Genomic DNA, 57,671 nt, shown 5'->3' with positions numbered 1-57,671 from the left:
ATTACCCAGGCTGCTTTGAATACCGCGCGCTACCGGAAACGCAGTGCCAAACAAAACCAGCATAGTGATTGCACCCATAATAATACCTACAGTGATAAGGGTGCCGGCCTGTTCGCTGGCGTCGTCAATTGCTGAGGTGAATTCCTGTAGCCGCACATCACGGAACTGGCTTAGTAACAGGGCGGTGGTGTCGTAATCGGCATTCATTTTTTCTGACCGCTGGGCCAGGGTGCTGAAATCGGCAGTGTTGTTAATCATTTCCTGTGACACTTTATAAGCTACCTGATAATAAGCGTCGTAGCTTTGCTGAATGCTGCTGACATCACGGGCATAGTCACGGTTTAGCTGGGAAATGTTACTTAAATCTTGTGTCAGCTGGCGGCTGAATGCGGCAGCACCAGCCAGAGCTTCTTCATCGCCTGTGGTTACTGCACTGGCCAGTGAGTCTTTTATCCGTTCCAGCAGCACCAGCGAGCTTTGGGCCGATTGCAATACCGGGAACTGTACATCACGGGTTTGCTCCAGCGTTTTAACGTTGTTTAGCGCCGTGTTGCTGGCAAGGATCAGGTAAATGATAAAACTCAGGGTGCCGATAAAAGGTATCAGGTAGATTTTCTTTGATATAGACAGGCGTCGTAACACATCCATACTGCTGGCCTCTGTAAATTTGTGAGTTATTATTAGAATAGATTTACGCGCAGTATAGTGCTTTATTTAAGCAAATGCTTGCGGTTATGTCTGCTGGATACTGGCCATGAAAAAGCCCGGACAATGCCGGGCTTTGCTAAGCAGGCTGATAGTTATTTTTTTGCCCGTTCAAACGAGGTAACAATTTCAGCTTTGGCCGCAGCTGCATCGCCCCAGCCGTTTACTTTAACCCATTTACCGGCTTCTAATTCTTTGTAACGCTCAAAGAAGTGTTGAATTTGCTTTTTCAGCAGTTCATCCACATCGTTAATGTCTTTAACATGGTCATACAGCTTGGTCAGTTTGCTTACCGGTACGGCAATCACTTTGGCATCTTCACCAGATTCATCCGACATAAACAGCACGCCGACCGGGCGGCATTTAATTACAGCGCCGGGTACCAGTGGGTATGGCGTTGGCACTAATACATCTACCGGATCACCATCCAGTGATAAGGTGTGGTTTACAAAGCCGTAGTTGCAAGGATAAAACATTGGCGTGGCCATAAAACGGTCTACCCAAACAGTACCGGTGTCTTTGTCTACTTCGTACTTGATCGGGTCGGCATTGGCCGGAATTTCAATAATAACGTTAATTTCTTCTGGCAGGTTCTTACCTGCTGCAACATCGCTTAAGCTCATGGCCTGGTCCTTAAATGATAAAAGCTTGGTTAAAAGTGGCGCTTATTATAGCGCCGGCAATAAAAATGGCTATCGCTGATGATAGGCAACGCAGCTTTCCACTTCGTGTTTTGAGCCCAGTATCACCGCCACCCGCTGGTGAATATCGGTGGGTACTATGTCCATAATACGCTCATAGCCGGTAGAGCTTACCCCACCGGCCTGTTCTACCAGAAAACTCATCGGGTTGGCTTCATACATTAGTCGCAGTTTATCTGGTTTAGTGGCGTCTTTAGTGTCGCGCGGGTAAGCAAAAATACCGCCGCGGCATAATACGCGGTGTACATCGCCTACCATGGCAGCTATCCAGCGCATATTGTAGTTTTTACCGCGCGGGCCTTCTTTACCCTTAAGTAAATCAGCAATATAGGCTTGCATAGCCGGTTGCCAGTAGCGTTGGTTCGACATATTAACGGCAAATTCGGCGGTGTATTTCGGAATGGCAGCTTGCTCTTCAGTAAGTAAAAAGCCGCCATAAGTTTTATCCAGTGTATAAATCCGTGTACCTTTGCCAGTGGTTAATGCCAGCATGGTAGAAGGGCCATACAATACATAGCCTGCTGCCACTTGTGCTGTGCCCGGCTGTAAAAACTGACTGGCATCATCGGCAGCTTTATCGGCTTGAGCTGGCAAAATAGAGAAAATAGTGCCGATTAAGCTGTTGATATCAGTGTTAGATGAACCATCCAGTGGGTCAAAAGTCACCAGATAACGGCCACTTGGGTTACCGGCAACGGTTTCATCTTCCTCTTCAGAGCTGATGGCTTTAACCACGCCGGTTTCCAGAATCACTTCTTTTAGCAATTCATTGGCAATAATATCGAGTTTTTTCTGCGTTTCCCCTTGAATATTCTCACCCAGGGTAGAACCTAATACCCCAGCCAGTTCGCCCTGACTGACACGAAAAGAGATTTCCCGGCAGGCTGCCAGTATGGTTTTAATCAGTGAAATCAGGTCGCTGTCGACTCCGTCCTGTTGCAGTACTGGCGAGATGCGGCGCATGCTGGTGGTTCCTTCTCAGTAATTATTTTTGCTAATGCGGTAGAGGCAGGCGTATTTTAAAGAATTTCTGCACAAATTGCAGTTGTTACTGCACCAATGTTCGCATTTGCTACAATGGCTGCGGCTAATTTTCAGGATAACTTATGCATATTCATATTCTCGGTATTTGTGGCACCTTTATGGGCGGTATTGCCGCTATTGCCAAAGCGATGGGCCATAAGGTGACTGGCGCCGATGCCAATGTCTACCCGCCAATGAGTACCCAGCTGGAGCAACTGGGCATTGAATTAACCCAGGGCTGGGATCCGGCACAGCTGGAACCAGCGCCGGATATGGTGATTATCGGTAATGCCTTATCACGTGGCAACCCGGCGGTAGAGTATGTATTAAATACTAATTTACGCTACACCTCAGGTCCGCAATGGCTGGCAGAGCAAGTATTATTTGATCGCTGGGTGCTGGCTGTGTCTGGTACCCATGGCAAAACCACCACCAGCACTATGTTGGCCTGGATTTTAGAATGCGCCGGTTTAAAACCGGGCTTTTTAATTGGTGGTATCCCACAGAATTTTGATTGCTCGGCCCGGCTTGGCGAATCGCCGTTTTTTGTTATTGAAGCCGATGAATACGACACCGCCTTTTTTGATAAAAGATCTAAATTTGTGCATTACCGGCCGCGCACTGTGGTTATTAATAACCTGGAATACGATCACGCCGATATTTTCCCTGATTTAGCCGCCATTCAGCGCCAGTTTCACCATTTGCTGCGCATGGTGCCTGCCAATGGTTTGGTGTTGTCGCCGGAAGATACACCGGCAGTAAAACAAACGCTGGATATGGGCTGTTGGAGCGAGCGGCAAAGCTATGGCACTGACTGGCGCGCCGAACTAATCAGCAATGATGGCAGCCATTTTGCCTTGTACTATCAGGATAAGTTGCTTGGTGAACTGAGTTGGCAACTTAGCGGCCAGCATAATGTTGATAACGCCGTAATGGCTATAGCCGCAGCGCGTCATGCCGGTGTGCCGGTTGACGTAGCGCTGGAAGCATTAACGCGCTTTATTGCGCCTAAACGGCGGATGGAGCTAAAAGCCGATGTGGCTGGTATTAAGGTGTATGACGATTTTGCCCATCATCCTACCGCTATCAGTACCACCTTGCAGGGTATCCGCAATAAAGTAGGCCAAAACCGGGTACTGGCCGTACTGGAACCTCGCTCTAATACCATGCGCATGGGTGTGCATCAGGCGGCGCTGCCACTGTCACTGGCCCTGGCCGATCTGGTGTTTTTGTATGAACCGGCCAACGCCAACTGGTCGCTGGATGCCTTAACCCGCGCGCTGACGCCCAAAGCAACGCTAACACAAGATATTGACGCTTTAGTGAGCCTGTTATGTGAACAGGCAGAGCAGGGCGACAGTATTGTCATTATGAGCAACGGCGGTTTTGGCGGTATTCACGATAAGCTGATTAGTGCGCTAAGGCGCAAATGGGAACACTAATGTGGGAATACAGATGACAACTGCAAAAGAGATCACGCTGGCTTTTAGCGGTGCTTCGGGCGCACCTTATGGTTGGCGTTTGCTTGAGTTATTGCTGGCCCAGGGCATTAAAGTGCACTTGCTGGTATCAAGCGCGGCACGGGTAGTATTTGCCACCGAGCACGATGTAAAACTGCCGGCAGCGCCGGACAAATGCACGCAGATGCTGCTGGAACATTTTGCTTGTGATGCCGCCTTGCTTAAAGTGTATGGCAAAGATGACTGGTTCTCACCGGTAGCATCCGGCTCAGCCGCACCGCGGCAAATGGTGGTTTGTCCTTGCTCAACCGGCACTGTATCGGCCATTGCTACCGGTGCCAGTGACAACCTGATTGAGCGCGCCGCGGATGTCGTGATCAAAGAAGGCGGCCAGCTGATCTTAGTGCCGCGCGAAAGCCCGCTCAGTGCCATTCATCTGGAAAACTTACTTAAGCTGGCGCGTTTGGGTGTCACTATTATGCCGGCAGCGCCGGGTTTTTATCATCAGCCGAAACAGATCAGTGATTTAGTCGATTTTATGGTGGCGCGCATTTTAGACCACCTTAAGCTGCCGCATCAGTTACTCAACCGCTGGGGTTACAGTGGTGATGCCGCAAAAGCAGGAGAATAGCATTGAGTTTAGCGTTAGATATCAAAGGTCTGCATAAAGTATATAAAAGCGGCACTGTGGCATTAAGCGGTATCGATTTACAGGTAAACCAGGGTGATTTTTTTGCACTGTTAGGCCCGAACGGCGCCGGCAAAAGTACCACTATTGGTATTATCAGTTCCCTGGTAAATAAGTCGCACGGCAGCGTTAAAGTATTTGATTACGATATTGATACCCAGCTTGAAGCGGCAAAAAGCCAGCTTGGCTTAGTGCCGCAGGAATTTAACTTTAACCAGTTTGAAACCGTATTGCAGATAGTGGTGAACCAGGCCGGTTATTACGGTGTGCCAAAAAAGCTGGCGCTTGAACGTGCTGAAAAGTACCTCGGCCAGCTGGGCTTGTGGGAAAAACGTACTGCCCGCGCCCGCGAATTATCCGGCGGCATGAAACGGCGTTTAATGATAGCCCGCGCTTTAATGCATGAGCCAAAGTTGTTGATCCTGGATGAGCCGACAGCGGGTGTCGATATCGAACTACGCCGCTCAATGTGGGAGTTTTTGCGCAAAATTAACCAGCAGGGCGTTACTATTATTTTAACCACCCATTACCTGGAAGAAGCCGAAAGCCTGTGTCGCAATATCGCCATTATCGACAAAGGGCTGATTATTGAAAACACCAGCATGAAGACCCTGTTGGCCAAGCTGACCCGTGAGACCTTTGTACTGGATCTCGCGACAGAGCCTGCAGCAATTAAACTGGAAGGTGTTAACTGGCGCCTGCTCGACGGCAACAGTATTGAAGTCGACGTAGAGAAAGCGCAAGGCTTAAACACCATTTTTGCCCAGCTTAGCGCCCAGGATATTAAGGTGTTATCAATGCGCAATAAAGCCAACCGGCTGGAAGAACTGTTTGTGTCGCTGGTAGAGAACGGCCGCGGAGGTGCAAAATGAGCAAAGCCAATTATCTGGTAGCGTTAAAAAGTATCTGGGATAAAGAAACCAACCGCTTTTTGCGGATTTGGGTGCAAACCCTGGTACCGCCGGCCATTACCATGACGCTGTATTTTGTTATTTTCGGCAGTTTAATTGGTTCGCGCATTGGCGATATGGGCGGTTTTACTTACATGGAGTTTATTGTACCCGGCCTGATTATGATGTCGGTGATCACCAACTCTTATGCCAATGTGGCCTCGTCGTTTTTCAGCGCCAAGTTTCAGCGTAACGTGGAAGAGCTGCTGGTAGCGCCGGTGCCAAACTACATTATTGTGCTCGGTTTTGTTGGTGGCGGTATGGCGCGTGGTATGCTGGTGGGGCTGATAGTCACTATTCTGTCGCTGTTTTTCGTTACTATTCAAATTCATAACCTGGCGGTAATTATTGTTACCGTTACACTAACGTCAATGCTGTTTTCTTTGGGCGGCCTGATTAACGCCGTATACGCGAAAACCTTTGACGATATCAGTATTATCCCTACCTTTGTGCTTACGCCACTTACCTATTTAGGCGGCGTGTTTTACTCGTTAACCTTGCTGCCTGGCTTCTGGCAGCATGTGGCGGCGTTAAATCCGGTGGTGTATATGGTAAATGCGTTTCGTTATGGCTTTTTGGGCGTAACCGACGTTAGCCTGTGGCTGGCGTTAGCGGTGGTGGTAGGCTTTATTGTCGTGTTGTTTAGCTATGCCATGTACCTGATTAACCGTGGCATTGGTCTGCGAAGCTAACAACCTTAACGGATCGGTTTGCCCACACCAACGCGCCGTAAACCCAGTCCCTGGGGGCTCGACTATGAACTTCATCCCTGAAGTTCATCCTGCGGACCAGCACAGCTGTTCAAATTCGCTCCAGGCGAATTTGTCAGCATCCATGCCTTCAACGGTTGGCTTAGGGCAAACCGATCCTCCGCCAGTGTTTGCTACCATTTTTTTGCAGACATTTTTCGGCGCTTGCAGTAAAGTGAGCGCCATTTTCCGGCTGTTTTAGTAACCGCTGAAACCGTATGCAGAGTAGCAAGCGCATGACAGAATCCAGTAAACGCCAGGCAACCGCTTCTGAAGAAGCTTTATGGCGCATCTTTACGGTGCCGGAAGCGCCAGACTCAACGCTGAGTATTATTGAGCAAAACCTGTCACAGAACCTGGCTGGCTTTTTGCGCGAAAGTATCGTGGCGGTAGAAAAACCGCTGTGGCAAATTGAGCGCGATTTTCAAACCCATCAAATTCCGCAGATGCCGAACTTTGTCTCGGATTACGCCGAAAGCCTGATGCAAAAGCTGGTAGCGCACTCGGTACATACCGCTGCGCCGAGTTTTATCGGCCATATGACGTCAGCACTGCCGTATTTTGTCTTGTCACTGTCAAAAATGATGGTAGGGCTGAACCAGAACCTGGTAAAAATTGAAACCTCCAAAGCCTTTACGCCGATGGAGCGCCAGGTGCTGGGTATGATGCATCACCTGGTGTACGGCGAAGGCGATGGCTTTTATAAAAAGTGGATGCACAGTGCCAACCATTCGCTGGGGGCGTTTTGCTCCGGCGGCACTATCGCCAATATTACTGCACTTTGGATAGCACGTAACCGCCTGCTAAAAGCCGATGGCGACTTTAAAGGTATCGCCCGTGAAGGCCTGTTTAAGGCCATGAAGCACTATGGCTATGATGGCCTGGCGATCCTGGTGTCTGAGCGAGGCCATTACTCACTGGGTAAAGCAGCCGACGTACTGGGTATTGGCCGCGAATCACTGATCGCGGTTAAAACCGATGCCAATAATAAAATTGATACTGCCTTGCTGGCAGAAAAAATGGCCGAGCTTAGTGCTGCTAATATCCGCGTACTGGCTATTGTTGGCGTGGCCGGTACTACTGAAACCGGTAATGTTGATCCATTACACCAACTGGCCGATTTAGCCGAGCAGTATCAGTGTCACTTTCATATCGATGCCGCCTGGGGCGGTGCGACTTTGCTGTCAGAAAAATACCGCTATTTACTGGCCGGTATAGAACGGGCAGATTCCGTTACCATAGATGCGCACAAACAAATGTATGTGCCGATGGGGGCCGGTATGGTGGTGTTTAAGCACCCCTCTGCTGCGCATGCCATTGAGCACCACGCTGAATATATCCTGCGTAAAGGCTCAAAAGATTTAGGCAGCCAGACACTGGAAGGGTCACGCCCCGGCATGGCAATGCTGGTGCACGCCTGTTTGCAGGTGATTGGCCGCGACGGCTATGAAATTCTGATCAACAGAAGCCTGGAGAAGGCACGCTATTTTGCCACCCTGATTGCGCACAATATTGATTTTGAACTGATCACCGAGCCCGAGCTGTGTTTGTTAACCTACCGTTATGTACCGGCGCAGGTGCAAAAAGCGATGGCTAACGCCAGCCCGGAGCAACTGCAACGCTTTAACGAGTTGCTAAACGGCCTGACAAAGTTTATTCAAAAGCGTCAGCGCGAAGAGGGTAAGTCTTTTGTATCACGTACCCGCTTAACCCCGGCGCGCTATCAGCGCCAGGAAACCATCGTATTTCGCGTAGTACTGGCAAACCCGTTAACCACTGAGCAAATTTTGCACGACGTACTGGTAGAGCAGGATCAACTGGCGCAACTGGATAAAGAGTTTTACCCCAAACTACTGCAACTTGCCAAAGAGCTTGCCGCCTGACATCGGGGTTTGTTCTAAGCGGCATGACAGGCTATTATCAGACATTACTGTTATAGCAACGGACTGATTTTATGCGTTATGCCTGGCTTTTACTGCCTTTGTTACTCAGCGTTACCGGCTGTCAGAGCGCTTATTATTCCGCGATGGAAAAAGTCGGTGTACATAAGCGCGATATACTGGTTGATCGCGTAGAAGAAGCGCAGCAATCACAGCAGAATGCACAGAAGCAATTTAAATCAGCTCTGCAGCAGTTTAGTGAGCTGATTAAATATGACGGCGGTGATTTACAGCGTATGTATGCAACGACTGACAGCAAGTATCAGGCCTGCAGTGCCGCCGCTGCAGATGTCAGTAAACGGATTGACAGTATTGAAGCTGTTGCTGATGCGCTGTTTGATGAGTGGCAGGATGAACTAAAGCAGTACAGCAACGCCAGGTTAAAACAAGACAGCACGAAAAAGCTGGCCGACACCAAACGTCAGTACAGCAACCTGCTAAAAACCATGCGGCGCGCCGAGCAAAGTATGCAGCCCGTATTGGCATCGCTCAGAGACAATTCACTGTATTTAAAGCATAATCTGAATGCTAAGGCAATTGGTGCATTGCAGGGTGAATTCAATACAGTGCAAAAAGATATTAACCGCCTGATTGACGACATGAATAACGCTATTACACAGTCAGAGCAGTTTGTCGCAGCATTAAAGCAGTAATATATTAAGCAGCAATAGATAGGGGAATGTTATGGCAGGTCAGGGTTCAGGTGGCAATGTTATTGCTGCGCTATGCAACGTGTTTATTCCGGGCTTAGGCCAGTTAGTGCAGGGCCGTATATTTGCTGCAATTATCTTTTTTCTGGTGTGTGTAGCGGGCTATGCTTTATGGTTCTTAATCATACCCGGCATTATCGCCGCTATTGCCCATCTGTGGGCCATTATCGATGCGGCCAAATTCAGATCCGGCTTTTAGCTGAACGGGTGGCTTGCCACCCGTACTTTTAAAACAACTCTTGTTACGGCAACGCTTTAAGGCAATTCTGCATTGGCAGATAATGCTGCGACAAGTTCTTCCTGTGCAACTAATTCAGCCTGTGACAATGTCGCTGTGTGTGGGTGCTCTTGCTGATTTACTTTATTAAGAAATTCGTTTGCCAGTACCAGATTTGCACTTAGTAATAACAGGGCAGTAATAAGGACTTTTTTCATCTTCCGTCTCCGGCTTGTTTGCAATCTTACTAGAGTGATTGCAGATGCCGTGCCAGAAATAAAAAACAATAAAATACAGTTAGTTAAATTGATTTAGCCCGGTATTTGGCGAAGCGGTAAGGCCTGGTTGTCGCAAATCGGCGTCGCTTAACCTAGTGCTGATATTTTATCTTTATAAATCAAATGTATAGCCTGTTGCTGATTGGCGACAGGCTGAAATTAACAGGCAGCAGTTTTTAGTCAGCTAATATCAAATGCAAGGTTAAATACAGTGCCAGCATACTAAGCGCAGCTGCCAAACCGTAACACAACAGCTTAGTAGCGCTGGAGTAACCGCATTTTAGATCATGCAAACCATGGTGAATACGATGTGCCGCATGAAACAGCGGTAAGCAAATTACCGCGCCGGTAAAAGCCAGCCCGGTTAAACCGTAGCCGCTTTGCAATAATGACAGCAGCTGAGCATATTGCAGAACGGACGAATTAAGCAGCCCCAGCGGCCACAGGATCCCAAGTGCCAGTATTGACCCCGGCAGAAATACCGCAAAGCACACGCCCCCGGCGCTAAACAGGGCCCACCAAACCGGCTCATCTGAACGTTTTGGGCTGCTCATAGCCAGCCACCACACAGCAGTAGTACGCCAGCGGCGACCAGCAATGTTGCCAGCCATTGGCCACTGATCATCAACCAGGCTGGTGCCAGCGGCATTACCCGCGGGAACAGTGCAAAAAAGGTTTTGGCATGAAACAGGCTGGCCGCAAAAGCCAGCAGATTCAGTGCTATTACCCAGCCTTGTTGCATAAACGTCTGAAAACTCTGCCAGTGGGCAGCGCCTTGCGTTAAGCAATACAGGCCATACAGTAAACAGCCAATAAAAAACAGCAGCGGCAGCACTGTAGCCTCGCGCAGCATATACAGCCGGTAATAGTTATGTTTAAGCCACCAGCTGCGGCTAAGTTTGGATTGATAAGGTTTACGCGCAGAAACGGGTGTGTTCATCGCCGTGCTCCTTAGGGTTTAAACATGCTGATAATAAAATCTTTTGCCGACTCAACTTTGGCCTGATTCACCGCTGCTGCCGGGTCTAGTTGTTTAGGGCAAACATCTGAGCAAAACCCCACAAAGGTGCAACCCCAGGCGCCGTTTTTACCGTTTAACTGCGGCATACGTGCGGCTTTGCCGTTGTCACGGCTATCGAGGTTGTAGCGCTGGGCCAGCGTAATAGCTGCCGGGCCTAAAAACTCCGGGTTTAAGCCAAATTGCGGGCAGGCCGAATAGCACAGGCCGCAATTAATGCAGTTAGAAAATTGCTGATACTTTGCCAGTTGCGTCGGCGTTTGCTTATGCAACGCTGTGCCGCTGTAGTCGTTAATCAGATAGGGTTTGATGGCCGACAAATGCGCCAGAAACTGGGTCATATCAACAATCAGGTCTTTCTCTACCGCAAAGTGCGCCAGTGGTTCGATAGTGATGTCTGAGTGATAGTCACGTAAAAAGGTTTTGCAACCCAATTTGGGTATGCCGTTAACCATAACACCGCACGAGCCGCAAATGGCCATCCGGCATGACCAGCGCAAACCCAGCGTTACGTCCCGCTTTTGTTGCACGTACAACAGCGCATCCAACACCGATGTGGTGTGATCGCCCGGCACAGTAAAACGCTGCAGCCGCGGTTCGTTGTCGTGCTCCGGATCATAGCGCTGGATCAACAGTTGGTAATCAGTCATGGCTGTGTTCCTGGTGTGCTATCAACACTATTAGTTGCAGAGACATTATCTGCACTATAGCTGCGCTGTGCCGGTGGCAGGCTGCTGATCTGCACGGCTTGCCAGCTAAGATGGGGTAAGTTATGCGCCTTATAATACAGCTGCGAATGGCACAAAAAACCGGCGTCGTTACGCGCTGTCATGCCGCTGTCGAGCCGCTGATGCGCACCGCGTGACTCGGTACGGGCCATTGCAGCGCTGCAAATAGCCAGCGCCACATCCAGGCCAAAGCCCAGTTCCAGATACTGCAGCAGCTCAGAGTTAAACACCTTACTGCGGTCGGTAACTTTAAGCTGCTGATAACGCTGCTGTAGCCCCAGCAACTGTTGCTGACATTGCGCCAGGCCCTCACCGGTGCGGTAAATGCCACAGCCTTGCTCCATTGCCAGTGTCATATCGTGGCGCAGCTGTGCTACGGAATCAGTGGTATTAGTACCAAAACGGCGGTTAAGCCAGCGCTGTGACATTTCGCTTTGTACACTCAGTGCTTTGCTGTCTGCCGGCGGACATTGGCTGGCATAATGCGCTGCCTGCTCACCGGCAACACGGCCAAATACCAGCAATTCTGTTAACGAGTTTGACCCCAGCCGGTTAGCACCATGCAAGCCGACCGAGGCGCATTCGCCCACGGCATATAAACCCGGCAGTGAGGTTTGGCAGTTAATGTCGGTAGCAATACCGCCCATGGTGTAATGTACCGCCGGGCGGATTGGAATGGCTTCCTGCGCCGGGTCAATATCGACATAGGCTTTGGCCAGCTCACAGATAAACGGCAGCCGCTGCTGTAAATGCGCACGGCTTAAGTGGCGTAAGTCCAGATACACCACCGCATGGCCGTTATAGTCGCCGCAGCGGCCAGCTTGTTGTTCATGCCAGAATGCCTGCGATAGTTTATCGCGGGGGCCCAGCTCCATTTGTTTATTTTGCGGCTGGCCTAACGGTGTTTCCGGGCCTAAGCCATAGTCTTGTAAATACCGTTTGCCGTGTTTATTCAGTAATACCGCACCTTCGCCGCGGCAGGCCTCGGTAATTAAAATACCGGAACCCGGTAAACCGGTGGGGTGATATTGCATAAACTCCATATCACGCAGCGCCACACCATGGCGATAGGCCAGTGCCATACCATCACCGGTAACAATGCCGCCATTGGTATTGTAATGAAACACCCGGCCGGCACCGCCGGTGGCCAAAATGACACTTTTAGCCTGAATTTGTACCAGCTCGCCGCTGTTCAGCGCCAGGGCTAACACGCCCACTACCTGGTCGCCGGCACGCAGCAGATCCAACATAAAATATTCATCCAGCCGCTTAATGGCCGGGTATTTCAGGCTGGTTTGAAATAAGGTATGTAAAATATGAAAGCCGGTTTTATCGGCGGCAAACCAGGTGCGTTCGGTTTTCATGCCGCCAAAACGGCGTACGGCAACGTTGCCATCTTGCTGGCGGCTCCAGGGGCAGCCCCAGTGTTCCAGTTGTACCAGCTCGCGATAGGCCTGCTTAACAAAGAACTCCACCACCGGCTGATCGGCCAGCCAGTCACCGCCGCTAACGGTATCGTGAAAATGCGCGGCTGCACTGTCGCTACGTAAGGTTACCGCCGCTGCGCCCCCTTCGGCAGCTACTGTGTGCGAGCGCATTGGGTATACTTTTGACAGCAAAGTAATACCTAATTGCGGTGCAGCTTCAGCAGCGGCAATGGCGGCGCGTAAACCGGCGCCACCGCCACCAACCACAATAATGTCTGTTTGCAGTATTTGCATCAAAGTGCCTTATGGCCAATACCGGCCCAAATCAGCCCTGCCAGTAACAGCAGCGGATAAAGGTGGCACAGCAGTACATTCAGCCCCAGGTAGGGCGTGAGTTGTTTGGGTTTATCGGCGTAGCGGAACAGGCCCGGCAGCAGCTTTATCAGCAGTGGCAGGCTAAGTAATGCTAACAGGCACTGGCGGGGCAAAATGCCGCCTGCCACCGCGGCTAATAACACCAGGTAACTTAGCAATAGCAGCAGAGTGTAAACGCTGGCACTACGCCGCCGGCCGATAACGATAGGCAAGTGGCGCCGGCCCACGCGACGGTCTGCATCGACATCCGGAAACTGGTTTAACAGTAACAAATTACTGACCAGTAACAGCATAATAACCGCCAGCACCCAGGCTGCGGCACTGACGCTGCCGGCCAATACCCAGTAGCTGCCCAGTGTCATAAAAACGCCAAAACCGATGCCGGGTGCCAGCAGGCACAGCAGTGGCCAACGGTTAACATATTGGGTGTACGCATAAATAAGTACTACACCCGGCATGCCAAGCATTAAGGGTAGCCAGTTTAATTGATAGCTGAGGTACAGGCCGCCGCCAATGGTGAGCAGCAGGCTGACAATTGCCAATGTTAAAGCGGAGGTACTGGCTGTCGGGTGGCGGACCAGGGTGCCACTGCCGCCGCTGAACGGCGTACGTTCGGTGAGAAAATCCAGCCCTGATTTAAAGTCGAAGTATTCATTAAAAGCATTAACACTAAGATGAGCACATAGCCCTACGGCTGTTACCAGCGCAAGCGTAGCATAGTGTAAAACAAAGCCAGCTTGCCAGCTTGCTCCGGCAGCCAGAGCAATACAGACCAGGGTAAGACTGAGAAAGTTTATCCGCGCGACGCCGCAAAGTTGTTTCAGCAAAAAAGTATCCTTTAACCATCTTTGCTACAGAGTATAGCTATCAATGCGGTTATAGCTTGATCCAGAACATTTTTTCTGTCTTGATGTTGTAAACTGAGAAGAAATTAGCGTATCGGCTGTTCATCTAATTAACCGGGAGAGCTCACTGTAACCATGGCACGAGGTATTATTATCCTGAACGTATTGTTGAGCAGCATAGACATGGCGTTACATACTTTGCTGAGGTGGTTATTATGACGCCGGATATCGCCCAGGTCTTATTGATACTGCTGGCAGCCCTGGTATTGTTTGTTACCGGCTGGTTGCGGATGGATGTGGTCGCTTTATTGGTGTTATGTACTTTGGCTTTATTGGGCCTGGTATCGCCGGCAGAGGCCATAAGTGGGTTTAGTAACCCGGCGGTGATTACCGTCTGGGCGATGTTTATTATGAGTGAGGGCTTAACCCGTGTGGGTATTGCCGACGGTATCGGGCGGCAGGTGATTCGCTTATCCGGTAGCAGTGAAATCAGGATGATCATTGTCATTATGCTGATTTCCGGGTTGTTATCAGCTTTTATGAGCAATATAGGCGTGGTGGCCTTATTACTGCCGGTTACGGTAGAAGCGGCCAGACGCTGCGGTATTTCACCGGCCAAGGTGCTGATGCCAATGGCCTTTGGCGCCATGCTTGGTGGTTTAATCACCTTAATTGGCACACCGCCCAATTTACTGGTGCATATTGCGCTGGAAGACAGTGGCCTTAGCGGATTTAAGTTATTTGATTTCGCTTTAATCGGTTTACCGGTTTTATTGGCCGGAACCTTGTTTGTCGCCTTTATTGGCCGTCACTTGTTACCGGATACCGATCCCGGCCGCGCTGGCCTGGCGGGCAGTAAAAACCTCAGCGATCAATACGGCTTGCAGGAGCGGATTTTTGCGCTGCGCTTACCTGATGACTCTTTACTGGCCGGACGTACCCTTGATGAGTCTGGCTTAATTAATACCGCCGGCCTGATCGTTATCGCCCTGACCCGGGGCAGTGAAACCTTTACCCTGCCATCGCGCCATACTGTTCTTCAGGGCGGCGATATTATACTGGCACAGGGTAAATTCAGCCGGTTTGAACGGCTGCGTAGCTGGAACTCGTTAACCATTGAACGCGAAGCACCAATGCTGCATGAGAAATTGCTGGCAGCCAGTGGCCTGGCTGAGTTGGAGGTAGCGCCTGACAGCGTGCTGGTGGGCGAAGTATTGCAGCACCACCGTTTTCGCGAGCACTACCAGATTAATGTGCTGGCGATAAAACGTGGCGGCCAAACGTTACGTACGCGGCTGGCCGATTTATCGCTGGCCGCTGGTGATAAAATTCTGGTGCAGGGCAGCAAAAGTGCGCTGGACGCCATGGCCAGGCAAGCAGCGTTCAGTGTATTACAGTTGCTTAGCCCGGATGATGTAATACAGCACTATAAATTGGAAGAACGCCTATTCGTGCTGGGTTTACCGGCTGACAGCCCGCTGGTTGACAGCACCTTTGCGGATAACCGGCTGGGCGATGCCTTTGATTTTCGTTTACTGGGGCTGTTTCGCCAGGGCGAGATTATCCAGCAGTTTCACTCTGACGATACACTGCAAGCCGGCGACTTGCTGCTGATCCAGGGGCGGGAGGAAGACCTGGACATTCTGCGCGGCTTTAAACAGCTGGAGCGGCTGGACGATATGTCGCCTTATCTGGATTTACTGGCAAAAGGTAAGCTGGAGCTGATAGAAGCCACTTTACACCCGCGTAGTAAATACATCGGCAAAAGTGTTAATGCGCTGCAACTTGATAAACGTTATAAAGTTGAAGTGGCGGCCATTTGGCGCGAAGGCCGCGCGTATCGCTCGGCACTGGGCAGTATGTTGTTGCAGGCGGGAGATGCGCTGTTAATTGTAGGGCCGCGGCCGCGGCTGGCGATGCTTACCGAAAGTGAGCATCTGATTGTATTAAACCCGGTACAGGTAAAGCCGGTGAATGCCAGCAAGGCGCCTTTGGCTGCCGGATTAATCCTGTTGATGATAGCCCTGACAGTAGCCGGCATATTACCGGTTTATCTGGCGGCCATTCTGGCGGCGACGTTAATGGTTGCCAGCCGCTGTTTAAGCATGGAGCAGGCTTATGCGGCCATTGACTGGCGCTCTATTTTTCTGATCGCCGGCATGCTGCCGCTGGGAGCGGCGATGCAACATTCCGGCACCGCCACCTGGCTGGCAGATGCTGTGCTGGCAGGGCCCGGCCAATTTGGCCCTTTGGCAGTAATGGCCGGTTTGTATCTGGTTACGGCACTGGGTACTTTAGTGGTGCCCACTGTGGCACTGGTGCTGATTATGGCGCCGATTGGTTTAATGCTCAGCAATGCGCTGGGGGTGAACGGCCAAAGTGCGATGATGATAGTGGCGGTAGCAGCCACCAGCCTGGCCAGCCCGGTATCGCATGCCGCCAATACGCTGGTAATGGGGCCGGGGGGCTATCGCTTTGTCGATTATTTAAAAGTGGGTGGGCCGCTTAGCTTATTATTGTTTGTTATTACCATGGCATTATTGCCGCTGTTTTGGCCGTTAAACCCGGCCTGAGCAACTGCCGGGCAACAGCAAGTAACTCAGACTTCCAGGTTATCAATCAGCCGGGTGCTGCCCAGCCAGGCAGCAGCCAGAATCACTTTAGGCTGCTGTGCATCGGTTGCCAGCGTCAGATCGGTTTGATCAGAGATATCAATATAGTCCGGCGTAAAACCGGCAGCGGTCAGTTGTTGTTTAGTTTGCAACTCCAGGCTGCGGTAATCATGGTTACCGGCCAGGATTTGTGCGCGCAGTTGTTGTAACACTTGATACAGCTGTGGGGCTGTTGCTAATTGCTCCGGCGTTAAATAGCCATTGCGTGAGCTTAGCGCCAGGCCATTAGCTGCACGCTCTGTCGCTACACCTATAATGTCAATCGGTAAGGATAAATCGGTTACCATTTGGCGGATAATGGCCAGTTGCTGATAATCCTTCTGGCCAAAGCAGGCAATGTCCGGTTGCACCAGATTAAACAGCTTACAAACAATAGTCGACACACCACGGAAATGGCCGGCACGGCTGGCACCGCAGTGCAAATCGCCGAGCAGCGGCACTTCAACAAAGGTTTGCACGTCCAGGCCGCGCGGGTACATCATATCCGGCGTAGGGGTAAATACCGCATCGGCGCCATGGGCCGTCAGCCCGGCGCAATCAGCCTCCAGCGTACGCGGGTAGCTGTCGAGATCTTCATTTTTGCCAAACTGCATCGGGTTTACAAAGATGCTGACAATCACCCGGTCGGCGTGGCTTTTGGCAACATCAACCAGTTTTAAGTGGCCGTTATGCAGGTTGCCCATAGTGGGCACAAAAGCGATACGTTCGCCATTTTGCCGCCAGGCACTGATTTGTGCCCGCAGCGCAGCAATAGAGTTGAGTATTTTCATCGGGTTTAAAAACTGTGTTCGCTGGCAGGAAAAGTCTGGCTCTTTACTTCGCTGACATAAGCGGCAATAGCGCTTCTGATCTCGCCGGTTTGTGCCAGATAATTCTTGGAAAATTTCGGAATATAACCACTGCTGATGCCAAGTAAATCATGCATTACCAGCACCTGGCCATCGGTAACATTACCGGCGCCAATACCGATAACCGGAATGCTTAGCGCTTCGGTAATGCGTTTAGCTAAGGCGGTGGGAATGCATTCTAACACCAGCAACTGGGCGCCGGCGTCTTGCAGGGCTTTGGCTTGCGCCACCATGGCATCGGCGGCAGTATCGGTTTTACCCTGTACTTTATAACCACCAAAGATATGCACCGACTGCGGTGTTAAACCTAAATGGCCACATACCGGCACGCCGCGCTCGGTTAAAGCTTTTACGGTAGGCAGCAAAAAGTCGCCGCCTTCGAGTTTCACCATATTGGCACCAGCCTGCATCAGCGGTACTACGCTTTGCAACGCTTGCTCCAGGGTACCGTAGCTCATAAACGGCATATCGGCGATGACAAACGCATCCGGAGCACCGGCGCGCACAGCGCGGGTATGATAAGCAATGTCGTTAACGGTAACCGGCAATGTATCGCCGTGGCCTTGCAGTACCATACCTAAGGAGTCGCCAATCAGCAGTACCTCTACGCCTTGCTCGGCAAATAATTTCGCGAAGCTGGCATCATAGGCTGTCAGCATAGTGATCTTGTCGCTTTGCTGCTTCATTTTCTGTAATACGGCAGTGGTGATCTTAGCCATAATCTTCTCATCCGACCATTAACGCAGGACGCGCAAGATCGCACAAAGTGCGATCAGCTGCAACTGCTGTGAAGTTTTTGCAGGCCATTTTGCGATACCTGCGCCAGTAAAGAGGATAATACAGTACCGTCCGGCAGGTTAAGCTGGGGGGCAATTTCGTAAAGGGGATACAGTACAAACTCACGTACACGCAAACCATAGTGCGGCACGGTTAAGCGTTCAGTGGCGATAACCTGATTACCGTACAGCAGAATGTCTAAATCCAGTGTGCGTGGGCCCCAACGTTCGGCTTTACGTTTACGGCCCTGCTGCTGTTCTATCTGTTGCAGGGCATCCAGTAGCTGCTCTGGTGTTAATGTGGTGTCTATTGCGGCGACGGCATTAACGTAATCGGGTTGGTCTTGCGGCCCCATAGGTTTAGAGCCGTAAAGGCCGGATACCGCCACCAGCGTGCTTTGTGCCAGTTCCTTAAGTGCCTGCACAGCTTGTTGCAACTGCGCCACCGGCTGATCCAGATTAGCGCCTAAACCAATGTAACAGCGAAGCGGTGTCATTGTTCTGCCGTGGGTTTACGTTTATAGCTGCGACGGCGGCGCGGGCCTTTGTCGATGCCTTCTTTGCCCAGCTGGTTGATCAGTTGCAGCCGGTCAGCTTCGTCAGCAAACTGAAATCTTTCCCACCACAGCGCCAGCTCAACTAAACTGCCGCCTTCAGCTTCGGCGCGCAATTGCAGAAAGTCAAAGGCACCCCGAAACTTAGGCTGCTCCAGCAGTTTAAAAGCACGGCGCCCGGCGCGTTTGGTTAAACGGCTTTGCAGCGCCCAGATATCCCGCATCGACAGCGTAAAGCGCTTAGGGATAGCAATAGTGCGCTGAATATCGTCCAGCACTTCGGTCATGGCGATATTCATCGCATCAATTTCACTTAAACCGTCGGTTATCAGCATTTGGCTGCGCAGCTCTACCGGGTACCATAACAGGGCGGCAAAAATAAAGGCTGGTGTGACCGGTTTATCGGCGTCAACCCGCTCATCGGTGTTTTGCAGTGCTTTAGTAGCTAACTGAAACGCTTTGCCTTCCGGTTCCTGTTTTAATAGTTTATCCAGCTGCGGCAGCAGCTGTTTTAATACTTTGCTGTCGCGCATCAGCATAAAGTTATCAAAGGCTTTACCGGCCAGCAGCAGCTTTACCAACTCGTCAAATAAACGCGGTGGCGGAATATTTTTCAACAATACCGCCAGCTGTGCTATAGGTTCTGCACTGGCTGGAGCAATTTGCATATTCAGTTTGGTAGCAAAGCGGATCGCCCGCAAAATGCGCACCGGATCTTCACGATACCGTGTTTCCGGATCGCCGATCAGTTCAATTTTACGTGCGGCTATAGCCTGCATGCCGTTGGCGAAGTCATAAATGCAGAAATCATTTACCGAGTAATACAGCGCATTCACGGTAAAGTCGCGCCGCTCTGCATCTTCTTCAATGGTGCCGTACACGTTGTCACGCAGAATTTGGCCATGGTCGCTTAAACTGGCTGTTTTTAACTTAGGTGCGGTGTCGGCTTCGTCATCGGCGCCACTGTGGTGACCACGAAAGGTTGCAACTTCAATAACTTCACGGCCAAATACAACATGGGCTAAACGAAAACGGCGGCCAATCAGACGGCAGTTACGAAATACCTGTTTTACCTGCTCGGGTTTGGCATTGGTTACCACATCAAAATCTTTTGGTTTAAGGCCAAGCAATAAATCGCGGATACAACCGCCAACCAGATAAGCATCAAAACCAGCATCTTTAAGCCGGTACAGTACTTTAAGCGCATTGGGGCTGATGTCTTTACGTGAAATAGCATGCTGATCACGGCTTAAACGCTGCACGGCAGGTAACAGGCTGGCGCCTGGAGCCTGGCGTGGTGCTTGTTGCACTTTGCTTGCAGCTTTAGTTTTCTGGTTGTTTGCCTTAGTGGCCTTGCCGCCAAAAGTACGGCGGCAAAAATCTAACACTCGCGAAATAATGATAATTCTCCTGACTAAAGACAGCCCCGAGCTGCATTGTTTTAAAAACGGCTAATAATACCGCAGCCGAAGCGAAAAAAGAATTAAACCGGGCCGGCTTAACGAAATTCTGTGCTGCTTATTTCCATTTGCAGCGGCACTTTGGCAAGCTGCCAGTTATTAATGGCCCAGCTTAATTGTTCCGTAACCGGGGCTTGTTCTAACTCTGCCGGCGGCGGGTGGCCAAGAAAACGCAATACTTCACGCATTGCCTGTGCTTTGGGCCATTGGCTGATGGCGGCAGCGTGATTTTGTTTACTGAGTTTAAATCCCGGTTCCAGCACCGCCAGCGGCAAGTGGCCATATCCGGGCTGTACAGCACCTAGCAAGCTAAACAAGGCTTGTTGTCGTGGTGTCATCGGCAGTAAATCGGCGCCGCGGATCACTTCGGTGATACCCTGGTCGATATCATCCACTACTACCACCAGTTGATAAGCAAATAAGCCATCGCGGCGTTTAATAATATAATCTTCCTGTGCCAGTTGGCTTGTTATCTGCTGCGGGCCAAATAGCAGATCGGTAAAGTGGGTGCTGACATTGTGGCTGCGCAAACGCCAGGCCAGGTTGCTACTGTTTAAACTCTTTGTGGCACAGCGGTTGTCGTAAGTACCACCCATTGCACTGATTTGTTTGCGGCTGCACTGGCAGGCATAAATTAGCTGCCGCTGCTGTAACTGGTGGAAAATTTCATTGTAGCGCGCCAGGCGCTGGCTTTGATACAGGACCTCGCCATCCCACAGTAAACCAAATTGCTCCAGTGTGCGCAGAATATCACTGTCGATGCCTGGCACCATGCGAGGCGTATCGATATCTTCCATTCGTACCAGCCACTGGCCATGCTGGCTTTTTGCCTGCAGATAGCTGCCAACTGCAGCAATAAGAGAACCGAAATGAAGTGGGCCGGAAGGCGAGGGCGCAAACCGGCCGATATAAGCGGGGCTAACAATTGGCATCTTAGCGGGCATCTTAGCCGCCCAGTTGCTTTTCCTTAATTTCTGCTAAGGTTTTGCAATCGATACACATGTCAGCCGTTGGACGGGCTTCCAGGCGCTTAATACCAATTTCAATACCGCAGGTATCACAGTAACCAAAGTCTTCGTCTTCGATTTTCTGCAAAGTTTTTTCAATTTTCTTCAGCAGCTTACGCTCACGGTCACGGGCGCGCAGTTCTAAACTGAATTCTTCTTCCTGAGCGGCACGATCTACCGGATCCGGGAAGTTAGCAGCTTCATCTGCCATATGGTTCTTGGTGCGATCAACTTCTTCGCGCAGCTGCTGACGCCAGGCGTCGAGAATGCGGCGGAAATGTTCCAGTTGCTTCGGGTTCATGTACTCTTCCCCGACAGCTTCCTGATATGGCGCTACGCCTGCAAGGGCAAGTAAGCCCAGCGTTTTGGTAGTATTGCCTTCTGGCATAATCATCTCCTGTATAATGCCAAGCGAAAAAATATGGCGGCTATAGATAGCAGAATATTGCTGGCATCGCAATCAGATTTAAAAAGACGCGGAAGTATACAGACTGGCGGGCCTATCGTCATCTTATTTAATTTACGGCAATTTAACGCGCGCTTCAGCTTGGTACAGCAGCAAAATAACGAGCTTATGTTTCCACCGTAAAGCCTTGTGATACACTGATTAGCATCGCATTTAACGCAAAACAGCACTGAAAAAAGGGTGACAGATGACAGACGTTGTGCAAATTCAGCTACAGGCAGAAACGGTGGCAAGTAAATGGGGTAAAGCTTTACTTACCCCTACCGCAACTGGTTTTCAAATTCATTTTAATACCAAAGACGCACAGCGCAGTGTGCAAAAGGCGGCGCGCAGCTTAGATAATTTAGGCTTAACTCAGGTGCAGTTAACCGGTGACAACTGGACACTGGAACTGCAATGGGCATTTTATCAGGGCTTTTGCAGTGCAAAAAAACAAGGTGGCGTGCTGTTTAACAACGATGCCGCGCAGACTCAACTGGAGCAACTGGCACAGTGTTTTAGCTGGGCCAAACAACTGATAAACCAAACACCGGATGAACTATACCCCGAGCAACTGGCAAAACAGGCGGCAGCTTTTATTGCAGATATTGCCCCTAAAGGCACGGTTAACAGCCATATTTTGCTTGATGAGCAACTGTTAGAGCAAGGCTGGAATGGCTTGCATGCCGTAGGGCGTGGCAGTGCCCGCAAACCGGCAATGCTGGTGCTGGACTACAACCCGACAGGCCAGGCCGACGCGCCGGTCAGCGCTGCGCTGGTGGGTAAGGGTATTACCTTTGACAGCGGCGGTTACTCGATTAAAGCCACCGAAAGCATGCTGACAATGAAATGTGATATGGGTGGCGCCGCTACGGTAACGGCTGCGCTGGCACTGGCGATACTGCAGGGCCTGAATAAACGCGTACAGCTGATTTTATGCTGTGCGGAAAACCTGATCAGCAGTAACGCTTATAAACTGGGCGATATTATTACGTACAAAAACGGTACTACCGTTGAAATTGTAAACACCGACGCCGAAGGCCGCTTAGTATTGGCCGATGGCCTGATGTGCGCTGCACAAAGCGGTGCCGGGTTGATTATTGATGCTGCTACTTTAACCGGGGCAGCTATGACGGCGGTTGGCGCAGAATACAATGCATTGTTTGCATTGGATAAAGCTTTAGCGCAAAAAGCACTTAACTACGCAGAGCAAGTGCAGGAGCCTACCTGGCAGTTACCGCTGGAGCTGTGGCATCAGCAACAGTGTCCGTCAGCTTATGCCGATACGGCCAACAGTCGGCCGGTAAAAGGTGGGGGCGCTGGTGGTGCCAGCAACGCAGCCGGCTTTTTAAGCCGCTTTGTGCCTGATGAAGGCAAGGGCTGGTTGCACTTTGATTTAGCCGCTGCTTTTAATAACAACAACAATGCTTTTTGGGCCGCCGGTGCTACCGGGCAGGGCATTCGTACCATCAGTGCCACTTTACTTGGCGAAGCCTGAAGCCTAACTCAAAAGCTTAACCCGAAATCTTAACAAGTTTGGGGCGTCAGCCTAAAACAGGGTAAACTGACGCCAATAGGGTTTTTTCGGGTTAAGTTGTGTTACCTGTCGCTGATATTTTTCCGCAATTGCTGTCACTGTTACAGCAACATAATAAAGTGATTTTGTCGGCCCCGCCCGGGGCTGGCAAATCGACTTATCTGCCGTTTTATTTATTACAGCACCCCGATTTTGCCGGTAAAAAGCTATTAATGCTGGAGCCGCGTCGTTTAGCGGCCAAAAGTATCGCTGCGTATTTGGCGGCACAACTGGGTGAAGCTGTCGGCGAAACTGTAGGTTATCAAATTCGTCAGGAGCAAAAGCATGGCAGTAAAACGCGGTTGCTTATTGTTACTGAAGGCGTACTAACGCGCAAATTACAGCAAGACCCTGAACTGACAGCCGTGGATCTTTTACTGTTTGATGAATTTCATGAGCGTTCACTGCATGCGGATTTAGCACTGGCACTGTGCCTGGAAGTACAACAATTACGCCCTGAGCTGCAGTTATTAATTATGTCAGCTACATTGGATATGGCGCAACTGGCCGGCAAACTTAATGCACCGGTGTTGGCCAGTGAAGGCCGTAGTTATCCGGTAACGGTGGAGTATGCACTACCGGGTAGCCAACCGCTGGCGCAGCAAATTGCTGGTTTAGTGCAACAGGCGCTGAGTAAACACAATGGCAATATTCTGGTGTTTTTACCCGGTCAGGCTGAAATTAACCAAAGTGCCCAGCTGCTGGAGCAGCAAGGTTTAGCTGCCAATGTGCAACTGCACCGTTTATTAGGTAGCCTGACGTTGGCGCAACAGCAGGCAGCTATTGCAGCGCCGCCGGCAGGCTTACGCAAGGTGGTGCTATCAACTAATCTGGCCGAAACCAGTTTAACCATAGACGGCATTACCGTGGTAATAGATAGCGGCCTGTGCCGGCAAAGCCGGTTTAACCCGCGCCAGGGTTTAAGTGTGCTGGAAACCTGCGCTATTAGCCAGGCGGCAGCTACCCAGCGTGCCGGGCGTGCAGGACGCCTGTCCCCTGGCCATTGCTACCGGCTCGATACCGCAGAAAAATGGCAACGCCGGGCCCGGTTTGAAGCACCAGAGATCGAAGTAAGCGATTTAACCGCCCTGCGACTTGAAGTTGCGGCCTGGGGTTGTCAGGTAGACGATTTGCACTGGCTAACACCGCCACCGGCAGCAAATTTAGCGGTGGCAGAACAGTTATTACAACAGCTGGGTTTTATTGACAGCAAAGGTGTTATTACTGCCAGCGGCCGGCAAGCACATAAACTGGCTACGGATCCCAGATTAGCGGCCATGTTGCTGCATGCACAGCAACTGGAGTTACAGGGGCAGCGGCATGCATCGGCGCTGGCGTGCGTGCTGGCAGCAATACTTGAAGATACCCGAGTGCTACAGGGCGATATATACAGCCTGCTTGGCCGTGTTAAGCAGACGCTGGCGCAACAATGGCAGCAGGCGCAAAGTTTCGCCCGCTTGCTTGGTTGTCAGCTAAGCGAAGTGTTACCACTGGAATTAGTGCCGGTGCTGGCGTTGCGGGCTTTTCCCGATCGGCTGGCCAAACGCCGGGGCCAGGGGTACCAGTTAGCCAATGGCATTGGTGCCGTACTGCCGGACAATCACAGCCTTAGCGGCCAGCCCTGGCTGGTGGTATTGCATATGCAGCAGTTTGGCCGTGAAAACCGCATTTACCATGCCGTCAGTATCAGCCCGGATGGGGTGTTATCTGATTGGCAGGCTGAGCTTAACTGGCAAACGCAAACCTTCTGGGATGATAAAAGCGGAAGTTTTTTTACCGAACAACAACTGAAGTTTGGCCAGTGCTTACTGGCCGCCAAGCCCGCTGCCTTGCAGTTAACTGCAGAGCAAAAACAGCAGGCGTGGCAAAATTATATTGCCAGTAAAGGCCTGAATTGCCTGAACTGGACCGACACTGCATTACAACTGCGCGCAAGAGTCAGGTTACTGCAGCAACAGCAGAGCGATGCTGGCTGGCCGGACTTTTCTGACGACGCTTTACTGGCCACTTTACCCAATTGGCTGGGCAGTTATCTGGCACAAATCAGTAAAAGTACGGCTTTGGCGCAGATCCCACTGTATGACGCGCTGCTGCAATGTTTAAATTATCAGCAACAGCAGATATTGAACCAGTTATTACCCACGCACTGGCAGGCGCCCACTGGTTCAAGACTGAGTATTAATTACCTGGCCGAGGGTGGCCCCAGGCTTTCAGTGCGGGTTCAGGAAATGTATGGTCAGATGCAGTCGCCAACGTTATTGCAGGGCAAAATAAATATCACAGTAGAGCTGTTGTCACCCTCCAGACAACCCCTACAGGTAACGCAGAATTTAGCCAGTTTCTGGCAAAATGCCTGGCAGGAGGCCAGAAAAGAAATGCGCGGACGCTACCCGAAACATTATTGGCCGGAAGATCCGGCGCAGGCCATGCCGACAACGAAAACTAAAAAGGCGATGTTACGATGAGCAGTAAAAAAGACAGCCCCAGGCGCAGCAATAAAAAGCGTGCTGTGCCCGGCGTGCTGCATGCAGTCTGGTGGCATAAGCCATTGTGGCTGCTGGCTAAAGTGGCGTTGTTGCTGTTAGTGCTGCTGGCTTTTTATTTTCTGTATCTGGATAGCAAAATAAGTAAAAAGTTTAGTGGCCAGAAGTGGCAGGTGCCTGCACAAATTTATGCCAAGAGTGTAGATCTTTATCCCGGTAAAATTCTGACACAACAGCAATTTATTCAGCAGCTAAACTCGTTACAGTACCAGCGTAACCCCGCATTATCTGCAGCCGGGCAATACAGCGTATCACGCAATCATGTTTCAGTTTACCGGCGCCCCTTTATGTATGTTGAAGGCTATGAGGCGGCTCAGCTGTTTAGTGTCGAATTTAACCGTGGTGGTATTAACCGTATCACCCAGCGCCAGCAAAAAGAAGCGCTGAATTTTGCCCGGCTCGAACCTCAACTGATTGACCATCTGGTGTCGGCACAACAGGAAGACCGTGAACTGGTGCAACTGCAGCAAGTGCCTGAAATATTCAAAGATACCTTGCTATTGGTTGAAGACCGCGACTTTTATCACCACCATGGGGTGTCACCGCTGGCAGTACTCAGAGCGTTGTGGGTAAATATAACCGCCGGGCGCACTGTGCAGGGGGGATCAACGCTGACACAGCAATTGGCAAAGAATATGTACCTTAACAGCGATCGCACCTTGTGGCGTAAGGTCAACGAGGCAATGATCGCGCTGGTGCTGGATTATCGCTTTAACAAAGACCAAATCCTTGAAGCCTATCTGAATGAAGTTTTTGTCGGGCAAAATCATGCCAATGCCGTGCACGGCGTTGGCCTGGGGAGCCGGTTTTACTTTGGCAAGCCGCTGACCGAGTTAACGGCGGCAGAATACGCCTTGATGATCGGCATTTTAAAAGGGCCGTCGTACTTTGATCCCCGCCGTTTCCCGGCAAGGGCTAAAGAGCGGCGTGATCTGGTATTGCGGTTGATGTTTGAACAAAAATTTCTTGACCGTAAGCAATACGAGCAGGCGGTAGAGCAGCCGATAGCTGTGATTTCGCGTAACCAGTATATGAATACCGGTTTTGCTTCCTATCTGGATGCGGTTAAAAAAGAACTGCGCCAGTTAAGTATTGATGAGCAATATCAGGACAAAGGCATCAAAGTATTTACGTACCTTGATATTCAGGCTCAGGCAGCGATTGAGCAAGCCGTTAGCAGCCAGCTTGCTCCGTTGGACCCGGAATTACAGGCAGCCGCTGTAGTAGTGGACTACCGGCAGGCAGAAATTAACGCTATGGTGGGCAGTAAAGTGGCGGTGCAGGGCGGTTTTAACCGGGCTACTGATGCCAGGCGGCAGATTGGCAGTATTGTCAAGCCGGTTATTTTTCTTGAGGCCTTAGCTCAGCGTGGCCGCTACACATTAGCTACCCCACTGGATGACAGCCCGATCCGCTTACGTAGTAATGATCAGGATTGGCAGCCACAGAATTTTGATAAAAAGTTCAGAGGTCAGGTAAGTTTACTGGATGCGCTGGTTAATTCATTAAATATTCCCACAGTAAGGCTGGGGCTGCAGCTTGGCCTGCCTGCTGTCAGTGACGGTTTACGTAAGCTGGGATTAAACCGCAGAGTAAAACTGCATCCGGCTGCATTGTTGGGGGCGATAGAGCTAAGCCCACTGGAAGTGACGCAGTTGTACCAGACGCTGGCCAACAACGGCATGCATCAGCAGCTTAGCACTTTATATGCTGTAACTGATGCAAACGGCCACCCGTTGCATCTGCGTGAGCACCGACTAACCCGGCGCTACAATGAACAAGAAGTGTATTTATTACAATATGCGCTAATCCAGGCGGCAAAAACAGGTACGGCACGTGCGCTGAGCAGTGCTTTCCCCGGCGAGATTTTAGCTGGCAAAACAGGTACATCAAGCGATTACCGGGACAGCTGGTTTAGTGGCTTTGATCAACAAACACTGATGACAGTATGGTTAGGTCGTGATGATAATAAAGCTATAGGCTTAACCGGTGCCAGCGGAGCATTAAATGTTTTTAGCCGGTATTTTACGCTGCAAGGCGTGAATTCATTGCTCAGAGCCATGCCTGAACAGGTATCTTTACAGGCATTCTCAGCAAAAACTGGCTATCCGCAGCCACAAAATTGCCTTAACGTATTGTTATTACCTGCGATTTCAGTTGAAATGCCATTACCAACAGAATGTATAGAAGAATAACAACGATTGTCTGAACCTATGGCGATAAAACCAAACCAGCTGTTACAGGTTGGTGAATGGCAGTATATACCTGAGCAGGACAAACTGATGAAGTTTGATGCTGAGGGTAGGCTGAGTATTACCGCAGATTTAGATAACCTGTGTCAGAAGGTAGCTAACTACTTTATTGTCAACGCAGGCAAGCTGGTTACAAAAGATGAGCTGCTGCTGGATGTATGGGGTATACGCGACGTATCTGACGGCAGGGTAACCCGCGTTATCAGGGTATTAAGGGTCGCGCTGGGGGATGACACCCGTGAACCCCGTTATATTGAAACCATTCCTAAACGCGGTTATCGCTTTATCGCGCCGGTATCTGAAATTGTGCCTCTGGCCGTTAAAGAAGATACTGAACCGGTGCTTACTCCGGCACATAGCGATAGCACGCCGTTAAGATCAAACCCCTTACTGGTTAGCGTGTTTGCTCTGGTTACTGTGCTGATTATGGCGCTTACCTGGTGGCTATGGCCTGCAGATAACACGGCAACTGATGATACCTCCAGCACTATTCCTATGTGGCGTTACACACCTATCACCGCACTGGACGGGCTGGAGTTTTACCACAATGTATCAGCGGACGAACGGTATCTGGTGTATAGCTACGCGGCGCCTGATGCTAACGTTGTTTCTGTACTGATGCTGCAGGATTTGCAGGAGCATAAAAGGGCACAGTTAACTGATAAATCGTACAATAGCTTCGGTGCAGTATTTAGCCCTGACGGGACTAAGATTGCTTACCAGCGGTACTATCAGAATGAGAAATGCGAAATCCGCCTTATGTCGCTTAGCGCAGATAAAATGCAGGTGCTGGATGATAATTTACTAAAGTATTGTGGAGAAAAATCGGTATCGATCAGAATTAGCTGGTCACCTGATGGCCGCTATATTGTTTACCCTAATATGGATGATGTTAAAAAGCAGATGGTTTTGCAAATGACCTCGACTGATAACACCATATCAGAAGTGCTTACGGTGCCGCCTTCAAGTAGTTTTGGTGATTATGCCGCGCGTTTTTCCCGCGCCGGAGATCAACTGGTATTCCTTAGGGAAGCTGCGGGTTCTGCACAAATCTGGTTGCTTAATCTAGCAGATAGATCAACACGGTTATTAACAAAAGTGCCTGATACCTTTCCAGGCAATGTCGACTGGGACTTAACGGACAGCTCTATTATCTACCCTTCGGCATCCAATGCACTTGGCAGAGTGTGGCTGGATAAAGGCGAGCCCACCATTCTGGCTTACACAGATGCTTACGCCAGTGAATTGCAAGTTACAACCTCAGGGAAAATAGTTGCGTCAATTGGCAATTTCTCCAGAATAAACCCTAAAAAAGTATCAAATCGCATAACGAATAATGAAACTCACAATGAACCGGTATTCAGCTCTAACCGGAATGAAACTTTTGTTGAAGCTAATCCAGTAGAAGATGGCCCAACTGCCGTTGTGTCAAGGCGTTCAGGCTCGCAGCAGGTATGGTTGTTTTATCATGACGGCAGTCAGAAACAGCTAACAAACTTTAGCGATGCGCAGCGTATTCGCAGTTTAATGTTTTCACCAAATGGCAGCCGGCTTATGGTGCAGTTAAATGATGAAATTTGGCTGTTTGATATTGAGGGCAATCCGCTGAAAATAGCGGGCGAGAAGGATGCTGTACTGGCCTTTCCCAGTTGGTCCAAAGATGGTAAATCGTTGTTTTACTCTGAAGCCCGGCAAGGACGCTGGCAGGTTATACAACGTGATATCAATGATCTTGGCAAACGGGAGGTTTTTGCTAATGACAAAGAGTATTACTACGAAAGTTATTACGCTGACTATGCATTCTGGCGTAGCAGCAGAGATAAACAATTTTACATACAGCGGGCTGGTGAGCAGCCGCAAAAATTGAAAATTGAATTACCAGAAACGCAAGTTATGCTGAGATTTGAGCTGCGAAAAACAGGTATTTATTACTCTTATCTTGTTGACGAGCTAAATTATCGCTTAAGTTATCTGGATTTCGCTGCTGATGACATTACTAATGTGCTGGAGCCGATCCAGTTTGGCCGCTTTAGCATCAGTGCTGATGAAAAATTTATTTTTATGCTGGAATATGATTTTGGCGATATGGATATTGCGGTAATTGAGAACGACGTCGACGTTTTATAAAAAATTTATCTGAAAGTCATCGAGTTATAACGAGTTGATGCTCCTATGGTTGGTTTGTAAGCCAATGATAACTCAGGAGCTGGAAATGAAAACTACACTTACAATTATGTTCGTTGCTTTGTTGGGCACTGCAGGTTTTGCTGTGAAAAAAGCTAATCTCATGGATACCTCGAGTGCAAATGATCAGCTACTTTATGCCTGTGTTTACTACCCGCTTTGTACTATCCCGGACTTTTACTCGCCGGTGGAAACAAAAGGTAGTAAAGATAAAACTCAAGACACCAGCAGTGATAAATTAAAACTGTCATAAGCGTTCCTCAATTAACAACGCTAAACATTTCTTATAGTTAAGGTATAATCCGCCCAGACAATCAATTGTCGGGCGGACCTTAATGTCAAATCTTGACCCCGTGGTACAAATTGGAAACTGGTATTATCAGGTGATCTATGGTCAGCTGTGGCCGGTTGATGCCACTAGTGCAGACGATATGGTCCGGCTGGAACCGCGCTTACATAGCCTGCTTAATTACTTTTTACTGCACCCCGGTATTTTGTTGGCCAAAGATACACTGATTGAAAAAGTCTGGCCTGCAGATGAAGGTACTGATGCTGCCGTTATGCGTGCTGTCGGAGCATTGCGTAAAGTACTTGGCGACGATGTGCGGGCGCCAAGCTATATAGAGACAGCATCAAAAAAAGGTTATCGCTGGCTGGCGACTATTACACCGGCCAAGTTGCAGGATATTGCCGCTGTCAGCGCAGAGGGTGTTAGTGTTAACGCAGTAGCGGCTGACATGGGGCCTGATATAAAACCGCGTGCTGCCTGGCGCTTTATTGCTGGTACTGCGACAGCGGTGATTATTGGCTGTGCCAGCCTGGCATATGTGCTGGCGACCTATACCTCAGCGCCGTTGATAAAATTACCTGATACCATTACCCCCATTAGTGCGTTAAGCGGGCAGGAATACTGGCCGGTATTAACACCTGGTGGTTCGCATGTGTTGTATCAGCATAAAGCTGTGGATAGTACCTTATTTAACTGGAGCTTGCAGAACCTGACAGACCTCAGGGTTGAGCACATGCCACAAAAATACCGCCAGTTGTCCCAGGCGCTGTGGCTGGATGCTGAGCATATCATCTTCCGAGCCGAAAACATCGATGGTGGTTGCTACTTTTATCGTCAACATATAAAACCGGCAATAAAACCTGAGCTACTTTGGCCTTGTCAGAAAGTGCTGCCTCAGGGCGCCGCTGTGTGGCAGCAAAAGCTGCTGTGGCTGGATATCGATGCTGATACAAATCAGCTACAGCTGTGGAGTGCTTTGCCCGGAAAGGCCGCTGAGCTGTTGTTGTCACAGCACAATCGCTGGCGCGATATTTCGTATATGTTAATTCGTAATGACAGCTTGTACGTTGTTGCCCAGCAGACGGCCAATCAGTCAGTTTTGCTGCAGTTAACATTGCCGGACGGTAAGTTTGAGAAGTTACTGGATTTTCCTTATGTTATTACTCAGTTTAGCTGGTGGGATGAGCGGCAACTGTTGTTATCTGCCGGGCAGCAGGAGTTACAGATTGTTTCGTTAAAATCAAATAGCAGCCAGGGTTTGGGGCCAATGACACGGGAGCTGACTCAGGCATCACGTTACCCGGGGCAGGTGCTGGCAACACAGTATTTAGATTACACCACCGATATCCTCCGGGTGGCTGATAGTCCGGAAATAAGCGGTGGGGTAAAGTTACTGCCATGGCATGTCAGTAACCGCAGTGAACGTTTACTGGCAATAAGTGACACCGGCCGGGCGGCTTTTGTATCAGAACGTGCCGGACATAGCCAAGTCTGGCTGGCGCAGGAGCGGGATAGCACTCAAATCACCCGTTTTACTGAGCAACAACATGTACAACAACTGCTATGGCACCAACAGCAATTACTGGTATTAATTAACGCCAGCCTGTATCAGCTTGACCTGGCATCAGGCCAGTTACAACGGTATCACGATGTAACATCGCCAGGACGTTACGCCAGTTGCCACGGCACGTTGTACTGGACAGCCCTGACAGCAGATGGCTGGGTGCTGATGAGCGAAAAAAGCAACAAGCCAGACTGGATTATGGCCGGTGTTACAGATGTACGTTGTGGCCCGCAGCAGAGCTTAGTGCTGCAGTTTGCTAATACTGCAAACCTGGCTTTATTAACGCCGGCACATGAGCTAATCAACTTACCGGTACAAATTGATTGGCGTAGTAGCAGTGGTGAACAATGGTTTACTGACAATACGGGGATTTACTGGCTGGTAGATAACAATACCGCTGTTTATCATTTTGACTGGTTGTCACAGCAAGCGAATGCGTTACTGATCACTGAGCAGGAAATGCCGGTGGCAATTTACAGCAATGGCAATGGCCTTGGCTATATCGTACGGCAACGGCCGTACGATACCGATATTGTCTGGTTGCAAAACCGCCGTTAAAGCTGTTTAAAGCTCTGCTCTGCTGCCGTTATGGTGTGCGCCAGGTCAGCGTCACTGTGCGCCAGCGATAAAAAGCCGGCTTCATAAGCTGAAGGGGCCAGATAAATACCCTGCTGTAGCATCAGGTGGAAGAAGCGTTTAAAGGCCTCGGTATCACACTGCGTTGCCTGGGCAAAGTTTGTCACTGTGGTTTCTGTGGTGAAGAACAAACCAAACATACCACCCACCTGATTGGTCGTCAGCGGCACGCCATGTTTTGCGGCGGCTGCGCTGATGCCATTAATCAGCTGAGTCGTTTTAGCCGTTAAGGCCTCATAAACGCCAGGCTTACTGATCTCGGTCAAAGCTGCCAGGCCTGCCGCCATAGCAATAGGGTTGCCGGATAAAGTGCCTGCCTGATACACCGCCCCCAGCGGCGCTATATGCTGCATAATGTCGCGCTTGCCACCAAAGGCGCCTACCGGCATGCCGCCACCGATAATTTTACCTAAAGTGGTTAAATCCGGCGTTACGTTATACACCGCCTGGGCGCCGCCCAGTGCCACGCGAAAGCCGGTCATCACTTCGTCGAATATCAGCACTGCGCCGTATTGATCACACAGTTGGCGCAGGCCTTGTAAAAAGCCGGGGGCAGGTGGAATACAGTTCATATTGCCGGCTACCGGCTCGACAATAATACAGGCGATATCGTCGCCGTGCTGCGCAAATAACTGTGCTAACTGCGGCAGGTTGTTAAATTCGCTGGTTAACGTGTATTTGGCAAAATCTGCCGGTACGCCAGGCGAGTTTGGTACGCCAAGTGTCAGTGCACCTGAACCGGCTTTTACCAGCAGCGAGTCAGCATGGCCATGGTAGCAGCCTTCAAATTTAACAATGGTATTACGGCCGGTATAACCACGCGCTAAGCGAATGGCGCTCATCGTAGCTTCTGTGCCGGAGCTAACCATCCGCAGCATTTCCATTGATGGCACCAGTTTGCTTACCAGCTCAGCCATGGTTACCTCAGCCGGGCAGGGCGCGCCAAAACTTAAACCTTTGGCGGCAGCTTCAATAACGGCATTACGGATGGCCGGATGGTTATGGCCCAACAGCATTGGCCCCCAGGAGCCGATATAATCGATATAACGTTTGCCATCAACATCAAACAGGTAAGCACCGTCGGCGCGGTCAATAAATACTGGTGTACCACCAACGCTTTTAAATGCGCGCACCGGTGAGTTTACACCGCCAGGGATAGTGTGCTGGGCACGTTGGAACAGTTCTGCAGATAAAGACATAAATCAGTTTCCGATAAATAAATTGAAACAGCTACACGCTGTATTAGCCACTGTGCTTGTTGCTATACCAGGGCACAGCGCATTCGTAATTGGTAATAATTCCTTCAACGCCCAGCGTTAAGGCAAATAAGGCCATTCGTACCAGAATGCCATTATCTGCCTGGCGGAAGATAGCAAGATTGGGGTTCAGGTTTAAGTCGTTGTCCAACTCGTTAGCTTCAATGCGCGAGTCACGCGGCAGCGGGTGCATAATTACGGTGTTGGATTTACAGTAGCGGGTGTAAATTTCCTGGTTTAAACGAAATTTGCCACGGTATAAATTGGCTTCTGTTTTTGACGGAAAGCGCTCTTCCTGAATACGGGTCTGGTAGACAATATCGGCATTCAGGTTGCCCTCAAGCACATCGGTAATATTCACCTGATGGCCGGCATTTTCAATGGCGCTGACAATGTCGTCCGGCATGGCCAGCTCTTTGGGCGAAATAAGCGTAAAACGCAGATTTTTATACAGCTTTAACAGCTTGGATAATGAGTGCACGGTGCGGCCGAATTTTAAGTCACCTACCATAGCGATATGCATACCATCAATGCTTTGGCCTGACGACGACAGCTCGCGCTCAATTGTGAATAAGTCCAGCAGTGCCTGAGTGGGATGCTCGTTGGCTCCATCTCCGCCATTTAATACCGGCACGCGGCTGCCAAGGGCAAATTCTGCAACAGAGCCGGCTTGCGGATGGCGCATAGCAATAACATCGCTGTAGCTGCTAATGACTCTGGCTGTATCAAATAACGATTCGCCTTTAGATAACGCTGACGATTCCATACCGGTAGTCTCACGTACTTCACCACCGAGCAAATTAAACGCGCAGCCAAAACTAACCCGGGTACGTGTGCTGGGTTCAAAGAACAGGTTACCTAAAATAGCGCCTTCAAGTACCTTGGTGCGTTTTTGCCGGCTGGCATAAGGCTGCATGTTGCGGGCTATCTGAAAAACGTGCTGAATGGTGTCACGGTCAAACTGGCTTACCGAGAGGATGTGTTCGCCTTTAAAGCTCATAGTCAGTGCTCTTTTCACTAAGAATTAACCCGGGCCGGAACTGGCCCGGAACCGGCAGTAAACGGCGGCATTATACGCGAAAACACCGGCTAAAAGCGAATACGCCACTACATAGGTTTTAAGTACGCCAGCAGGATAATAGCCAGTAAAACCAGCACCGGAACTTCGTTAAAAATACGGTAAAACCGGGGGCTGCGCCGGTTACGGTTGTGTTTAAAATCTGCCAGTAATTTAAAACAATAAGCGTGATACCCATACAGTAACATCACCAACGGCAGTTTATAGTGCAGCCAGTGGCTGGCTTTAAACCAAGCTGCGCCGTAACTGTGAATAAGCAGTAAGCCAAACACTAGTGTAAGCAAGGCAAAAGGTGTGACAAAATAGAGTAAGCGCCGCTCCATCACTTTAAATTCGGCGTCGCAGTCCGGGCTTGTTGTGCCGGCGTGGTAAACAAATAAACGTGGCAGATAAAAGATACCGGCAAACCAGGCAACCATAAAAAACACGTGTAAGGCTTTGTATACAAGTATAAGCATCATAATAAATTGTTCTGTTTTACCAATAAACTGCGCACCTGATCCCAGCGGATAATGCCTATCAGCTGTTGTGGTTCTTCTTCGCGATAAATATACACTGCGCCTTCGCGCTTATCTTCCAAAATGGCAAACACCTCGGCCATAGTAGCCTGATGCGTTAAGCCCTGTAACGGCAAGTACTGCACAGCGCTGGCACCTGTCATAGACAGCTGAACATCATAGCTTGCCAGCAAAAACGTGCTCTGAGCGCCCGTATCCCGTTTTACCAGCAATTGATGCGGCGGTTCCAGCTTATCCAGGGCCTGCAGCACGTGTTGCTCGTCCGGGTTGTCGAGCAACTGATACTGATTATCCAACAGTGCCAGTACGCCTACTTTTTGCAGCACGTCGTCAGCCGGAGACAGCTTATAAGGCATTTGTAAAAAGTCGAGCTGCAGCAAAAAAATAGATTTGTTATTAAAAAACTGTACACCGGTAATATAAGCCGTGGTTATGACCACCATGGCGGGCACAATAATGCCAGGGTTATGCGCCAGCTCCATCACGGCTACCAAGGCAGCAAGTGGCGCATGCATAGTGGCGGCCATCAGCCCGGCCATACCCAGTACCGCATAAGTACCGGCAATACTGTTGTCACCGATAATGGCAGACGGAATAATCGCCAGTAAAGTACCCAATACAATACCGATACCAAATATCGGGCCAATCACACCACCGGGCACACCCAGGCCTAAAGCGAACAAGGTTAGCAGCATTTTGCCGACAAAAATGGTCAGCAACAGGGTTACGTCATTCGGCGCATTTACAGCGTAGTAAATAGCGCCGGTTTCAGAGCCCATCGCATGCGGAATAACATAACCCACTGCCGCAGTAAGCGCGCCTGCGAGACATAACCGCAGGATCAAAGGCCAGTTTTTAAACAGCTTTATCAGGCGCATCATGTTTTTGTTAAATACAAAGGCGATAGCGCCGAACACAATGCCGCACAGCACCAGATAGGGTATATGCCAACTGCTGATAGAAACAATATTCAGTAGTGCCAGCTCTCTGCCACTGCCAAACACCGTTTGCGTTACCAGAGCGCCCACCACAGAAGACAACATAATAGGAATAAACACATGCACGCGGTATTCACGTAGCACTACTTCCATGACAAAAATCACTGCTGCCAGTGGGGTATTAAACGAAGCGGAAATGCCAGCGGCGATACCACAGCCTGCCAGAATACGAATGCTGTTATAAGGCAATTGCAGATATTTACCCAGGGTGCTGGCACCATAAGCACCTAAATGCACAGAGGGGCCTTCACGACCCACAGAAAAACCACCGGCCAGTGCCAATATGCCGCCAAAAAACTGGTTCAGGGTATTACGGGTTGGCATCATGCCGTATTTTAGCTTTATCCGATGGATAACAAAGGGAATACCAAGACGGTAATGTTTATAGCCGGTGAGCCAGGCGATAAGGCCGATTAATACTGCAGCACCAAGTGGTAGCATCCAGCGAATATCTGTACCAACAGTTGAAAAGTCGTCAGTACGATCTAAAAAAAAGCTTTGCAGGCCAATAATAGCTAAACGGAATAAAATAATCAGAATGGACGCCGCCAGCCCTCCTAGCATACCCAACACACAGAGTTGCAGTGAGGTTTGCGGTAATGCCAAACGACGTTGTAAAGACGGAAGCCAGATCTGCCAGCGCTGCATAAGCCATAACACCCGTAATAGTTAATACAGAGTTTATCATAAGTTGCTGAGAAATCAGCTTAATTATCGAAGACGATAACTAATCTGCGCTGAACGGGGCTAATACTTGAATAAATTAGTCAAGTATTAGATAATTTGCCCCTTAGCTAAACCTGTGGAGTTGTTATGTCAGAGCCAGCTGTACCAATTGAATTTACTGAAGCGGCAGCACGTAAAGTGGCGTTGCTGGTCAGTGAAGAGGAAAACCCTGAGCTAAAGCTACGGGTGTATATTACCGGTGGTGGTTGTTCTGGCTTTCAGTATGGTTTTACCTTCGATGAAAAAGTGAATGAAGGCGATTTCGTCGTAGAGAAGCAGGGTGTCGCCATGGTGGTAGACCCTATGAGCCTGCAGTATCTGATGGGCGGCGTGGTAGATTATACCGAAGGTTTGCAAGGTAGCCGTTTTATTGTACAAAACCCTAACGCTACTACCACTTGTGGTTGTGGCTCGTCTTTCTCCGTGTAAGCGGTAGTAGTTTTTGTAAAATAAAAACTACAGCCTCGTATGTTATTTAAGCTACTGGCTCAACGCTGGGTCAGTAGCATAATGCCCCACAAAGCCAGTGCAATGCAGCCGTTAAAAGTAATAATGTAGGCAAAGCCTTTTTTACCCTGCCGGATAGTCCAGCCTGATTGCTTTAGGTACCAGTACCAAAGTGCACACATCAATATTGGCATTAAAAAAAATAATTTTATCATCTTTATCTCTGTTTGATACCTGGCACGGTTCTGCTTAGGTACGCGTTGATTTATTGCTGCAAATTACGCCATTTCTGGCACTGTAAAGTCGTAATACATATTTTAACAGTTGTGGCTGTACGCTTGTCGCATCCTGTGGTTTAATTAACCGATTTTTATTGCTTATTGCGTTTGCAATAGGGTTTTGATTTTTTGCAGGAAGTATTTTTGACATAATAAAAGCGTAACACGCTGGGAGAAGAAAAAAACATGAAAGGTACAAAAAGCGTAATTTCTGATGAAAATAAGCGTCTGTGTGTCTGGTTAAAACGGCAGCGTCAGGAAAAGGGCCATACTATGCGCAGCCTGTCTGAAATTTTGGGTACACCGCACTCTTTTATCGGTAAAGTAGAGAATCAGGAACGTCGTTTAGATGTGATTGAATACGTACGTTACTGCCAGGCACTGGACGTCGACCCCACGGAAGGGTTAAAGCAAGTATTATCAGCCTGACCTATTGAGCTATCTATGTCAGCAACGCCGCGCTACTGTGCGGCGTTCTGTTTTAAGCGCTGCGCGCGCGCCAGTAATACAATCAACACTAACGCCGGTATCCCCATCAGGGCTGTCATAACAAAAAACTGGCTATATCCCAGTTGTTCTACCCATCGGCCGGAAAAACCACCGGTAAATTTAGGTAGCAACAACATCAGTGAGCTGAATATCGCATACTGGGTGGCGGTAAACGCCAGATTAACTAAAGACGCTAAATAAGCAAGAAAAGCACTGGTAGCAATGCCTGCGCTTAAATTATCTGCTGAGATCACTAAGGTTAACCACACCAGATCATAACCAATCTGGCTTAATGCAGAGAACAGCAAATTAGTTACCGCGCTTAGTACCGCACCAATAAACAGGATTTTAATTATGCCAAACTGATTAATCAGCACTCCGCCAAGGGCAGCGCCGATCAATGTCATAATAACTCCATAGATCTTGGAAATGCTGGCAACCTCTTCTTTGCTATAGCCCATATCTACATAAAACGCATTTGCCATCACGCCCATTACAACATCGCTCAGGCGGTAACATGCAATCAGCGACAGTATCAGTATTGCATGCCATTTATAACGGCTGAAAAAGTCAATAAAGGGCGCAACCACTGCTTGTTTTAGCCACGACAGAGTGCGCTGTAAGAAGGAGCCACTGGTATAGTGTTGTTGCTGCAGGCCACTGACAGGTTCTTTGCTAAGTAATGTGGTGATAATACCCGGCAGCATACATAACCCCATAACCAAATATGCCTGCTGCCAGCCAGCTAAATCGTAACTACTGCCATCGGAGAAGATAGCAGCCAGCCACAACGTACCCGCCGATGCCATAATCATTGCCAGCCGGTAGCCGGCAAGATAGGCAGCAGCGAGCGCTGCCTGCAGCTTTTCAGGCGCGCTTTCAATACGGAAGGCATCAACATTAATATCTTGTGTTGCTGAAGCAAAAGCCAGCATGACAGCAAAAGCGGCCATCAGGGCTAAATCCTGCTGCGGGTCGGTTAATGCCATACAGCAAACTGCAACCATGACGGCAAGCTGGGATAGCAGTAACCAGCTACGTCGTCTGCCAAGTTTTTCATGTAGTAGCGGAATTTTCAGATGATCAGCCAGCGGTGACCACAGCCATTTAATAGCGTATGCCATTGCCACCCAACTAAAATAGCCAATATCGGCACGCGACACCTGTGCTTCACGTAACCAAAAAGATAGCACACCAAAAACCAGCATTAACGGCAGGCCACTGGAAAAGCCCAGTACAAAGATGCTTAGTACACGACGTTGGAAATAGATACTCAGGCCAGACAGCCAGGCTAGGTAATAAGGCAAAACGGACATCCGCTAAAACACGCTTGTAGGCCTAGCTTACAGTGCGGATTATTCTGGTCAAGCTCTGTTAACCTCCAAAGCGTAACCTCACTAGGGCCTAATACCAACGCAATCTGGTGGTGCCACGCCATAGCCCTTAAGATAACAGAGGCAATCCTGAATATTGCGCCGCAATAGTTTATCTTGTTGCAGTATGCTATCGGGCCAGAATTCTAACTGATGAATTAAATGCCAGAACACGCGTTCCCTGCTACTGCATGGTTGCTGCAGGGGGGCACTTAATTGTGCCCACTCTTCCAGCGTATCCCAGATAAACAGGTGCAGCTCGCTATGCGGCAAGCGGCCACGGAAGTAGCGGGAAATGTAAAAAATCAGCTGTTGTGATTTTAGGTCGATAAAGTGGTTTAACATATATTGCCTTAACAGCGGCCCCTTACTGACAAGACTGTTAAGGCAAAGTATAGCCGGTTTTATTGCTCTGGCAGTACGATAGCTGTTTTTAGTAATACCTTTTCTACCGGCACGTTTGGCCAGCCAAGTTCTGCCGACGTATCTGTGGCTACAGCTCTGATTTTCTCAATCACCTCGTTACCTTCAACAATATAGCCAAATACGGCGTAACCCCAGTTACGGCCGGGGTCAAGGTGTGGGTTATCCTGCAGATTAAAGAAAAACTGGCTGGTGGCGCTGTGCGGATCATTCAGGCGCGCCATAGCAATAGTGCCAAGCTGGTTTTTCATACCATTGCCTGATTCGTTAAACACCGGTTTTTGTTCTTCTACCGGTTTATAATTTGCGTCATAGCCGCCGCCCTGCAAGACAAACTCAGGTTCCAACCTGTGAAACAGCGTGTTGTCATAACTTTTCTTTTTCACATAACTGAGAAAATTATTCACGCTAAGCGGAGCACGGCTGCGATCCAGCTCAACAATAATATCGCCATGCGATGTCATCAGTTTTACTTTGGGATACAGATTATTAGGCTGAACAAATTGTCCGGCCTGTGCGGCGCACATAACCAGATTAAATAACAGCAGTGCTAACCTTGTCCAGCTATGCATATTACCCCCGGACTGCCTGATGCCAGCTGCTGTCTTGCAGGATTTGGCCAAGCACTTGCTCTGTTAATACACGTAATTCGCGTTCAACTGCGGCGACATCCATCCGAAACGGTGCCGTATAGCTGCTGTCGCCGGAATAGGTTTTGCTGAAGGTGCCCTGATCGCTTTGTACAAACACTGTCAACGAAACCTGATTAGTGACAGCGTGCTCCAGTGAGCGCTGATCCACCAGCGCCTGCAACAGGGTAATTTTTATGGTCATCTGGGTATTGCTGTTTTGGTCAATTATCGCTGCCTGCTCCGTTAGCGCTTGCGCCATAGTGCTTTGTATATCAGCACTGATATCGTTGCTGGCGTTAATCTGTTGTATGTCGGTGCCTTTTTGGATCCGCAATGAATAAGGTCTGCCGCGTTCATCAGATACGGCAAAAGCAAACCTGGCTTGTTGCAACTGATTAGATTGCGGCCAGAATATCTGCGGCGACAAAATAAACTTTGGTGTGGGGGCGCTGCAGCCGGTAAGCAACAGCAGGGTTAAAAGTATGTAGCGCATGTTCAGCTCCTTTTTATGGCTTCTAAAATGACAAATTTAGGGTCGGCTGCCAGCTGGTGGCAATTGCCGAATAAACGCTTAAGTACATCAGCATACCCCAGATGGCGGTTTGCCACTATGCGCAAACGGCCGCCTTGTTTCAGTACCCGCTTTGCGTCAGTAAACATCTGGTTGGCAATATGGCCGGTAACGGCGTGTTGCTGATGAAATGGCGGGTTGCACAGCACCACATCAGCCGATTTATCTGCTTGCTGGCTCAGGCAGTCATCGACGATAAACTCACACTGCGCTAATTTGTCCGGCAAGTTGTTTGCTATGGTTTGTTGAGCCGAGTCTGCCGCCATATAAGATTCATCACAACACAACAGCTGAAAATCATTGTGCTGGGTTAACAGAGCCAGCCCTAACACACCATTGCCACAGCCTAAATCTATAACGCGCTGGGCGCTTTTAATTTCAGGCAAATGCTGTAAAAAGAACCGTGCGCCCTGATCAAGCTTTTCCCGGGAAAACACATTGGCGTGGTTTATCACAGTAAACTCGGTCTGCTCCAGTGGCCAGGCTAATGGAAACTCTACTGCAGCCGCACCCGGCAATGGCGCGCTAAAGCTGCATTCGATCAGACGGCACTTCTTTACGGTGAGCGACGCTGTGGCCGGGCCCAGCGTATTGTCAAACATCGCCAGTACGTTACGACTGATATCTTTTGCTTTGGCACTGGCCAGAATTATGCTTTGTGGCGTAACTACACGGGCAAGTTGTTGCAATATATATTGCAGATAACTGTGATTATTGGGAAGCTTCAGCAGCACTATATCTGGCTGTGCCGGGTAGGGGGCCAGGCTGGATAGTTGCTGCAGGCCGCTATCCGCAATATTGTTTTGCTGGCGGTTATATAAAGTGCCCTTTGCCGCCAGTACAGAGTCGTTTATCTGAAACTGAGTACAGCCAGACAGCGCAGAGGACAAAGCGCCGAAACTGTCATTAATAAGCAGCAACGTCGGCTGACGCTGATGTTGCAATGTGAATTGGCTAATTGCTTCCTGCGCATGCAGGATCAACAATTCGTCAGCCGCATCCCACGCCTGTAAACTGTTATTGGGTTGGTTAAGCGGCCAGCGGTGTAACTGCAGGCTGCCTTGAGAATGCACAAAAGTGGTATTCATAGAAACACGAGTGATGAAATAAGATGAGTATTTTGACACGGCCACGCCAGGCCGACAACCAGCAATACCCCGAGCATGTGTTCCATTTGCCCGATGCGCATATGGTATTATGGCCGGGCTGGTTAAATGCCGGTGAAAGTGCACAGCTACAGGCTGAACTGGTTGCTCAACTGGCCTGGGCGCAGGACAGTATTCTGATGTTTGGCAAAAAGGTAAAAATACCACGCCAGCAGGTATGGATGGCCGACAGTCATTGTAGTTATCGTTATTCAGGCACTACTTTTATGCCGGTGCCCTGGCATCCGGCAGTCAAGCAACTGGCTGGCGAGATAAGCCGGTTTTTGCAGCAACCCTTTAACTGCGTGTTGCTGAATTTATATGCAAACGGTCAGCAACATATGGGCTGGCATGCTGACAATGAACCAGAACTGGGAGATGATCCTGTTATCGCCTCCGTCAGCCTTGGCGCTGCACGGCGTTTTGAGTTAAAACATCGCCGGCAGCAGTGGCAACTGGCGCTGGATTTGACGCCCGGTAGTTTGTTGCTGATGAGTCAGGGCAGCCAGCAGCACTGGCTGCACCGGTTGCCAAAGCAAAGCCGGGTAACTGAGACAAGGTTGAACCTGACCTTTCGTTATATTGCGGCAAAGGCTTAGACAAATTTATTTTTAGTAACGCCGCCAGCCCGTTAGTTCTGATTATTTAACTTGACAGCAAAACCCGCTGGCAAGTTTAACGTGGGCATCTAGAGTTAATTAAAGGAATAAAAAAGGATTAGGGCTATGTTGATTCATACAGCTATTGAGCAGAAGTTACTTAGTGCATTTGATCCTGTGTTCCTTGACGTGGTGAATGAAAGCCACCTGCATAATGTGCCTCAGGGCTCTGAGTCGCATTTTAAAGTGGTCATTGTAACGCCAGCTTTTAATGGCTTGCGCTTGTTACAACGCCACCGGGCAGTTAATGCCATAGTGGCAGAGGAACTGGCAGAGAAAATACACGCATTAGCGTTACATACATACACGCCGTCGGAGTGGTACGAATACTACGCCGAAAAACCGCCAGTGTCGCCACGATGCTATGGCGGTAATAAAACTGAAAAAGCGTCGATATGACGCTTTTTTTCTGTCCGGCGTACATTAATTTTAATCTGGCAGATAAAACGTGCTGATCAGACCTGTTTTCTGCGGTAAAGTTTTACACTAGCGTCAATTTTGTCGAGACAACAGCAGGAGCTGTCATGGTTATTCAACCGAAAATTCGTGGTTTTATCTGTACTAACGCTCATCCTGTCGGCTGTGCCGAGCATGTAAAAGAACAAATCGAGTATGTTAAAAAAGCTGGGCCTGTAGCCAATGGGCCGAAGAATGTGCTGGTGATTGGTGCTTCTACCGGTTATGGCCTGGCCTCACGTATTACTGCAGCTTTTGGCTCAGGTGCTAAAACCCTGGGTATATTTTTTGAGAAAGAACCCACAGAGAGTAAAACGGCTTCTGCCGGTTGGTATAACACAGCCGCATTTGAACAGGCTGCTCAGGCAGAAGGGCTGTGGAATAAACACATTAACGGCGATGCGTTTACCGACGAGCTAAAAGCACAAGCCATTGATATTATCCGCACTGAAATGGGTAAGATTGATCTGGTGGTGTATAGCCTGGCCGCACCGCGCCGCAAAGACCCTGTAAGCGGCGAGATCTTCAGCTCAGTGTTAAAACCTATTGGCCAGTCTTATACCGCCAGAACACTCAATACCAGCAAGCGTGAAATTGAAGAAGTGTCGGTTGAGCCGGCAAACGACGATGAAATTTATCAGACAGTAAAAGTGATGGGTGGTGAAGACTGGGAGCGCTGGTTAACGCAGTTGGATGCTGCCGGTGTACTGGCAGATAACTGCCAGACAGTAGCTTACACCTATATTGGTAAAGAACTGACCTGGCCAATCTACGGTAAAGCCACTATCGGTAAAGCTAAAGAGGATTTAGACCGGGCAGCCGCTGCCATTACGGCTCAGTTGGCCGATAAAAAAGGTAAAGCCTATGTCGCCTCATTAAAAGCGCTGGTTACCCAGGCCAGCTCTGCCATTCCTATTATGCCGCTGTATATTTCGCTGTTATATCGTGTCATGAAAGAAGAAGGCACGCATGAAGGCTGTATTGAGCAGATTAACGGTTTATTCCGTCAGGGATTATACAGTGACACGCCTGTTATGGATGAGGCCGGCCGTTTACGCATGGACGGCAAGGAGCTTAGCGCACATATTCAACAGGCCGTAAAAGACTTATGGGGCCAGGTAACAACAGACAGTATTGATACGCTGACTGATTATAAAGGCTATCATAATGAATTCTTAAGGCTATTTGGCTTTGGTTACAGCCATGTTGATTATGATGCAGATGTCTCACCTATGGTGCCACTGCAAAACATTGCCGGTTAATTTTATCAGGCCGCCTACGGGCGGCTTTTGTTTATGCGCAAATGAACTAAAGTTGACTAGAATTTGCAGCAGCAAAACGCTAATGTCGCTCCGCTGTCAGGGTAGACCAATGGCCATATAGCCCGGTTGGTTTACCGGAAAATTTGCGCAACAGCATAGATAGGCAGCTGTATTAATGCTAGAATCCGCGACTTTAATACGTGTATCTGGTTTAAAAATAAACAGTGGGAAACCCTGATAAATAACTCCGGATGCGCTGCGCGGTGAGCAGCTGAAAAACTAGGCCCTGTTTCTTCCCAAAATAGTAGTGCAAGTACGTATGATAAAACTCAAAAAAGGCTTGGACATTCCCCTCGCGGGCAGTCCTAAACAAGAGATCAGTGCGGGCAATACCATTAACACTGTCGCTGTATTAGGCGAAGAGTATATTGGTATGCGTCCGACCATGTCGGTTGAAGTTGGCGATACGGTAAAGAAAGGCCAGGTACTTTTCGAAGATAAGAAAAATCCGGGCGTTAAGTTTACTGCACCGTTGGCGGGCACCGTCAAAGAGATCAATCGTGGCGCTAAGCGGGTATTACAATCTGTAGTGATTGCTGCTGCAGGTAATGATGCCGTCCAGTTTGCCAAATATTCTGCCGATCAGCTCGCCGGTTTAAGCCGTGAGCAGGTTGTGCAAAATCTGGTAGACTCAGGGTTATGGGTTGCGTTTCGCACTCGCCCGTTTAGCCAGACCCCAGCCATTGACAGTACGCCGCGTGCGATTTTCGTCAATGCTATGGATACCAACCCGCTGGCTGCCGATCCTGCTGTAGTTATTGCTGCTGACAGCGAGGCATTTACTCAGGGCTTAACCCTGTTAGCAACGCTGACAGACGGTAAGCTGTACTTGTGTAAGAAAGCCGGCGCTACAGTACCCACTATCAGCAAAGCTGAAGTAGCCGAGTTTGATGGCCCGCACCCTGCAGGTCTGGTAGGTACCCATATTCACCTGCTTGACCCCGTTAGTGCGAAAAAGATAGTTTGGCACATCGGTTATCAGGACGTTATCGCAATCGGCAAGTTATTTACCAGCGGTGAGCTACACAATGAACGTGTAATCGCTGTTGCCGGCCCGGTAGTGAAAAATCCACGTTTGGTTAAAACCATACTGGGCGCTTCAACCAGCGAACTGACTGCCGGTGAACTGACAGACGGCCAGAACCGTATTATTTCGGGTTCAGTGTTAGCAGGTGCTACGGCACATGGCGTACATGGTTATGTCGGGCGTTACCATACACAGCTTTCGGTGCTGGCTGAAGGTACTGAAAAAGAGTTCTTAGGCTGGATTGCTCCGGGCGCAACGAAGTTTTCAGTAACCCGCGCTTATTTGTCACATCTGAATCCAAAGCGGCTGTTCAGTATGACTACCACCACTAATGGTTCATCCCGTGCCATGGTACCGATTGGTAACTATGAGCGCGTTATGCCACTGGATATTCTGCCTACGTTGCTGCTGCGCGACATGGTGTCGGGTGACACTGATGGTGCAGTATCCTTAGGTTGTCTGGAATTAGACGAAGAAGATCTGGCGCTGTGTACCTTTGTGTGTCCGGGTAAGTATGACTATGGCACCATTTTGCGTAGTTGCCTGACGACCATTCAGAAGGAAGGCTAATCATGAGTTTGAAGCATTTTTTAGAGCGCATTGAGCCGTCTTTTGAGAAAGGCGGTAAATATGAAAAGTGGTATGCGCTGTATGAAGCTATTGCTACTGTCCTTTATACCCCAGGTCTGGTGACGAAAAACGGTACTCACGTACGTGATAGTATCGATTTAAAACGTATCATGATCTTTGTTTGGCTGGCATTGTTCCCGGCGCTATTCTTTGGTATGTACAATATTGGTCATCAGGCGGTTATTGCCCTGCAGGCTGGTTTTGGCACGCCAGATACCTGGCAGGTTGCTGTTTATCAGGCCTTAGGTGGTGAACTGACCGCCCAATCCGGCTGGGGCAGTAAAATGTGGTACGGCGCCGTTTGGTTTCTGCCAATTTACGCTGTAACCTTTATTGTTGGTGGCTTTTGGGAAGTATTGTTTGCCTCAGTGCGTAAGCACGAAGTTAACGAAGGCTTCTTTGTTAGTTCTATCCTGTTTGCGTTAATTCTGCCGGCGACTATTCCGCTGTGGCAGGTAGCACTGGGTATTACTTTCGGTATCGTTATTGCCAAAGAAGTGTTTGGTGGTACCGGCCGTAACTTCTTAAACCCGGCGCTGGCTGGCCGTGCGTTTCTGTTTTTTGCTTATCCGGCACAAATTTCCGGTGATGCAGTATGGACAGTAGCCGATGGTTATTCAGGGGCGACCTGGCTAAGCAAGGCTGCAGCAGGCGAGCTTGATTATGCAGCTAACATGGAACTGTGGTGGGATGCCTTCCTGGGCTTTATTCCGGGTTCTGTCGGTGAAACCTCAGTATTAGCACTATTAATCGGTGGTTTAGCTCTGATTTACTTCCGTATAGCCTCCTGGCGCATAGTGGCCGGTGTTATGGTGGGTATGGTGCTGTCTGCTTACCTGTTTAACGCCATCGGCTCAGAAAGTAACACTATGTTTGCCATGCCCTGGCACTGGCACCTGGTATTGGGCGGCTTTGCCATTGGTATGTTATTTATGGCAACTGACCCGGTTTCAGCGTCCTTTACTGATAAAGGTAAGTGGGCATACGGTATTCTGATTGGCTTTATGGTTGTGATGATCCGTGTCGTTAACCCGGCATACCCTGAAGGTATGATGTTAGCCATACTGTTCGCTAACCTGTTTGCGCCATTGTTCGATTTCTTCGTGGCTCAGGCCAATATCAAACGGAGGCTGGCACGTAATGTCTAGTAATAACGATAGCATCAGCAAAACGCTGATCGTAGTCATCTCTTTATGTTTAGTTTGTGCGGTGATTGTATCTACTGCCGCAGTGCAGTTACGTCCGCAACAAACAGCAAACAAGCTGCTGGACTCGCAGAAAAACGTATTGGCAGTAACTGGGTTACTGTCTGGTAGCGATATTAATGCGCTGTACAACAAGCATATTGAAGAGCGCTTTGTTGACTTAAACACCGGCGATTTTGTTGAAAAGCCTGCTAACTACGATTACCGGAAGTTTATGAAAAATCCGGAAGAGAGTATTCGCTTGTCAGGTGACGAAGATGTCGCGTCAATTAAAAGCCGCGCTAATATTGCTCCGGTTTATCTGGCGTACAACGATGGTGTGGAGTCAGGTGAGTTATCAGCCATAGTGTTGCCAATTCATGGCTACGGTTTATGGTCTACGATGCATGCCTTTTTAGCTCTGGGTGCTGATGGCTCTACCATCAAAGGCCTTAACTACTATGAGCAGGGCGAAACAGCCGGCTTAGGTGGTGAAGTGCAAAATCCAAGATGGGTGGCGCAATTCGAAGGTAAAAAGCTGCTTGATCAATCTGGTGCCCCTGCTATTAAAGTGGTGAAGCCGGGTAATGCCAGCGCTGATTCTGCCTTTGAAGTTGACGGCTTGTCTGGTGCGACGTTAACCAGCAATGGCGTACAGTACACTTTCGATTTCTGGGCAGGTGCTAAGGGGTTTGCCCCGTTCCTGGCTAAAGTTCGCGACGGAGCATTGAATAATGGCTAATGCAAAAGAAATTAAAACGGTTCTGTTTGGCCCGGTATTTGCCAATAACCCTATTGCTTTGCAGGTACTGGGTATCTGTTCTGCGCTGGCGGTAACCACTAAGATGGATAAAGCCCTGGTTATGTGTATTGCACTAACTCTGGTAACGGCTTTCTCTAACTTTTTTATCTCGTTAATTCGTAACCATATACCGTCCAGCGTGCGTATTATCGTGCAGATGACGATCATCGCCTCTCTGGTAATTTTGGTAGACCAATTACTGAAAGCCTTCGCCTACGATGTAGCCAAAGAGTTATCGGTATTTGTTGGCCTGATTATCACTAACTGTATCGTAATGGGCCGTGCTGAAGCGTTCGCGATGAAAAGCGCGCCAGGTATCAGCTTCCTTGATGGTATCGGTAATGGTTTAGGTTATAGCGTAGTACTGATGACCGTTGCCTTTATTCGTGAATTAGGCGGTTCAGGTACTCTGTTTGGTATTGAAATTATGCCACTGGTAAAAGATGGCGGCTGGTATCAGCCGATGGGCTTGCTGCTAATGCCACCAAGCGCCTTTATCATTATTGCCGGCCTGATTTGGTTACTGCGTACTTACCGTACTGAACAAGTCGAGAAGGCATAAGGAGCTGTAGATGGAACATTATATAAGCTTATTTGTTCGCGCAGTGTTTATTGAGAACCTGGCGCTGACCTTCTTCCTTGGTATGTGTACTTTTATTGCCGTATCAAAGAAAATTACGACAGCCTTTGGCCTGGGGGTTGCTGTTATCGTTGTACTGGGTATTTCAGTACCGGTAAATAACCTGGTGTATCAAAACCTGCTGGCGCCTGGCGCTTTAAGCTGGGCAGGTTTCCCTGAGGCTGACTTAAGCTTCCTGGGTTTCTTAACTTACATTGGTGTTATCGCTGCATTAGTACAAATTCTGGAAATGACGTTAGATAAGTTCTTTCCGGCGTTGTACAACGCTCTGGGTATTTTCCTGCCGTTAATCACGGTGAACTGTGCCATTTTCGGTGCAGTGGCCTTTATGGTTGAACGTGATTACAACTTCGGTGAAAGCGTAGTATTTGGCTTGGGCAGCGGCGTAGGCTGGGCTTTGGCAATTACTCTGCTGGCCGGTATTCGTGAGAAGCTGAAATACGCAGATATTCCACACGGTTTACGTGGCCTGGGTATTACCTTCTTAATGGTTGGTTTAATGGGGTTGGGCTTTATGTCTTTCTCCGGTGTTTCACTGTAAGGGGTAAGGGAACGCAATATGGAAAATGTAGACATATTTCTTGGCGTTGGCATGTTTACCCTGGTGGTACTGGCATTAGTCGTTATTATTTTAGCGGCGAAATCCAAGCTGGTAGCTTCAGGTGACATTACCATCAGCATTAACGGTGATCCGGACAAGGCAATTAAAACCAAAGCCGGTGGCAAACTGCTGGGCGCATTAGCCGATAAAGGTATTTTCTTATCATCAGCTTGTGGTGGTGGTGGTTCTTGTGGCCAGTGCCGGGTACATGTTAAATCAGGTGGCGGTGAAATTCTGCCTACGGAACTTGGCCACATTACTAAAGGTGAAGCACGCGAAGGTTGCCGTTTGTCCTGTCAGGTGAATGTAAAATCTGACATGGAAATTGAAGTTGAAGAGGAAATCTTCGGCATCAAAAAATGGGACTGTACTGTTATTTCTAATGATAACAAAGCCACTTTTATTAAAGAACTGAAACTACAGATCCCGGATGGCGAGTCTGTGCCGTTCCGTGCCGGTGGTTATATTCAGATCGAAGCGCCAGCCCACCATGTAAAGTACAAGGATTTTGAAATTCCTGAGCAATACCGTGGTGACTGGGAGCGCTTTAAGTTCTTCAGCCTGGAGTCAAAAGTAGACGACGAAACTATTCGTGCCTACTCGATGGCGAACTATCCGGAAGAAGAAGGCATCATTATGCTGAACGTGCGTATCGCTACGCCGCCGCCAAATAATCTGACCCTGCCTTGCGGTAAGATGTCATCTTATATCTGGAGCCTGAAAGAGGGCGATAAAGTGACTATCTCTGGTCCGTTTGGTGAGTTCTTTGCCAAAGAAACGGAAGCCGAAATGGTGTTTATCGGTGGTGGTGCCGGTATGGCTCCGATGCGTTCACATATTTTCGACCAGCTACGCCGGTTAAAATCGAAGCGTAAAATTACTTTCTGGTACGGTGCCCGCTCTAAGCGTGAAATGTTCTACGTAGAAGATTTCGATATGCTGGCTGCAGAAAATGACAACTTCGAGTGGCATGTTGCGTTGTCAGATCCACAACCGGAAGATAACTGGACCGGTTATACAGGTTTTATTCATAACGTAATTTATGAAAACTACCTGAAAAACCATAAAGCGCCGGAAGATTGTGAGTTTTATATGTGCGGCCCGCCGATGATGAATAAAGCTGTTATCAATATGCTTAAAGATCTCGGCGTAGAAGATGAAAACATTCTGTTAGACGACTTCGGTGGTTAACAGTTAAGTAAAACCGGCAGGGGCACCGTAACAGGCTGCCCCTTCTGCTATCAGGAACCTTTATGTCTCGTGTTTCTTTCCTGAAAAACTGGCTGGCTCTTATCGGGCTGGCCATTTTAGTTTCATGCAGCCCGTCAACACCGCCGACTGAGCAGTATCAGTTAAACGGTAATACGATGGGAACTTACTATGTGGTTAAATTTTATACCGATGCTGTAGTTGATAAAACTGCGTTGCAGCACCAGATTGATACTGAACTGGAACTGGTAAACGACTTAATGTCGACCTACCGGCCTGAGTCGGAACTGATGCGCTTTAACCGCCACAGCGATGGCAGTGTTTTTCCGTTGTCGCCACAAACTCATACTGTGGTGGCAGAAGCACTGCGCATTGCCGGGCAAACTCAGGGGGTGCTGGATGTTACAGTTGGCCCGCTGGTAGAGCTATGGGGCTTTGGTGCCAGGGGCCGTATTGAACATGCCCCTGATGATGCAATAATACAACAAACCCGGGCTGTGGTAGGCTTTGATAAGTTAGCGCTTACGGCGCAAGGCCTGCAAAAAGCCAACCCGGAACTTGCAGTTGATTTATCACCTATAGCAAAAGGCTTTGGCGTCGATCAGGTAGCGGCGATACTGGAACAAAACGGTATCACTAATTATCTGGTAGAAATTGGCGGCGAAATGCGGTTAAAAGGTGTAAAACCTGAGCAACAGCCATGGAAAATTGCTATTGAAAAGCCTGTTAATAACGAACGTGCCGTACAGCGTATTTTAGTGCCGGGCGATATCGGTGTGGCAACCTCGGGTGATTACCGTAACTATTTTGAAGAGAACGGTATACGCTATTCGCATTTACTCGACCCGCGTACCGGCAAGCCGATTAATAACCGTACGGTATCGGTAACAGTATTGCACCCGTCCTGCATGACGGCAGACGGTTATGCTACAGCACTTAATGTGATGGATTCGCAAGAGGCACTGGCATTTGCCAACCAGCATGGTATTGCGGTTTTACTGGTGGTTAAAACAGACGATGGTTATACAGAGCTTAGCTCTGAAGCTTTTGAGCCTTATTTAACGCAATAGCGGAGTGGTTATGACTATTTTTTTATTAACTTTTGGTTTGTTCTTGCTGGTGATGGTCGCAATGGCTATTGGTTATCTGGTACAGCGTAAAACAATTGCCGGTAGCTGTGGTGGCTTGGGCGCAGTAGGTATAGAAAAAGCCTGCGACTGCGATAAACCCTGTGAAAAGCGCCAACAGCGGCTGGATAAAGAAAAATTCTGGCAGCAGAATAAAATTATCTAAGCAGATTATTTTATCGGGTTATCACTAAAGCTGGCTTCAAGCCAGCTTTTTACATTAGAGGAATACCATCTTGCTGGACAGACTATTTGCCCTTAATGCCCGCGGTACATCGGTTAAACGTGAAGCTATAGCAGGCCTGACAACCTTTATGGCCATGTCTTATGTGTTGTTTGTAAACCCCGCTATGCTGGCGCAAACCGGTATGGAGCAGGGCGCGGTATTCGTGGCTACTTGTCTGGCTGCTGCTTTAGGTTGCCTGTTAATGGGGCTGCTGGCCAATTTGCCGGTAGCGCTGGCGCCAGGTATGGGCCTGAATGCTTTTTTCACTTACGTTATAGTGGTAGAGCAAGGGCATAGCTGGCAAACCGCGCTGGCGTGCGTATTTTTCTCCGGTTGTTTGTTTTTGCTGCTGAGTATTTTTAAAATCCGTGAGTGGATTATCAACAGCATACCGCTGCCGCTAAAGATGGGCATAGCCGCCGGTATTGGTATGTTTCTGGCGCTTATTGCTCTTAAAACCGCCAATATTATTGTGGCCAGCCCGGCTACACTGGTGACGCTGGGCGATTTGCATAGCCCGCAAGTGTTATTGGCGGTGGCAGGTTTTTTTATTATTTTTGCTCTGGCGCACCGGGGCTGGCACAGCGCCGTGTTAATCAGCATTTTGCTGATAACCGCGGTAGCCTGGTGGCTGGGCGATACTCAGTTTAACAGTGTAGTCGCGCTACCGCCGTCCATAGCACCTACTTTTATGCAACTGGATTTTGCCGCTGCACTTAGCTTGAGCATGTTGCCGGTTATTTTAAGCCTGCTGTTTCTGGATTTATTTGATACCTCCGGCACTTTAGTAGCGGTAAGCCATAAAGCGGGTTTAATGCAACAAAACGGCACAGTACCGGATTTGAATAAAGCGCTGATTGCCGACAGCAGCGCTACTATTGCAGGTGCGTTGTTTGGCACGTCCACTACCACCAGCTATGTAGAAAGCACCAGTGGCGTGGCAGCAGGCGGGCGTACCGGATTGATGGCCGTGGTGACTGGTTTGCTATTTCTGGCAGCATTGTGGTTTTCACCGCTGGCGGCTATGGTGCCATCTTATGCTACAGCCGGGGCCTTGCTATACGTGGCGACTTTAATGCTTAGCAGTCTAAAACATGTAGAGTGGGATGATGTGATCCATGCAGTGCCGGTATGCGTTGTGTTGATTATGATGCCGCTGACGTTCTCTATTTCAGACGGTATTGGTATGGGGTTTATCAGTTATGCTGTGTTATGTTTAGTCACGGGTAAGCTACAGCAAACCACACTCAGTGTCTGGTTACTGGCGCTGATATTTCTGGCCAAATTTATCTGGGGATAATAAGCAATGAAACTTAGTTTAGCTACTGCACTGGTATTGCTGCTCGCTGCCGCACCGTTACAGGCAGACCGCTTTAAAGATGTACAGGTAGAGGAAACGAAGCTGGCAGACAACCTGTATATGCTGTCTGGTGCCGGCGGCAATATGGCGACCTTAATTGCCGGTGATAAGGTGTTGCTGGTTGATACACAATATGCTGAATTAGCGGGTAAAATTAAAACCAAGTTACAGCAGTTAAGTGCAAATAGACCCCTGACTACCCTGATCAATACTCATCTGCATGGTGATCATGTCGGCGGTAACAGCGCACTTGCAGCCAACATCGACATTATTGCCCACAACAACGTGTTAAGCCGCTTAACCCAGGATGCAAAATTTCCGCGTAATGGCTTACCAAAAACCACCTTCACTGACCAGCTTAGCTTGCATTTAAACGGCCAGACAGTAAGGCTGGATTATATGCCACCAAGCCATACTGACGGTGATATTGTGGTCTGGTTTGAACAGGCCAATGCCGTACATTTTGGTGATTTGTTGTTTGAAGGCCGGTTTCCGTTTATTGATGTCAGTAATGGCGGCTCGGTTAAAGGTTATATCGACAATACCCGCACCCTTATTGGCATGCTAAACGAGCAGACTAAAGTGATCCCTGGCCATGGCCAGTTAACGGATAAAGCCGGTGTGCAACGGTCTCTGGATATGATGGAGGCCACGCTGGCTGTGGTGCAAGGCTATAAAGCCGCCGGCATGACTGAGCAGCAAGCCGTAGATAAGGGTTTGGGGCAGCAATGGCAGAGCTGGCACTGGAACTTTATTACCGAAGAGCGCTGGATTAAAACCTTGTATCATGCCGACGTAAGTGCCGATGTAAACTAGCGCTTGTGGCGTTGTCGTATGCTGGTTATGCTGTAGCGATGTAAAATATGCAAAGCCGGTAAGGCTTTGTCTGTGAGCCAGGACAAGGATGAGGTTACGCGAAACGCTCGTTGCTTATATGCTGCCATTGCTGGTATTGCCGGTAATGGCGTTTGGCTATCTGGCGTACCAGTTCAGCAAGCAACATTTACAGCAGGAAGCTTACTTTAAGGCAGAGCAAAGCTTGTTCCGGCAACAAACCGAGCTGACTAACTTTTTGCTGCTGCAACAAACCCGGCTTGGCATGCTGGCACAAAGCCCCTTGCTGCAACAGCATATAGTGCAACGTAACAGCACGACACTGACAGCGTTAGAGCTGCAGCTTAATCAGTATGTTATGGCTGATCAGCATATTGTTGCGCTGAAGCTGGTTAATCTGAACGGTGAATATGAAACCCAGTTGCCAGCCAAAGCCGAAGTGTCTGGCATTCCCAACCGTTTTCGTAACGAATATTTCTCTTCATTGCAGGCCATGGTAGATGAGTCGGGTTACTTTTTAGCCCGTGACAACGACAGCAAAGATCTACAGCTGTTTTTTGCGCATAAGCTGTACGCCGGTTCGGTTAGTGAGTCCCGCCGGTTATGGGGCTATCTGGTAGTAGTGGTCAGGCCACAACTGCTGTCTGACATTGTTAATTATCAACATACGCCTAATAGCGTTACCTTATTGATCAGCAAAGCCGACACCGTGACGTTTGCCAGCACACCGGCATTAATTGGCAGCGCTTTTGCGCCAACTAATTTTCGTGCTATCCAGCAAAGTATTGATGCCGATAAATTCAAGCCAGTAATATTGCTCGGGCAAACACGGCTATTGCTGGGTAAAAGCCTGCCGGGTTCTTTTCAGCTGTTATATGGCCTGGATGAGAGCGAACTGTACCGCCAACAGAAAATGCTATCGCTGGTGCTGGTGCTGATGACGTTGCTGGTGTGTTTGATGTTGCCCTTACTGGTGTACTGGCTACTTATCCGCAATGTATTTGAACCGATTAAACAGCTGACAGCGGCGAAGACAGCAGTAGGGCGGGGAGACTTGTCTACTCTACTGGAAGTGACCAAGCAGGATGAACTGGGCGATATGTTTGCTGCGTTTAATGTTATGGTACGCCAGCTGCGGGTATACCGCGAGCGTGAACGCGCTTATAAACAACAGCTTGAAGACAAAGTACTACGCCGCACCCAGGACTTAGCCCGTGCCAATGATGACTTAGCTGCGGCGAACCAGGAATTGATCCTCGCCCGTGAAACCGCCGAGCAGGCTAACCGGCTAAAAAGTGTGTTTCTGGCCAATATGAGCCACGAAATCCGCACTCCACTTACTGCCATTATTGGCTTTTCAGAGCAAGCGCAAACAGAGCCCGACAACGATAAGCGGCAAAACTATCTGCAGCGTGTATTAAAAAGTGGCGACCACTTACTCGGGTTAATTAACGATATTCTGGATTTATCTAAAATTGAAGCTGAAAAACTGGAACTGCTGCACGAGCATTTTAACTGCTTAGCATTAATTGATGATGTGTTTCAGTTAACCCGCAGTCAGGGGGAAGCCAAAGGCCTGACCTGCCAGTTAGACTTGCAATTTCCGTTACCGCTGATGCTGTATAACGACGTATTACGCTTTCGGCAGGTGTTGCTAAACCTGACCAGTAATGCCGTCAAGTTTACCCAAAAAGGCAAAATAGTTATCAGTGTGTCTTTCGACGCTATCCAGCAACAGCTGTCTATTAAAGTAAAAGACACGGGTATAGGGATGTCGGCGGAAGAGCTGGGCCGTATTTTCCAGCCCTTTGTGCAGGCAGATGCCACGGTAACCCGCCATTTCGGTGGCACCGGGCTTGGCTTGTGTATTTCAAAGAAGCTAATGCAGCAGATGCGTGGTGATATTCAGGTTGAAAGTGTAAAAGGCATTGGTAGTTGTTTTGAACTGCAATTTGATTGTTCAGGCCAGCTAACTGAGCTGGTACACGCTTTTTCAAGAGAGGCTCAGGCGGCTTCGCAAAATGCCCAAACCGTTGCGGTGCAACAGCTGCATATATTGGTGGCAGAAGATAACCCGGATAATCAGCTATTGCTGCAGTTAATGCTGGAAAAAGCCAACACCAGCTGCGTACTGGTAGATAATGGCCATAAGGCGGTAGAGCGGGCATTGGCGGAAGATTTTGATCTGATTTTTATGGATATGCAAATGCCGCTAATGGGCGGCGAAGAGGCAACGCAGTTAATCCGCCATGCCGGTATTGATACGCCGGTCATTGCCGTAACGGCAAATGTTATGACCGAAGATCTTGAACGCTACAAACGTGCTGGTTGCCAGAGCTTACTGGCCAAACCGGTTAACCAGAAAGAACTGATTACGCTATTGGCAAAGTACACCAACCAAACGATACCAGCTTTAAGCAGCCTGGAGCAGCAATTGGCGCAAGATCCGCAAATGCAGGCGTTAAAGCGCCAGTTTGCTGCCCAGTTGCCACAGTTGTATCAGGAACTGAAACAGTACTGTAGTGCTGCGCAGTGGCGGGAGCTGGCATTTGCCGCCCATAGTCTTAAAGGCAGCGCCGGCAGCATGGGGTATCCGCAACTTACCCGGCTGGCAGGTGAGCTTGAAGTGGCGGCTAATACACAGCAACGGGACGAATGCTTACAGTTGCTGACACAAATACAGGTGAATATTCAGGCAGATAATGAAGATAAGACTGTTTCTGATGTCTGATAATTTTACATATACCCCGCAGTTGGCGCAGAATAACCACCTGCCAGCGTTTATAGAGTGCAAAGTAAGCCGCTGCGCCTATACTGAACAGGTAGTACAACATATTGATTGGGCAGTTAATTCTGCCTTTGCATCCTAATCCGGAGCCTTTTTATGCCAGCACAGCAGCAGTTGCTTCAGATCCTCGAACGTAAAATACAGCAAGACCAGCTGATATTGCCGACATTACCGGATGTGGCGTTGACGGTACGGCGCAGGGCCAATGAGCCAAATGTCAGCCTGCAGGAGATGGCAGATGTTATTGCGCAG

At 49.2% G+C, this 57,671-nt stretch carries 56 protein-coding genes (2 of these 56 running past the window's edge); 31 read left to right on the top strand and 25 right to left on the bottom strand.

The features are described from left to right. The 3 genes from BLW68_RS11260 to BLW68_RS11250 form a co-directional block, all read right to left on the bottom strand. On the bottom strand, positions 1-648 hold the start of the coding sequence (locus tag BLW68_RS11260; protein ID WP_092793303.1) for a methyl-accepting chemotaxis protein. 972 nt of this gene lie to the left of the window's left edge; the window shows 648 of its 1,620 coding nt (coding positions 1-648); it begins with the start codon at positions 646-648; its stop codon lies off the left edge, out of view. A gap of 152 nt (positions 649-800) precedes the next feature. Further along, positions 801-1,328 (bottom strand): inorganic diphosphatase, encoded by a 528-nt coding sequence (ppa, locus tag BLW68_RS11255; protein WP_092793301.1) that lies wholly within the window; start codon positions 1,326-1,328, stop codon positions 801-803. A gap of 69 nt (positions 1,329-1,397) precedes the next feature. Beyond that, the gene (locus BLW68_RS11250) at positions 1,398-2,369 is read right to left on the bottom strand and encodes a class 1 fructose-bisphosphatase (protein ID WP_092793299.1); all 972 of its coding nucleotides are present in this window, start codon (positions 2,367-2,369) and stop codon (positions 1,398-1,400) included. A 143-nt stretch (positions 2,370-2,512) separates the two neighbouring features. Here BLW68_RS11250 and mpl point away from each other — a divergent pair, with 143 nt between their 5' ends. The 7 genes from mpl to BLW68_RS11215 all read left to right on the top strand — a co-directional run bounded on the left by mpl (position 2,513) and on the right by BLW68_RS11215 (position 9,125). Continuing rightward, positions 2,513-3,871 (top strand): UDP-N-acetylmuramate:L-alanyl-gamma-D-glutamyl-meso-diaminopimelate ligase, encoded by a 1,359-nt coding sequence (gene mpl / locus BLW68_RS11245; protein WP_092793297.1) that lies wholly within the window; start codon positions 2,513-2,515, stop codon positions 3,869-3,871. 13 nt (positions 3,872-3,884) lie between these two features. After that, positions 3,885-4,520, top strand: coding sequence for a flavin prenyltransferase UbiX (locus BLW68_RS11240; RefSeq protein ID WP_092793293.1), 636 nt, complete (start codon positions 3,885-3,887; stop codon positions 4,518-4,520). Between the two features lie 2 nt (positions 4,521-4,522). Next, complete coding sequence (locus BLW68_RS11235; protein WP_092793292.1) at positions 4,523-5,449, top strand: ABC transporter ATP-binding protein; 927 nt, start codon at positions 4,523-4,525, stop codon at positions 5,447-5,449. Then, complete coding sequence (locus tag BLW68_RS11230) at positions 5,446-6,219, top strand: ABC transporter permease (protein ID WP_092793290.1); 774 nt, start codon at positions 5,446-5,448, stop codon at positions 6,217-6,219. The genes BLW68_RS11235 and BLW68_RS11230 overlap by 4 nt, the downstream gene beginning before the upstream one ends. A 293-nt stretch (positions 6,220-6,512) precedes the next feature. After that, the gene (gene panP, locus BLW68_RS11225; protein ID WP_092793289.1) at positions 6,513-8,159 is read left to right on the top strand and encodes a pyridoxal-dependent aspartate 1-decarboxylase PanP; all 1,647 of its coding nucleotides are present in this window, start codon (positions 6,513-6,515) and stop codon (positions 8,157-8,159) included. 71 nt (positions 8,160-8,230) lie between these two features. Further along, the gene (locus BLW68_RS11220; RefSeq protein WP_092793287.1) at positions 8,231-8,869 is read left to right on the top strand and encodes a DUF2959 domain-containing protein; all 639 of its coding nucleotides are present in this window, start codon (positions 8,231-8,233) and stop codon (positions 8,867-8,869) included. A gap of 31 nt (positions 8,870-8,900) precedes the next feature. Continuing rightward, positions 8,901-9,125, top strand: coding sequence for a hypothetical protein (locus BLW68_RS11215; RefSeq protein ID WP_092793286.1), 225 nt, complete (start codon positions 8,901-8,903; stop codon positions 9,123-9,125). Between the two features lie 56 nt (positions 9,126-9,181). On the opposite strand, the gene BLW68_RS11210 is transcribed toward BLW68_RS11215, so the two are convergent. The 6 genes from BLW68_RS11210 to BLW68_RS11185 form a co-directional block, all read right to left on the bottom strand. Then, a complete protein-coding gene (locus BLW68_RS11210) occupies positions 9,182-9,361 on the bottom strand; it encodes a hypothetical protein (protein ID WP_092793284.1) in 180 nt (59 codons plus the stop codon). Between the two features lie 236 nt (positions 9,362-9,597). After that, a complete protein-coding gene (gene frdD, locus BLW68_RS11205) occupies positions 9,598-9,975 on the bottom strand; it encodes a fumarate reductase subunit FrdD (RefSeq protein WP_092793282.1) in 378 nt (125 codons plus the stop codon). Then, positions 9,972-10,361, bottom strand: coding sequence for a fumarate reductase subunit C (locus tag BLW68_RS11200; RefSeq protein WP_092793279.1), 390 nt, complete (start codon positions 10,359-10,361; stop codon positions 9,972-9,974). Before BLW68_RS11200 ends, frdD begins: the two co-directional genes overlap by 4 nt. An 11-nt stretch (positions 10,362-10,372) precedes the next feature. Next, complete coding sequence (locus BLW68_RS11195; protein WP_092793276.1) at positions 10,373-11,089, bottom strand: succinate dehydrogenase/fumarate reductase iron-sulfur subunit; 717 nt, start codon at positions 11,087-11,089, stop codon at positions 10,373-10,375. Then, positions 11,086-12,888, bottom strand: coding sequence for a fumarate reductase (quinol) flavoprotein subunit (frdA, locus tag BLW68_RS11190; protein ID WP_092793274.1), 1,803 nt, complete (start codon positions 12,886-12,888; stop codon positions 11,086-11,088). The genes BLW68_RS11195 and frdA overlap by 4 nt, the downstream gene beginning before the upstream one ends. Next, entirely contained in the window at positions 12,888-13,796 is a 909-nt protein-coding gene (locus tag BLW68_RS11185) for a prenyltransferase (protein WP_092793272.1), read from the bottom strand. The genes frdA and BLW68_RS11185 overlap by 1 nt, the downstream gene beginning before the upstream one ends. Before the next feature lie 233 nt (positions 13,797-14,029). Between BLW68_RS11185 and BLW68_RS11180 the strand changes: the two genes are divergently transcribed. Next, positions 14,030-16,387, top strand: coding sequence for an SLC13 family permease (locus BLW68_RS11180; RefSeq protein WP_092793270.1), 2,358 nt, complete (start codon positions 14,030-14,032; stop codon positions 16,385-16,387). A gap of 26 nt (positions 16,388-16,413) precedes the next feature. Here the strand turns inward: BLW68_RS11180 and panC are convergent, their stop codons facing one another. The 6 genes from panC to dksA form a co-directional block, all read right to left on the bottom strand. Then, positions 16,414-17,256, bottom strand: coding sequence for a pantoate--beta-alanine ligase (gene panC / locus BLW68_RS11175; RefSeq protein ID WP_092793269.1), 843 nt, complete (start codon positions 17,254-17,256; stop codon positions 16,414-16,416). Between the two features lie 5 nt (positions 17,257-17,261). Further along, positions 17,262-18,053 (bottom strand): 3-methyl-2-oxobutanoate hydroxymethyltransferase, encoded by a 792-nt coding sequence (gene panB, locus BLW68_RS11170; protein ID WP_092793267.1) that lies wholly within the window; start codon positions 18,051-18,053, stop codon positions 17,262-17,264. Positions 18,054-18,106: 53 nt separating this feature from the next. Then, positions 18,107-18,607, bottom strand: a complete 501-nt coding sequence (gene folK, locus BLW68_RS11165; protein WP_092793266.1) for a 2-amino-4-hydroxy-6-hydroxymethyldihydropteridine diphosphokinase — start codon at positions 18,605-18,607, stop codon at positions 18,107-18,109. Continuing rightward, a complete protein-coding gene (gene pcnB / locus BLW68_RS11160; RefSeq protein WP_245728320.1) occupies positions 18,604-19,974 on the bottom strand; it encodes a polynucleotide adenylyltransferase PcnB in 1,371 nt (456 codons plus the stop codon). The genes folK and pcnB overlap by 4 nt, the downstream gene beginning before the upstream one ends. A 188-nt stretch (positions 19,975-20,162) precedes the next feature. Further along, positions 20,163-21,056 (bottom strand): tRNA glutamyl-Q(34) synthetase GluQRS, encoded by an 894-nt coding sequence (gene gluQRS, locus BLW68_RS11155; protein ID WP_092793353.1) that lies wholly within the window; start codon positions 21,054-21,056, stop codon positions 20,163-20,165. A 13-nt stretch (positions 21,057-21,069) separates the two neighbouring features. Then, entirely contained in the window at positions 21,070-21,519 is a 450-nt protein-coding gene (dksA, locus tag BLW68_RS11150) for an RNA polymerase-binding protein DksA (RefSeq protein ID WP_008217905.1), read from the bottom strand. Between the two features lie 265 nt (positions 21,520-21,784). On the opposite strand from dksA, the gene pepB reads away from it, so the two are divergent. The 6 genes from pepB to BLW68_RS11120 all read left to right on the top strand — a co-directional run bounded on the left by pepB (position 21,785) and on the right by BLW68_RS11120 (position 32,542). Continuing rightward, the gene (gene pepB / locus BLW68_RS11145) at positions 21,785-23,074 is read left to right on the top strand and encodes an aminopeptidase PepB (protein ID WP_092793263.1); all 1,290 of its coding nucleotides are present in this window, start codon (positions 21,785-21,787) and stop codon (positions 23,072-23,074) included. 98 nt (positions 23,075-23,172) lie between these two features. Continuing rightward, entirely contained in the window at positions 23,173-25,617 is a 2,445-nt protein-coding gene (gene hrpB / locus BLW68_RS11140) for an ATP-dependent helicase HrpB (RefSeq protein WP_092793261.1), read from the top strand. Then, a complete protein-coding gene (gene mrcB, locus BLW68_RS11135; RefSeq protein WP_092793259.1) occupies positions 25,614-27,890 on the top strand; it encodes a penicillin-binding protein 1B in 2,277 nt (758 codons plus the stop codon). The genes hrpB and mrcB overlap by 4 nt, the downstream gene beginning before the upstream one ends. A gap of 6 nt (positions 27,891-27,896) precedes the next feature. Continuing rightward, a complete protein-coding gene (locus BLW68_RS11130; protein ID WP_143039950.1) occupies positions 27,897-30,074 on the top strand; it encodes a winged helix-turn-helix domain-containing protein in 2,178 nt (725 codons plus the stop codon). 85 nt (positions 30,075-30,159) lie between these two features. Beyond that, a complete protein-coding gene (locus BLW68_RS11125; RefSeq protein WP_092793255.1) occupies positions 30,160-30,384 on the top strand; it encodes a hypothetical protein in 225 nt (74 codons plus the stop codon). Positions 30,385-30,466: 82 nt separating this feature from the next. Beyond that, positions 30,467-32,542: a winged helix-turn-helix domain-containing protein gene (locus BLW68_RS11120; protein ID WP_092793253.1), complete on the top strand. Its 2,076-nt coding sequence runs from the start codon at positions 30,467-30,469 to the stop codon at positions 32,540-32,542. Here the strand turns inward: BLW68_RS11120 and hemL are convergent. From hemL to BLW68_RS11100, 4 genes are all read right to left on the bottom strand, one after another. After that, positions 32,539-33,819, bottom strand: a complete 1,281-nt coding sequence (hemL, locus tag BLW68_RS11115; RefSeq protein WP_092793251.1) for a glutamate-1-semialdehyde 2,1-aminomutase — start codon at positions 33,817-33,819, stop codon at positions 32,539-32,541. The genes BLW68_RS11120 and hemL overlap by 4 nt on opposite strands. A 43-nt stretch (positions 33,820-33,862) precedes the next feature. Beyond that, positions 33,863-34,876: an aspartate carbamoyltransferase gene (locus BLW68_RS11110; RefSeq protein ID WP_092793250.1), complete on the bottom strand. Its 1,014-nt coding sequence runs from the start codon at positions 34,874-34,876 to the stop codon at positions 33,863-33,865. 107 nt (positions 34,877-34,983) lie between these two features. Next, a complete protein-coding gene (locus BLW68_RS11105; RefSeq protein WP_092793248.1) occupies positions 34,984-35,415 on the bottom strand; it encodes a CopD family protein in 432 nt (143 codons plus the stop codon). After that, on the bottom strand, positions 35,412-37,118 hold the full coding sequence (locus BLW68_RS11100; RefSeq protein ID WP_092793351.1) for a chloride channel protein: 1,707 nt from the start codon (positions 37,116-37,118) through the stop codon (positions 35,412-35,414). The genes BLW68_RS11105 and BLW68_RS11100 overlap by 4 nt, the downstream gene beginning before the upstream one ends. A gap of 165 nt (positions 37,119-37,283) precedes the next feature. Between BLW68_RS11100 and erpA the strand changes: the two genes are divergently transcribed. Continuing rightward, positions 37,284-37,625: an iron-sulfur cluster insertion protein ErpA gene (gene erpA / locus BLW68_RS11095; RefSeq protein ID WP_092793246.1), complete on the top strand. Its 342-nt coding sequence runs from the start codon at positions 37,284-37,286 to the stop codon at positions 37,623-37,625. A gap of 59 nt (positions 37,626-37,684) precedes the next feature. Here the strand turns inward: erpA and BLW68_RS21120 are convergent, their stop codons facing one another. Then, positions 37,685-37,858 carry a hypothetical protein gene (locus BLW68_RS21120; protein WP_177172215.1) on the bottom strand — a complete coding sequence of 58 codons (174 nt, stop codon included), beginning with the start codon at positions 37,856-37,858 and terminating at the stop codon, positions 37,685-37,687. A 249-nt stretch (positions 37,859-38,107) separates the two neighbouring features. On the opposite strand from BLW68_RS21120, the gene BLW68_RS11090 reads away from it, so the two are divergent. Continuing rightward, positions 38,108-38,350, top strand: a complete 243-nt coding sequence (locus tag BLW68_RS11090) for a helix-turn-helix domain-containing protein (protein ID WP_068232674.1) — start codon at positions 38,108-38,110, stop codon at positions 38,348-38,350. Between the two features lie 32 nt (positions 38,351-38,382). Here the strand turns inward: BLW68_RS11090 and BLW68_RS11085 are convergent, their stop codons facing one another. The 5 genes from BLW68_RS11085 to BLW68_RS11065 all read right to left on the bottom strand — a co-directional run bounded on the left by BLW68_RS11085 (position 38,383) and on the right by BLW68_RS11065 (position 42,497). Further along, on the bottom strand, positions 38,383-39,717 hold the full coding sequence (locus BLW68_RS11085) for an AmpG family muropeptide MFS transporter (RefSeq protein ID WP_245728319.1): 1,335 nt from the start codon (positions 39,715-39,717) through the stop codon (positions 38,383-38,385). Between the two features lie 90 nt (positions 39,718-39,807). Further along, on the bottom strand, positions 39,808-40,128 hold the full coding sequence (locus tag BLW68_RS11080) for a hypothetical protein (protein ID WP_092793243.1): 321 nt from the start codon (positions 40,126-40,128) through the stop codon (positions 39,808-39,810). Between the two features lie 59 nt (positions 40,129-40,187). Then, entirely contained in the window at positions 40,188-40,778 is a 591-nt protein-coding gene (locus BLW68_RS11075) for a peptidylprolyl isomerase (protein ID WP_245728318.1), read from the bottom strand. 1 nt (position 40,779) lies between these two features. Continuing rightward, on the bottom strand, positions 40,780-41,331 hold the full coding sequence (locus BLW68_RS11070; RefSeq protein WP_092793241.1) for a YajG family lipoprotein: 552 nt from the start codon (positions 41,329-41,331) through the stop codon (positions 40,780-40,782). 2 nt (positions 41,332-41,333) lie between these two features. Continuing rightward, positions 41,334-42,497, bottom strand: coding sequence for a methyltransferase (locus tag BLW68_RS11065; protein WP_092793239.1), 1,164 nt, complete (start codon positions 42,495-42,497; stop codon positions 41,334-41,336). A 23-nt stretch (positions 42,498-42,520) separates the two neighbouring features. Between BLW68_RS11065 and BLW68_RS11060 the strand changes: the two genes are divergently transcribed. The 15 genes from BLW68_RS11060 to BLW68_RS10990 all read left to right on the top strand — a co-directional run. Next, positions 42,521-43,153: an alpha-ketoglutarate-dependent dioxygenase AlkB family protein gene (locus tag BLW68_RS11060; RefSeq protein WP_092793236.1), complete on the top strand. Its 633-nt coding sequence runs from the start codon at positions 42,521-42,523 to the stop codon at positions 43,151-43,153. Positions 43,154-43,279: 126 nt separating this feature from the next. Continuing rightward, positions 43,280-43,612, top strand: a complete 333-nt coding sequence (locus BLW68_RS11055; RefSeq protein ID WP_092793234.1) for a BolA family protein — start codon at positions 43,280-43,282, stop codon at positions 43,610-43,612. Between the two features lie 125 nt (positions 43,613-43,737). Continuing rightward, positions 43,738-44,931 (top strand): enoyl-ACP reductase FabV, encoded by a 1,194-nt coding sequence (gene fabV / locus BLW68_RS11050; protein WP_092793233.1) that lies wholly within the window; start codon positions 43,738-43,740, stop codon positions 44,929-44,931. A gap of 319 nt (positions 44,932-45,250) precedes the next feature. Beyond that, positions 45,251-46,588, top strand: coding sequence for a Na(+)-translocating NADH-quinone reductase subunit A (locus BLW68_RS11045; protein WP_092793231.1), 1,338 nt, complete (start codon positions 45,251-45,253; stop codon positions 46,586-46,588). Positions 46,589-46,590: 2 nt separating this feature from the next. Continuing rightward, entirely contained in the window at positions 46,591-47,796 is a 1,206-nt protein-coding gene (locus BLW68_RS11040) for an NADH:ubiquinone reductase (Na(+)-transporting) subunit B (protein ID WP_092793230.1), read from the top strand. Next, positions 47,789-48,574: a Na(+)-translocating NADH-quinone reductase subunit C gene (locus BLW68_RS11035; protein WP_092793229.1), complete on the top strand. Its 786-nt coding sequence runs from the start codon at positions 47,789-47,791 to the stop codon at positions 48,572-48,574. The genes BLW68_RS11040 and BLW68_RS11035 overlap by 8 nt, the downstream gene beginning before the upstream one ends. Next, the gene (locus BLW68_RS11030; protein ID WP_092793228.1) at positions 48,567-49,196 is read left to right on the top strand and encodes an NADH:ubiquinone reductase (Na(+)-transporting) subunit D; all 630 of its coding nucleotides are present in this window, start codon (positions 48,567-48,569) and stop codon (positions 49,194-49,196) included. Before BLW68_RS11035 ends, BLW68_RS11030 begins: the two co-directional genes overlap by 8 nt. Before the next feature lie 10 nt (positions 49,197-49,206). After that, on the top strand, positions 49,207-49,815 hold the full coding sequence (gene nqrE, locus BLW68_RS11025; RefSeq protein ID WP_092793226.1) for an NADH:ubiquinone reductase (Na(+)-transporting) subunit E: 609 nt from the start codon (positions 49,207-49,209) through the stop codon (positions 49,813-49,815). 18 nt (positions 49,816-49,833) lie between these two features. Next, complete coding sequence (gene nqrF, locus BLW68_RS11020; RefSeq protein WP_092793225.1) at positions 49,834-51,066, top strand: NADH:ubiquinone reductase (Na(+)-transporting) subunit F; 1,233 nt, start codon at positions 49,834-49,836, stop codon at positions 51,064-51,066. A 62-nt stretch (positions 51,067-51,128) separates the two neighbouring features. Further along, the gene (locus tag BLW68_RS11015) at positions 51,129-52,154 is read left to right on the top strand and encodes an FAD:protein FMN transferase (RefSeq protein WP_092793223.1); all 1,026 of its coding nucleotides are present in this window, start codon (positions 51,129-51,131) and stop codon (positions 52,152-52,154) included. Between the two features lie 10 nt (positions 52,155-52,164). Continuing rightward, positions 52,165-52,377 carry a (Na+)-NQR maturation NqrM gene (gene nqrM / locus BLW68_RS11010; RefSeq protein WP_092793221.1) on the top strand — a complete coding sequence of 71 codons (213 nt, stop codon included), beginning with the start codon at positions 52,165-52,167 and terminating at the stop codon, positions 52,375-52,377. 70 nt (positions 52,378-52,447) lie between these two features. Beyond that, positions 52,448-53,737, top strand: a complete 1,290-nt coding sequence (locus tag BLW68_RS11005; RefSeq protein WP_092793219.1) for an NCS2 family permease — start codon at positions 52,448-52,450, stop codon at positions 53,735-53,737. Between the two features lie 6 nt (positions 53,738-53,743). Then, positions 53,744-54,613, top strand: a complete 870-nt coding sequence (locus BLW68_RS11000; RefSeq protein ID WP_092793216.1) for an MBL fold metallo-hydrolase — start codon at positions 53,744-53,746, stop codon at positions 54,611-54,613. An 88-nt stretch (positions 54,614-54,701) separates the two neighbouring features. Further along, positions 54,702-57,362 carry an ATP-binding protein gene (locus BLW68_RS10995; protein WP_092793213.1) on the top strand — a complete coding sequence of 887 codons (2,661 nt, stop codon included), beginning with the start codon at positions 54,702-54,704 and terminating at the stop codon, positions 57,360-57,362. Between the two features lie 153 nt (positions 57,363-57,515). Beyond that, positions 57,516-57,671, top strand: partial view of an HDOD domain-containing protein gene (locus BLW68_RS10990; protein WP_092793211.1) — the start only. The gene runs 687 nt beyond the window's last position; only the first 156 of its 843 coding nucleotides appear in the window; it begins with the start codon at positions 57,516-57,518; its stop codon lies off the right edge, out of view.

Source organism: Rheinheimera pacifica, from assembly GCF_900108485.1.
Lineage (GTDB): Bacteria > Pseudomonadota > Gammaproteobacteria > Enterobacterales > Alteromonadaceae > Alishewanella > Alishewanella pacifica.
The sequence above is the reverse complement of the archived record's forward strand: the minus strand, read 5'-3'. Positions and strand labels throughout refer to the sequence as shown.

Bases quoted from the DNA above. Each gene is read 5' to 3' on its own strand.
- ppa (WP_092793301.1), bottom strand. From the start codon at position 1,328: ATGAGCTTAAGCGATGTTGCAGCAGGTAAGAACCTGCCAGAAGAAATT.
- BLW68_RS11250 (WP_092793299.1), bottom strand. From the start codon at position 2,369: ATGCGCCGCATCTCGCCAGTACTGCAACAGGACGGAGTCGACAGCGAC.
- mpl (WP_092793297.1), top strand. From the start codon at position 2,513: ATGCATATTCATATTCTCGGTATTTGTGGCACCTTTATGGGCGGTATT.
- BLW68_RS11240 (WP_092793293.1), top strand. From the start codon at position 3,885: ATGACAACTGCAAAAGAGATCACGCTGGCTTTTAGCGGTGCTTCGGGC.
- BLW68_RS11230 (WP_092793290.1), top strand. From the start codon at position 5,446: ATGAGCAAAGCCAATTATCTGGTAGCGTTAAAAAGTATCTGGGATAAA.
- panP (WP_092793289.1), top strand. From the start codon at position 6,513: ATGACAGAATCCAGTAAACGCCAGGCAACCGCTTCTGAAGAAGCTTTA.
- BLW68_RS11220 (WP_092793287.1), top strand. From the start codon at position 8,231: ATGCGTTATGCCTGGCTTTTACTGCCTTTGTTACTCAGCGTTACCGGC.
- BLW68_RS11215 (WP_092793286.1), top strand. From the start codon at position 8,901: ATGGCAGGTCAGGGTTCAGGTGGCAATGTTATTGCTGCGCTATGCAAC.
- BLW68_RS11210 (WP_092793284.1), bottom strand. From the start codon at position 9,361: ATGAAAAAAGTCCTTATTACTGCCCTGTTATTACTAAGTGCAAATCTG.
- frdD (WP_092793282.1), bottom strand. From the start codon at position 9,975: ATGAGCAGCCCAAAACGTTCAGATGAGCCGGTTTGGTGGGCCCTGTTT.
- BLW68_RS11200 (WP_092793279.1), bottom strand. From the start codon at position 10,361: ATGAACACACCCGTTTCTGCGCGTAAACCTTATCAATCCAAACTTAGC.
- BLW68_RS11195 (WP_092793276.1), bottom strand. From the start codon at position 11,089: ATGACTGATTACCAACTGTTGATCCAGCGCTATGATCCGGAGCACGAC.
- frdA (WP_092793274.1), bottom strand. From the start codon at position 12,888: ATGCAAATACTGCAAACAGACATTATTGTGGTTGGTGGCGGTGGCGCC.
- BLW68_RS11180 (WP_092793270.1), top strand. From the start codon at position 14,030: ATGACGCCGGATATCGCCCAGGTCTTATTGATACTGCTGGCAGCCCTG.
- panC (WP_092793269.1), bottom strand. From the start codon at position 17,256: ATGAAAATACTCAACTCTATTGCTGCGCTGCGGGCACAAATCAGTGCC.
- panB (WP_092793267.1), bottom strand. From the start codon at position 18,053: ATGGCTAAGATCACCACTGCCGTATTACAGAAAATGAAGCAGCAAAGC.
- folK (WP_092793266.1), bottom strand. From the start codon at position 18,607: ATGACACCGCTTCGCTGTTACATTGGTTTAGGCGCTAATCTGGATCAG.
- gluQRS (WP_092793353.1), bottom strand. From the start codon at position 21,056: ATGCCAATTGTTAGCCCCGCTTATATCGGCCGGTTTGCGCCCTCGCCT.
- dksA (WP_008217905.1), bottom strand. From the start codon at position 21,519: ATGCCAGAAGGCAATACTACCAAAACGCTGGGCTTACTTGCCCTTGCA.
- pepB (WP_092793263.1), top strand. From the start codon at position 21,785: ATGACAGACGTTGTGCAAATTCAGCTACAGGCAGAAACGGTGGCAAGT.
- mrcB (WP_092793259.1), top strand. From the start codon at position 25,614: ATGAGCAGTAAAAAAGACAGCCCCAGGCGCAGCAATAAAAAGCGTGCT.
- BLW68_RS11125 (WP_092793255.1), top strand. From the start codon at position 30,160: ATGAAAACTACACTTACAATTATGTTCGTTGCTTTGTTGGGCACTGCA.
- BLW68_RS11120 (WP_092793253.1), top strand. From the start codon at position 30,467: ATGTCAAATCTTGACCCCGTGGTACAAATTGGAAACTGGTATTATCAG.
- hemL (WP_092793251.1), bottom strand. From the start codon at position 33,819: ATGTCTTTATCTGCAGAACTGTTCCAACGTGCCCAGCACACTATCCCT.
- BLW68_RS11110 (WP_092793250.1), bottom strand. From the start codon at position 34,876: ATGAGCTTTAAAGGCGAACACATCCTCTCGGTAAGCCAGTTTGACCGT.
- BLW68_RS11105 (WP_092793248.1), bottom strand. From the start codon at position 35,415: ATGATGCTTATACTTGTATACAAAGCCTTACACGTGTTTTTTATGGTT.
- BLW68_RS11100 (WP_092793351.1), bottom strand. From the start codon at position 37,118: ATGCAGCGCTGGCAGATCTGGCTTCCGTCTTTACAACGTCGTTTGGCA.
- erpA (WP_092793246.1), top strand. From the start codon at position 37,284: ATGTCAGAGCCAGCTGTACCAATTGAATTTACTGAAGCGGCAGCACGT.
- BLW68_RS21120 (WP_177172215.1), bottom strand. From the start codon at position 37,858: ATGATAAAATTATTTTTTTTAATGCCAATATTGATGTGTGCACTTTGG.
- BLW68_RS11090 (WP_068232674.1), top strand. From the start codon at position 38,108: ATGAAAGGTACAAAAAGCGTAATTTCTGATGAAAATAAGCGTCTGTGT.
- BLW68_RS11080 (WP_092793243.1), bottom strand. From the start codon at position 40,128: ATGTTAAACCACTTTATCGACCTAAAATCACAACAGCTGATTTTTTAC.
- BLW68_RS11075 (WP_245728318.1), bottom strand. From the start codon at position 40,778: ATGCATAGCTGGACAAGGTTAGCACTGCTGTTATTTAATCTGGTTATG.
- BLW68_RS11070 (WP_092793241.1), bottom strand. From the start codon at position 41,331: ATGCGCTACATACTTTTAACCCTGCTGTTGCTTACCGGCTGCAGCGCC.
- BLW68_RS11065 (WP_092793239.1), bottom strand. From the start codon at position 42,497: ATGAATACCACTTTTGTGCATTCTCAAGGCAGCCTGCAGTTACACCGC.
- BLW68_RS11060 (WP_092793236.1), top strand. From the start codon at position 42,521: ATGAGTATTTTGACACGGCCACGCCAGGCCGACAACCAGCAATACCCC.
- BLW68_RS11055 (WP_092793234.1), top strand. From the start codon at position 43,280: ATGTTGATTCATACAGCTATTGAGCAGAAGTTACTTAGTGCATTTGAT.
- fabV (WP_092793233.1), top strand. From the start codon at position 43,738: ATGGTTATTCAACCGAAAATTCGTGGTTTTATCTGTACTAACGCTCAT.
- BLW68_RS11045 (WP_092793231.1), top strand. From the start codon at position 45,251: ATGATAAAACTCAAAAAAGGCTTGGACATTCCCCTCGCGGGCAGTCCT.
- BLW68_RS11040 (WP_092793230.1), top strand. From the start codon at position 46,591: ATGAGTTTGAAGCATTTTTTAGAGCGCATTGAGCCGTCTTTTGAGAAA.
- BLW68_RS11035 (WP_092793229.1), top strand. From the start codon at position 47,789: ATGTCTAGTAATAACGATAGCATCAGCAAAACGCTGATCGTAGTCATC.
- BLW68_RS11030 (WP_092793228.1), top strand. From the start codon at position 48,567: ATGGCTAATGCAAAAGAAATTAAAACGGTTCTGTTTGGCCCGGTATTT.
- nqrE (WP_092793226.1), top strand. From the start codon at position 49,207: ATGGAACATTATATAAGCTTATTTGTTCGCGCAGTGTTTATTGAGAAC.
- nqrF (WP_092793225.1), top strand. From the start codon at position 49,834: ATGGAAAATGTAGACATATTTCTTGGCGTTGGCATGTTTACCCTGGTG.
- BLW68_RS11015 (WP_092793223.1), top strand. From the start codon at position 51,129: ATGTCTCGTGTTTCTTTCCTGAAAAACTGGCTGGCTCTTATCGGGCTG.
- nqrM (WP_092793221.1), top strand. From the start codon at position 52,165: ATGACTATTTTTTTATTAACTTTTGGTTTGTTCTTGCTGGTGATGGTC.
- BLW68_RS11000 (WP_092793216.1), top strand. From the start codon at position 53,744: ATGAAACTTAGTTTAGCTACTGCACTGGTATTGCTGCTCGCTGCCGCA.
- BLW68_RS10995 (WP_092793213.1), top strand. From the start codon at position 54,702: ATGAGGTTACGCGAAACGCTCGTTGCTTATATGCTGCCATTGCTGGTA.